The sequence below is a fragment of the Siminovitchia acidinfaciens genome (genome assembly GCF_003605385.1).
Lineage (GTDB): Bacteria > Bacillota > Bacilli > Bacillales > Bacillaceae_C > Siminovitchia > Siminovitchia acidinfaciens.
This window is the reverse complement of sequence record NZ_QYTV02000003.1, coordinates 172689-230359: the sequence shown is the minus strand read 5'-3', so window position 1 is coordinate 230359 and position 57671 is coordinate 172689. Positions and strand designations below refer to the sequence as shown.

Here is a 57671-nt window from a genome sequence, read left to right as displayed (position 1 = left end):
ACTGTTCCCTCTGGACAATTCATCATCTCTGCGATTTCCTTGATTGACAGTTCGTGATAATACCTCAATAAAATAATAGTTTTATAAGTCGGATTGAGAAATTTGAAAGCTTCGGTTAAATCCATTGAATGGGTAATTGATTTGATACTTTCTTCCGTAATTAGACCGTCAAATACTTTTTCATCATCTGTTGGAAATTGTTTTGATTCTTTCCGTATGAAATCTATTGCCTGAAATACCAGGATCTTTGTTATCCAACTAGGAAAACTTTCCGGCTTTCGCAACTTATGTATTGAGGTGTAAGCCTTATAAATTGCTTCTTGATAAATATCAAGGGCATCCTGTTCATTTCGGACATAAGCGTAAGCCGTACGATAGAGCTTTTCGCGCATAGAACCTATTAATTGTTCAAATGCTCTGTCATTCCCTTTCTTTGCTTTTTTTACTAGACTGGTTATATTTGTCAATATCCTTTCCCCCGTTTCATAATAAAGTCGTTTGAGAAAGAGGAAACACTGCAAAAATAAACTTTTTCATAAAAAAATCCTTAACCCATTATAAGGCTAAGGACTACCAAATAGTTGATTTCACTCGTTCAGCTTAAAATTTGCTACAGATGCATTCAATTCCTCCGCCAATTCTGTCAGGGCCTGTGCGGTGGAAGCGGTTTGCTCACTGCTTGCAGTTGCTTCTTCCGTTGCAGCAGAAATGCTTTCGATAAAGGTAAGAACCTCAGCAGATTGCGCCGCCTGTTCCTCGCTAGTTCCCGCAATTTCCGTAACTTTGTGACCTGTATCATTGACCATTTGAATGATATGCTCAAAAGCTTCGCCAGATTTTTTTGTATGAGCGAGACCTTCCTGAACCGCCTTTACACTTAGTGCTGTATTCTCCTGCATTTCTTTGATAATTGAAGTGATCTGTTTTGTCGCATCCCCGCTTCGTTCAGCAAGTTTTCGGACTTCGTCGGCTACTACAGCAAATCCTCTGCCTTGCTCACCGGCACGAGCCGCTTCAATCGCAGCGTTCAAGGCCAATAGGTTCGTTTGGTCTGCAATGTCATCAATGACTTCAATAATTTCTCCAATCCTGTTCGAATCCAGTTCCAAGAGTGACATTTGATCACTGACCAGGTTTGCACCATCCACGGAGGATTGGACTACTTTTTCCCCATTTTGTGCAATCTCGATTGTTTCATTTGCCAGCTTGGCAGCATGCTCTGTATTTTTAGCAACTCCATTAATCGCTTCTGATAATTCCCTGAAAAGTTCATTCATTGTTTGGGCAGCATTTGCCTGATTTGCACTCGCACTGGCAATTTCTCCGGTGCTGGCAGACACTTGCTCCGAAGATGCTGACAGATTCTCAGCTGCATGAATGATGTTTTGAATCATGCCTCTTAAATTGGCAATCATCCGATTAACAGACTGTGCCAATATCCCGATTTCATCCGTTGTCCGAATATCAGTTGTTTCTGTCAAATCGCCATCAGCCACCTTCTGTACCAGCCCAACGACTTGGTTGAGCGGTCTGGCAATGACTCTTGAAATAAGAATCCCAAAAACGATACATAGGATGAAAGTCAGCGTAATGTTGAACAAAGTGATATTTTTCACCATCGTATATGTATTTCCGGAATCACTATTCTCTTTTTCCGCTTCTTCGACGTTGATTTCAATCAATTTATTGAGGATGATTCCCAATTCAATTTGAAGTTTATTCAAATTCATCTGATTAAAATATTTAGTATCGTTATTAATGATGACATCAATAGATCGGTCGTACTCCCTATTGTATTGCTCTAATTCGGTGGCAAATCTCTCCATCAATTCTTTCTGTTCTTTATTAAGTGAAGTTTTGCTGTACAATTCGATATTTTTGTTGATTTCACTTCTGGCTTCTTTAATATCCTGCAAAAGCTTCGTCCTTTCTTTGCTAGATACGCTGATAAAAATATCACGCCAGTTTACCTTTAATTCTTGGAAAAGATATCTTGTTTCATTCAAATATTGAATTGGCTGCAAACTTTCATCATACATATTTTCAGTGTTTTCATTTAGTTTCCCCATATTGTATACCGAAAAAAATCCGCCGCCTATTTGTATTAATGCAATGAGGATAAATGCTGCTAGTAGTTTCACGCTTGTTTTCAAATTTAAGAACTTCGAAAAAAACTTCATTTATCCATTCCCCCTTTGAAAAGCTTCTTTATAGTGCTGCCGGAATATAAAACTGCCAATTCCAAACAAAAATAAAAGTGTGAAAATTTACGATAAATTTATACTCCCGGCAATTACCGAGAGTAGCATAAATATCAACGGGTCTTCTGTGATAACTCGATTATCTTGGATGAAATGCGCTGCAGTGGAAGGACATGATCGACACAGCCCAGATTGACAGCTGTTTTAGGCATTCCATAAACGATGCATGTCTCTTCCGACTCGGCGATCGTCGTAGTAGCCGCTCCACCTTCCTTAGCTTTCTGCATTCCCGCGGCTCCGTCTCCTCCCATCCCTGTCATAATGATATAATGACGTTTCAATCTAGTAAGTTTACTCACGGAGTCGTATAAAACATCAACAGATGGTCGATGGCCATTCCGCTGCGGTTCTTTAGTTAATGAAATACGGTATTCGGTGCCCCTTTGACGGACTTCCATATGGTAATCGCCTGGAGCAATATAAACGGTTCCGCCACTAATGACTTGATTATTCTGGGCCTCAACAACATTCACTTTTGATATGCCATCTAATCTTTTCGCCAGATATTCTGTAAATTTTGGCGGCATATGCTGCACTACGAGCACAGGATTATTAAAATCATCCGGCAGTCCCGTAATTACCGTTTCCAGCGCTTTCGGCCCCCCGGTTGATGTTCCAATCGCAAATAATTGCTCGAAACCTTTTTTTACTGTTTGCGGTTTTACTGCTCTTGGAATAACCGGCCTTGCTATTGTCTGAACAGTTTCTTTCGAAACTGGCTCTACTGTTTTGGACAGACGTGCCTTGGAAACCGCCTTGATTTTCGCAAGCAATTCTTCTCTTACACGAAACAGATCCAATGACACAGACCCGGACGGCTTTTGAATGAAATCAACGGCTCCGAGCTGCAGTGCTTTGATTGTTTCAAAGGCTCCTTTTTCGGTCAACGAGCTGACCATGAGGACAGGAGTCGGAAACTTGTGCATAATATGCCTAAGTGCCGTCAACCCATCCATCTCAGGCATTTCCACATCCATCGTGATCACATCAGGCTTCAATTCCCCTGTCAGCTTAATGGCCTCCAAGCCGTTTTTCGCTGTTCCAACCACTTGCAAACGATCATCTTTAGATACGAAATCCGAAATAAGTTTTCGCATGAAGATGGAATCGTCAACGATAAGTACCTTAATTTTCAACATAACAATCTCTCCTACATCTTTTTGTAAAAGAATGTATCCGCCTCTTTCAACTGGTACCTCTGTGGCTGAAAGATTTGCTCAGAGCCGCCAACGAAAAGGTATCCGCCTTTATTTAGTGCCTTGCTGAACTTTTGAAACAGAAGGTCTTTTGCCTCATCTGTAAAATAGATAAGAACATTGCGGCAGAAGATTAAGTCAAAGCCCTGTTCAAAAGGATCTGACAGCAAATTTTGCTGTTTAAATTGAACGCTTTTTCTCAACTTATCGGAAATCAGGTAGTGGCCGCCCATATCAGTAAAAAATTTATCCCGATACAGAGGCGAAAGATTTTTTAGCGTGGTTTCTTTATACTCGCCTGACTTCGCTTGATTGATGACCTTTTGATTGATGTCTGTCGCCAAAACCCGAATATCTTTCCAGTCCATGAATGAAGATAGCAGCATAGCCATGCTGTATGGTTCTTCCCCTGTTGAGCAGGCAGCGCTCCAGCATTTGATCCGTTGTTTATTCTTTAATAATTCAGGGATGATTTTCTTTTCTAGAACTTCCCAACGGGAAGGATTCCGGAAAAACTCTGTGACGTTAATCGTCATATGATTTAAAAATTCTTCATACAGCATTTCATCCTGCATCATTGCTTTATAGAAATCATCAAATGTGCGGAAGCCTTTTCTGTTTTTCAAAGCTTCCAATCGACGCTTCATCTGGTCTTCTTTATATGAGTTCAGATCTATGTTTGTTTTTCTTTTTATTCTCTGAATGAAAAAATCATAATCTTGATTTTTGTCTATTACTTCAAGCATTGCTTCACCTTCGGCTTTTTTACTTTTCAAACATCACGCTTATTTCAGCTGTTTCTGTATGATCAATAGTCAATATGGCGGATAATGTATTAACTTCGGCTCCGGACACTTCAATAGACTTTCCTACAAGCAAAGTAGGTGGGGTGATATTCAAAGCGAACCCCCGCTGTGTGTATATAGTCAAAGCATTTCCGCAAATCATGTTGGTCAGTTCCAATAATGCGCTTTGTACCATTTGGTCCAAGTGAGAGACTTCTATGCCGCCCATCATGGCAGAGGCAATCTTCATGCCTGTCTGTACGGGGAATCGGATCAGGACCTGTCCCCTTATATCTCCGGTTAGCCCGATCATTGTTAATACATCGGCATCTGAATTGGACTCATATTCCTTATTTTCATTTTTACAGGTAATTTGAAACTGCTCAAAGACAAATGCGGAAGACTGCAAAAAAGGATCTATATCTATCACTTTCATGTCCTTCAACTCCATGTTCCTGTAATAAAGAAGGACGACGTTGGTCATCCTTCTCCCATCGTGTTTGGACCAGCTTCAGCTCTTGCCGATTTTGGCTATCGCATTCATCATCCTTTGCGGATTGATGGGCTTAACAATAAAGTCCAATGCGCCAGCGATAATCGCTTCTTTTACCATTGATTCCTGCCCCATTGCTGAAGAAATGAGCACTTTAGCGTTCGGGTCGTATTGTTTGATTTCTTTTGTGGCCGTTATTCCGTCTTTGTTCGGCATTGTTATATCCATTGTCACCAAATCAGGCTTCAATTCTTTATATTTTTCTACAGCATCATTGCCATCAACAGCTTCACCGATCACCTCATGACCAAACTCCTCCAACATTTTTCGTAAAGTCATGCGCATAAACGCAGCATCATCAACAATTAATATTTTCATTTATTTCCACTTCCAATCTATGAATTTTAAACATTATTGAGCATTCTATTGATGCCAGCCACTTCTAAAATCAATTCCACGCGGCCGTCTCCCAAAATGGTTGCACCTGATACTCCGTTTATTTTCCCTATATATTTCCCTAGGGATTTTACGACTATTTCCTGGTTTCCTTGCAGTTCATCCACAATCAATGCAATTCTTTTTTCACCTACAGCTACGATAACAACCGGCAGCTGCCGGTCTCCCGGGTCTGTGCGCTGGATTTGTAACAGATCATGGAGCCATACGACTGGCAGCACCTGCTCCCTGACAACAACAATTGATTTGCCTTTGATTGTTTGGATTGTATCAGGGTGGATGCGGACAATTTCAACAACATTGCTCATAGGCAAAATAAATGTCCTGTCTGCCAATCTGATGATTAGGCCTGTAATGATAGCCAATGTCAATGGAAGTTTAATTTTAAAAGTTGTACCTTTTCCCAGCTCCGTATTCAGCTCTATAATTCCGTTCAAGCTTTCAATGTGACTTCGTACGATGTCCATCCCGACTCCCCGTCCTGATACGTCACTCACTTCTTTAGCGGTTGAAAAACCAGGGCGGAAAATGAGGTACGCAGCTTCGTCGTCAGTAAGCTTTTCAGCTTCCTCGGCACTGATGACACCCTTTTTCACTGCCGACGCCTTCATTTTTTCAGGATCGATACCTGCACCGTCATCACCCACGGTAATGACAACCTGGTTCTCCTCATGGCTTGCCGTAATGCGCAAGACGCCTTTTTCCGACTTATTTGCTGCGATACGGTCTGCTTTTGATTCAAGCCCATGGTCAACGGCATTTCTAATCAGATGAATCAATGGATCTCCGATTTTTTCTATAACCGTACGGTCCAATTCCGTTTCTTGCCCTTCAATGACGAGGTCTATGTCCTTATCCAAATTCTGCGCAAGATCACGGACCATTCTCGGAAATCTGCTGAACAGCTGTCTAATTGGCAGCATCCGAACTTTCATGACACTTTCCTGCAGCTCCCCGATAACGCGGGCAACATGATCGGATACTTGTACCAGGTCATCAACTGTATCATCTTCGGTATAACGATTATGAAGCAAACCACTTACCTGGCTGATCCTTGTCTGGTCAATGACCAATTCTCCTACCAGATTCATAAGATGTTCCAAACGGTCCACATCTACCCTGATTGTTTGTGCCTGCTGCTTACTTTGGGCCGGCTTTTTTTTCGTGGATTTTGAAGCAGCCTGCTTGACTTCAGGATGGACAGCCATCGGTTTAGGTTCTTTTTCCGTTAGAGCTGATTCAGCTGATTTTTCTAGCTCTTCTTCCACCTCAACCGCGGATGCTGTTTCATTGACAGCCTCCTGACCCAATGTGGAAACTACAACTTCATCGACATCCATCATGGTTTTCACGGTCTCTGTAATTTCCGACTCGCCTTGTTGAGAGGCAAGGAGAAATTGGATTTTTTCATAATCCTCTTCGTCATTTTCCGGGTTGTCAAAGTTAGGAACTGATTGAATGATCTCTGCTCCGAGCGACTCAAGCTGATTTTTTATTAAAAACGCACGGATTGACTTCATTTCACATTCTGCTGCAATATGTATGGCAAGCTCATAAATATGTAGGCCCTGTCCCTCGAAAGATTCAATTTCTTCTTGGTTAATAGCTGAAGAAAGAGTAGAGGTGTCTTTTTCCTCGACTTGTAACGGCGGTTTTCCGGCTGAAAAGTTCTCCACTTCTTCAATCAGCGGAGTAATATCAGTCCTTTCTTCTTCGCCTGATACGATTTCATCTTTCAACTGCTTCAACCCGTCCAAACATTTGAATAAAAGATTGATTAGATCAGGAGTGACAGACAATTTGTTGTTGCGGACATGATCCAGCAAATGCTCCATTTCATGAGTTAGCTTCGTCATATCCTCAAAGCCCATAGTAGCTGAAGAACCTTTTAATGTATGTGCCGCTCTAAAAAGCCTCTGAATGACTTCCGGCGATTCCCCTTCTTGTTCAAGAACAAGTATCTCCTGGTCAATAATATCCAGTTGTTCATCCACTTCATCTATGAAAATACCCAAAAACTCGCTTAAATCAAATGTATCCATATTTTATCCACATCCTATTGTTGGAGCACTTTATCCAAGTTTAATATGCTGACAAGTTCATCATCCACTTTTCCTATACCGGAGAAGAATGACCCTTTTGAATCTCCTAACGTCTCAGGGGGCTGCTGAATCTCACTGAACATCGTCACCTGGCTGACGCTGTCTACAACGATCCCAATCATCTCATCTGCATATTTGACAACAACAATCCGAGTGTCTTTTGTATACTCGTCCTCATTCAATCCGAAACGATGACGCAGGCTGACGACTGGAATAATCCTTCCTCTCAGGTTAATGACTCCTTTTATATGAGCCTGGACATTCGGTATTTTCGTAATATCCTGCATTCGTATGATCTCTTCAATATCATGTATTCTGATTGCATATTTTTCCGTTCCGATACCAATTGCAACGTATTGTTCCTGACTAACAACGCTCATCCATTTCACCTTCTTATAGTTTTTCACTGTTTACAATTCACCCCCAATCGTTCCATTGGGGGGTGAAATTCTATCTCTCAATCAATTTATTTTAAAAGCAGCTACCGATGCATTCAATTCCTCTGCTAGATCAGTGAGCGACTGAGCGGTTGATGCAGTTTCCTCACTGCTTGCTGTCGCTTCCTCGGTCGCAGCGGAAATGCTTTCAATGAACGTAAGTACTTCTGTCGACTGGGCCGCCTGCTCCTCGCTGGCTCCAGCAATTTCCGTCACTTTGTTTCCTGTATCATTCACCATATGAATAATATTTTCAAAAGCTTCGCCCGATTGCTGTGTAAAAGCAAGTCCTTCCTGAACGGATTTGACACTGAGCGCCGTGTTTTCCTGCATGCCCTTGATGATTGTTGTAATCTGTTTCGTCGCTTCTCCGCTGCGTTCCGCCAATTTTCGTACCTCGTCTGCCACAACGGCAAATCCACGCCCTTGTTCTCCCGCCCGGGCTGCTTCAATGGCTGCATTGAGCGCCAAAAGATTCGTTTGATCCGCTATATCGTCGATCACTTCGATGATTTCTCCGATTCTATTGGAATCTTTCTCCAATTGGGACATCTGCTCACTTACAACATTAGCTCCATCCACGGAAGACAGGACCACTTTTTCACCATCCTGCGCAATTTGTATCGTCTTGTTCGCAAGTTCCGCTGCCTGCTCGGTATTTTGTGCGACAGCATTGATCGCATCGGACAATTCCCTGAACAGTTCATTCATCGTTTGGGCGGCGTTCGCCTGATTGGAACTTGCGCTCGCTATCTCTTCCGTACTTGCGGATACCTGCTCGGAGGAAGCCGATAGATTTTCAGCTGCACTTAAAATGTTTTGGACCGTCGCCCTTAAATTTAGCACCATAGTATTGACGGATTGAGCCAACATGCCCACTTCATCTTTTGAATGTATATCTGCCGTTTTCGTCAAATCCCCGTCTGCCACTTTTTCTACAAGTCCGACTACCTCGTTTAGCGGACGGGAAATGGCCCTTGAAATCAAAATCCCCATTCCAATGCTAAAAATCAAAACAATAATGATAACGGAAATGGCAATAAGCTGTGTAGAATGATAAGCGGCTTCCGAAGCTTTATATGTTTCTCCTGCACTGGCTGATTCCATTTCCGCCAATTGATTGACGATTCCGATCAACTTATTTTGATAATTTAATAAGTCACCGCCAATATAACTTTTATAATCTGCTTTTTCATCGACAATCGCTCTGATAGATTCATCGTAAGCATTATTGAATGCCACGAACGCAGGCTCAAATTCTTCCAACACCCTTTTTTGTTCATTTGACAAGGAGCTTTTGCTGTATACTTCTATATTTTGCTCTATCTGCGACCTTATTTTGTTTACAGATACCATTAGCTCTTCACTTGAATCAGCTATGTACACATCTCGCCATTTGATTCTCAATTCCTGAAGCAGCAGCTTATTATCCGACATGATTTCAATCCGTTTAATTCTGTCGTTGTACATTTCTCCCATACTATCGTTCAGCTTGCCCATATTGGACAGCCCGAAAAAATTGATGCCAATTTGCAGTATCGCAACGAGGATAAAAACCGACAGTATTTTGGTTGCCGTTTTCAAATTATTAAATGCTTTAAAGTACTTCACCCTTGACACTTCCCCATTAATAAGTTGTATTAATCTAAAGCTTTTTGAACGTCAACGTGCTGCAATAATGTCTGTAAGTTAAGCAAAGCAATTGTTCTATCATCATGATGGTAAACCCCATTGATCCACTCACTTTGCGAAAGGTGCGGTGCCGGACTGATGTGTTCGTCTGGTAAGAACATGACATGATCCACTTCATCCACTACAAACCCCAGTTCCTGGCCATTGGTTTGTAAAACAATCATTCTAGTCTTTGAATCGATTGTTTTTTCTTTTTCTGAAAAAACCCGGTGTAGACTGATAATCGGAATAATTTGTTCTCTAAGATGAATGACACCCAAAAACTCCTCGCGTGAATTGGGCACCCATTTGACAGTTTGCATTCGAATAATTTCAGAAACATCATGAATGGAAATTGCGTAATGGTTTTGATTAACAACAAATACGACATATTGTTCATCCTTCGTACTCAACGATCTCCCTCCCTCTTTTAAAAATGTAATCTGCCACCCTGCATCAAGTAGGTGGATGGGTCTTTTGATCCACCGCTAATTAATTTTTAGATAAAAACTGGAATACTTGCATTACTAATTTAATATATTAACTACATTGTTTTTATCGGCATATACTTGGATTTTTTTAGCAGGTCATGAAATATTCATTTTTCCGATATTTAAACCAACGACAAAAGCCCTGGTTAAAAACCAGGACTTTGCATTATGATAGCTTGTTATTTGGATTAGTTTATTTTAAAAGCAGCTACCGACGCGTTTAATTCCTCTGCCAAATCGGTCAGCGTATGTGCTGTTGACGCTGTTTCTTCACTGCTTGCAGTTGCTTCTTCCGTAGCAGCGGAAATGCTTTCGATGAACGTCAGCACTTCTTCCGACTGAGCCGCCTGTTCCTCGCTGGCGCCGGCAATTTCCGTCACTTTATTGCCTGTATCATTCACCATATGAATGATATTTTCAAAGGCTTCACCTGATTGCTGCGTAAAGACAAGCCCTTCCTGAACCGATTTGACACTGAGCGCAGTATTTTCCTGCATACCCTTGATAATTGTTGTAATTTGCTTCGTCGCTTCCCCGCTGCGTTCCGCCAGTTTCCGCACTTCGTCGGCCACAACAGCAAAACCTCGTCCCTGTTCTCCTGCTCGGGCTGCTTCAATTGCTGCATTGAGCGCCAACAGATTCGTCTGATCCGCTATATCATCAATCACCTCGATGATTTCACCGATTCTATTGGAATCTTCTTCCAACCGGGATATCTGCTCGCTGACAACATTGGCACCATCTACGGAAGACAAGACCACTTTCTCCCCATCCTGTGCAATTTGAATTGTTTTATTCGCAAGTTCTGCTGCAATCTCTGTATTTTGTGCGACAGCATTGATTGCATCGGACAATTCCCTAAACAGCTCATTCATCGTTTGAGCGGCGTTCGCCTGATTTGAACTTGCGCTGGCAATTTCCTCTGTACTTGCTGAAACCTGTTCGGATGATGCAGATAGATTTTCAGCCGCACTCTGAATATTTTGCACCGTTGCCCTTAAATTTAACACCATCGTATTAACGGATTGAGCCAGTACGCCCACTTCATCTTTCGTATAAATGTCTGCCGTTTCCGTCAGGTCTCCATCTGCGACCTTTTCCACAAGGTCAGTCACTCGAGAAAGCGGCCGGGCAATGATCCTGGATATAAACAGTCCAAAAGCAACACATAAAATGAATGTGAATACAATCACGGAAATCATAATGATTTGTGAAACTGTGTACATATCCTCTGCATCTTTAATTGCATTTTCCGCTTCGGCCGTCTCTAGATTAATCAATTCATTTATAATGCTATTTAGCTCATTTGCTTGGACAAGCCAATCCCCATCCATAAATTGTAAATACTCTTCATCCTTACCACTTTTGATTAATTGATAAGATTCCTCAAAAGACTTATTATATTCGTCCCACACAGGTGCAAAGCTTTCCAACAGCTTTTCTTGCCCGTTAGAAAGATCTCCCTTTTTATACGCCTCAATATATTCAGCTATTTCTGTACGTACAGTCTTTGTACTCTCAATCAAATTATCTCTTTCTTTGACAGATTTTCTTATGTACATCTCCCGTAAAATAACTCTTAAGTTTAAGAAACCGCCCCTTACTTCCGTCATATTTTGAATAGGTTGCAACCTGTCGGTATACATACTATTCACACCATTATTTAATTTCCCCATGTTGGATAATGCGAATAATCCTACACATATTTGGAGGATGGCGACAAAAACAAAAGCTCCAATTAACTTGTTTGCTGTTTTAAGGTTGTAAAACCAACTTAATAATTTCAATATTAAACCCTTCCTTTAAGTTTATTAATCTTGATGCTTATGTAACTAGATTCCCAGAATCTGGAATCAGGCAAGCGAATATTAAGAAACACCTTCTTTCAATAAACATGAACTTAGTCATGAAAAATACCATTTTGCAAAAATGATTAAAGTATTGCAGAATGTTGCATTAATCATGGTTGTTCAACTAATTGCATTTGGATAAAACTGGGATTTTTCAGATGCTTTTTCACCAATCTATGTCCAACTATGTTTTTATCGGCAGATGATTATGTTTTTTAAGACGGCATAAGGAATAATTTTTACAAAAAGAAAAAGCCCTGGTCTAATGACCAGAGCTTTGGTAAACCAAACTGATTATGTCAATTTAAATGTAGAAACCGAAGCATTTAACTCTTCGGCTAATTCTGTTAGGGCATTGGCAGTAGTTGCTGTTTCCTCACTACTTGCTGATGCTTCCTCTGTCGCAGCGGAAATGCTTTCAATGAATGTCATCACTTCGGCAGATTGCGCCGCCTGCTCTTCGCTAGCGCCTGCAATCTCAGTAACCTTGTTTCCAGTATCATTCACCATGGTAATGATATTTTCAAAGGCTTCACCAGACTGTTTCGTATATACCAGTCCCTCCTGAACGGATTCCACACTTTTTGCCGTATTTTCCTGCATCCCTTTAATAATTGTAGTAATCTGTTTCGTCGCTTCTCCGCTTCGTTCTGCCAGCTTTCGCACTTCATCTGCCACTACTGCGAAGCCTCTTCCTTGTTCTCCAGCCCGAGCCGCTTCGATTGCAGCATTCAAGGCCAAAAGATTCGTCTGGTCTGCTATGTCATCAATCACCTCGATGATCTCACCAATTCTATTGGAATCCTCTTCCAATCTTGCCATCTGTTCGCTGACAACATTGGCTCCATCTACGGAAGATAGCACCACTTTTTCACCGTCCTGCGCAAGCTGGATCGTCTTGTTCGAGAGTTCTGCCGCCTGCTCCGTATTTTGCGCGACTGCATGGATAGCTTCTGATAACTCACTGAACAGCTCATTCATCGTCTGGGCGGCATTTGCCTGATTGGCACTGGCGCTGGCGATTTCATCTGTGCTGGCAGATACCTGTTCGGAAGAAGCAGACAGGTTTTCAGCTGCACCCAATATATTTTGGACCGTGGCTCTCATATTCAAAACCATTGTATTGAAGGATTGGGCCAGTATGCCAATTTCATCTTTCGTCTGGATATTAGCAGTTTCAGTCAAGTCCCCTTCCGCCACTTTCTCCATCAGATTTTTCATTTCATTTACCGGACGGGCAATGGTCCTAGTGAGCAAGACCCCAAACGCGATACAAATGGCAAAAGTCAGTATTGAAATAATGATCAAAATGATTGTTGACATGGAATAGGCCTTCCCTGTAGCAATGTATTCTTCTCCATTGATTTCCATATCAACGGCCTTGATCTCTTCAATATATTTGGCTACCCCTTCATGTAATTTACTTAATTCACCATCCCTTTGCTGAAAACTGCTTCGATCGGCAGAAACTGATTTGATTGCTTCATCATATACTTTATTATAATAATTAAAATTTAAGGTAAACTCCTTGCGAAATCTTTCTCCCTCCTGCTGTATCTCCTCGCCGAAATCCAAATATACATCGGCGTAAATGTTGACATTTTTTTCAATGTCCTGCCTCAGAGTCTTTATCTGTTCTAATTTTCCTTTATTGTCCGACTTCGACTCAGACAATGCAATATCTTGCCAAAGAATTTCTAATTTGTAAAGATCAATCTGGGCTTGAGTAAGATGACTCATGGGCACTAATGTTTTTTCATATGTCATCCAGACATTTCCACGAAGTTGCTTCATGTTTAACATTGCATATGTACTTACACCGGCAAGTATCACAGCAATTAATATGAAAGCTGATAACAATTTGAATGACGTTTTTCTATTAAGGAACCAACGCATATTACAATATCCCCTTTATTATCCTTTTTGGTTAAATCCATTAGATTCTTTAAATTTTTAGCGTTAATAAACAACCTCCTCTTTTTTACTACATTTTCAAATAGTAGAACAATTCCGCTTTCGATAATCATGGTTTCTCTTCAATCTGCCGATTTCATAATTTGTTAATATTTGTAAAAATAGTATATCTTAAGAAATGTCCTTACTACTATTTTTTTTATCGGATAAAGTTCATTTGTTTTTAATAGATGATACTAATAATATGAAAAGCTTTTGTCTAAAAAACCTCAAAAACAAAGCACCGGCAAAAAGCCGGTGCTTTCGTATATATTTATTTAATTTACCTTGAATGAAGCCACTGACATGTTCAGCTCATCGGTCAATTTTACCAAGTTTTCCGCAAGGGAGGTTATTTCTTCACTGCTTGCTATTGTTTTTTACCGTTGCAGCGGCGATGCATTCAATAATCGTTTTCACCTACTCCGAATTAGCGGCCTGTTCCTCACTGGCACTGGCAATTCCTGTAACTTTGTTTCCTAATTGAAAGTTTTGGCTGACCATTTAACGTTTTAAGTTTTTAAAAAATGTTTTCTCCCTTATCAACGCTACTTTAGTAGTAAGCAAGCAATGCAGTAAGCTTTTAGTCAAAAGTTGCAAGTAAACAGGTAAATAATCTTACAAATTACGTTAATTTAAAGACGGCAACAGTTGTATTTAGCTCCTCGGCCAATTCTATGAGGTTTTGGGATGTAGCAGCTGTTTCTTCACTGCTTGCTGTCGCTTCCTCGGTAGCAGCGGAAATGCTTTCGATGAATGTCAGCACTTCTGCCGATTGTGCTGCCTGTTCTTCGCTGGCGCTGGCAATTTCCGTCACTTTGTTGCCCGTTTCATTGATCATCTGAATGATATGTTCAAAGGCTTCTCCTGACTGCTTAGTTAATGAAGCTCCTTCTTCCACTGACTTGACACTTAAAACTGTAGCTTCCTGCATTTCCTTGATAATTGTAGTGATTTGTTTTGTCGCTTCGCCGCTTCTTTCGGCAAGTTTGCGGACTTCGTCTGCCACCACGGCAAAACCGCGCCCCTGCTCTCCAGCGCGTGCAGCTTCGATGGCCGCATTTAAAGCCAAGAGATTCGTCTGATCCGCAATGTCATCAATCACTTCGACGATTTCCCCGATTCTGCTGGAATCCTCCTGCAAACTAGACATCTGATCGCCAACGAGATTCGCGCCTTCTACAGAAGAAAGCACTACTTTTTCACCTTCTTGTGCAATTTGAATTGTCTTGTTTGAAAGCTCCGCGGCCTGCTCCGTGTTTTGAGCAACAGCATTGATTGCTTCCGAGAGCTCACGGAACAGCTCATTCATAGTTTGGGCTGATGTTGCCTGATTGGCGCTGGCACTCGCTATCTCTTCTGTGCTTGCAGACACCTGTTCCGAAGACGCGGACAGATTTTCAGCCGCACTTGAAATGCTTTTTATCATACCTTTTAAATTGGCGATCATCCGGTTGACGGACTGAGCCAATATGCCGACTTCATCTTGAGACCGGATATCCGCTGTTTCAGTGAGATCTCCATCAGCTACTTTCTCCATCAATTCGGCCATTTCATTAAGCGGACGTGCAATGACTCTTGTCAGCAGGAGCCCAAGTGCAATACAAATAGCTAATGTTAATATCGTGACAGTAATCATTACTATTAATGAAATGGAATACATATTCTCTGAGTCATGGTACTCTTCTTCAGACATTGACATGTCAACCGCCCAAATTTCGTCGATATGGTTAATTAACCGTTCATTTTGCTCGATTAATTCCAGGTCCAATTGTTGAAAGCTACTTCGGTCAGCGGCAACTGACCGGATTGCCTCGTCATACAATTTATTGTATGCCTCAAAATCTGAGGAGAACTGATCATAGATTTCTTGTGCCTCTCGCTCTGCAGCCTCTCCATATCCCAGATATGAATCAGTGTATAGTTTGAAATTTTTTATGGCATCCTGCCTGAGCTCTTTAACTTCTTCCAGTTTCGCTTTATTGTCAACCTTAGAATCGGACAAAACTATTTCATACCAGACAATTCGTAATTTCTGAAGTTCAAATTTCGATTGATTCAGATTTTCCATTGGAATGATTGATCCAATAAATAGACTACCAACATTTTCATTAATTTTCTTCATGTTCGTCATTGCATAAGTACATACAGATGCAAGTATGACCGCAACTAAAATAAAAGACGATAATAATTTAAATGAAGTCTTTCTATTGATGAACCAACGCATTTTTATCATCCTTTTGTTTATTATTCTTCTGGCTATTTTGTTCACTGCAACTAGATCGAAAGTATATCAATTAATTCTTACGTCAATTCATAAGTTGCCACAGATACATCAAATCTTCGCCAAACTATTTAGGTTCAGAGAAGTAGAGCCAGTTACCTAACAGTTTGCCGCAGCTTTTTCTATTAGACGGCAATGCTTTAAATAAGTCTCAGCACTTCTTCCAATCGAATACTCCCGGCAGCTCTCGATAAAATTTATTCATCGTCTGGATAACGCTTGCACTCGCAATTAAATCCTCACCGACCACCGCTCAGAAAACGCTGACAGAATTCGGTTGCACTTAGTATATTTCTGATTATTCTTCTTAAGTTAATGATCATTCTGTTAATCGATATTACTAATTCCATTTATTCCTTCGTATGAATATCTGATGTCTCGGTCAAATCACTGTCAAAATAGCTAACAAATAAAATCTTATCCGCCAAATACTGTTAATATCCTATATTAATAATTTGCTGGGAGTGAAAGGTCAATTTGAGTAATTTCGGGCGCTTCATAAAAAGACCCCAAAAAGGGGTATAAGGACGTGTAAAGCAAGTGTCATTTTTACAAAGGAAAGCTACGCCATCGCGGCTTCATTCAATTGCTCAGCTGATGTCGTAACTACGGCCGAAGCATTTTCAATTTCATTGACAACAGCAACAAGCTGGTCCATTTGTTCCTGCACTTTCATAATCGTCATGCTGTTTTGCTGGATGGATCCGGCAATATTCTGAAATGCCTTATCTGTGTGTTCGGAAGTGGAGATTCCAGACATGAGCGCCTCTTCCACATGCTTTAACGACTCTATCACCTGCTCTTTATACAGGTTTGAATTGGAAATCAGCTCATGTATTTGTGAGATGGAATTTTTGGTTTGTTCTGCCAAGCTTTGAACTTCTTGAGAAAGTACAGCAAAGCCCCTCCCATGTTCCCCGGCTCTTGCCGCTTCTATGGCGGAATTCAATGCCAAAATATTTGTCTGTTCGGCTATATCCTGAACAATGTGAATTACGCTTGAAATCTGATCGGAAGATTCACCCAAGCGATGGATGCTTTCAATCATGTCTCTTGAATATTTGTCCATGACGCTGATTTTTTCCAACAGTTCCTTTAACTTATTTTGGCCGTCGTCTGCATATTTTTTTGCCTGAATGGCCTGTTCATTGCTCTCTGTTGTCGTTTGATTCACCTCACGGATATTTGTGCTTAAGGTGACAACTGACGCTTGAGTTTGTTCGGCCAAGGCAACTAGCCCCTCACTAACAGAAGTCATTTGGTTCTTGAGGTAGACCTTCCCCTCTTCAAACTGGGTATTCAATTTCTTCATATTCTCACGGTCGTATGCCTCCAGAACAATCTGCTGCTCGAAGCTTAAAATTTTATTCACTGAAGAAAGTACAGTTTGTAATTTTCGTTTGTCTTTTATTCCATTAAAGACAAGGCGAGTGATCGTGTCATTGATATGTTGAAACGCCCCCATATACCATGCTGGCTCCAGCCCGATGACGTAGTGGACATAAGCAATCTTTAATCGTTTGTTTATAAAGCTTTGGTCTATTTTTCCGTCGAACATCTCTATTATATGAACTCTCAAAGTTTTTTTAAGTCTCTCGACAGTACTGTGTTTATCGATGATACCTTTTAGGTTTTGTACCTTCATAATGACGGAATAAAAGCTTTCCACTATCTCTACGATATTTGTTTCAATAATTGGTTGAATGCCTTTAAGGATCTTCATATCTTTTTCCGTAAGTTGAATCATATTCATTTTATCTAGTATGGAAGAATCCTCTATCATTATTTCTACTTTCCCACTTCTTGTCCCGTTTTGTCCTTCTTCAATTCTCTTGCTCGACTTGCCCATTCCAAAAAAGCCCACGTAACTTCCTCCTCTTAACCGATTGCTCTACAAAGTATTTACCTTTTTTAATAACAGGACTTTTAACCCATTTTTCACACTAAATTTATCTACAATCTTATATATCGGTTAATTTGCGGTAATCTTTATAAAGAGTTTTAAATACTTCTCATTTTTAAATAGTGAAAAAGTTTCACACAAAAAAACCCAGCCTGTTTAGGCTGAGATTTTTTTCATTATTAGTTAGAGAATTTCGAAAATCTAGAGTTTATATTTCAAGCTTGTTCTATAAATTTCTCCAGAAGTTATAATTTTTTAATGACAAATCAAGTTTTAACTCTTTGTTGATTCTTTTGTTATTCTTTAGATAAGCAATAAAAATTTTTAAATCATGTATTGCCTGTGTAAAAGAAATTAACTTAAATTGCTTTGATTTGTGATATTTAAGATACTGAACCAACGTATCTTCTCTTAAAAAAACGAGATGGTTAATGTTGGTGTTTTCATATAAAAATTGAAATACTCTTATTAACGAATCATACTCTGCAGTAGAGTTAACTCGATATGGGAATTGAGAAAAGAGTATATCATACCTGCTAAATTCTTGTATTGCTGACATCTGTAATACTCCTTGATACCTTATTGGGTCTTAGAGAAAGATCTCTTTAACAAAGCGGGTTTTCCTAGAAAATATCCCTGAGCAACTGAAATACCCAAAGCTTTTGCCACCTCTAATTCCTCTTCCAATTCTACTCCCTCTAGAATAAGCTGACTTCTTGTATTCTCACAAAATTTCTTTAAATGAAAGATGAACTCCTGCTTTTTTTTGGATATATGTAAATCTTGTGCAAAGTAACGATCCAATTTTAGATAATCGGCTTCAAGTTCAATAATTGATTGAATACATGAGTAGCCTTTCCCAATATCATCTAATGCAATTAAAAATCCGTCCTTTTTAAGTCTCGATATCTGTTTTTTCAAGCATTTCATGTCTTCAATTATCTCTGATTCAGATAGTTCCAATACCAATCGCTGACTTTCCACATTATTACCAGCAACAATTTGGTTGATAAATGAGGGAAAGTTGGGATTTAAAATCGACGACGGGTAAATATTTACAAACAAAATCCCAATTTCACTCGATAAACCTGCCGTATGATAGCTGGAAATAGCTTTACGAATTGACCGTGAATCCAATTCATAAAGCTGATCCTCTTTTTTGGCCAAATGAAAAGGTATCTCTGGATTTGGATAAATATCCGACCTTAATAGCATTTCATGGCCAATTTTAATCCCATTATTTATATCAAAAATCGGTTGATAAAAATGATAAAACTGTTCCAATTCAATAAAGCGGCTTATTGACAATTGTTTATACCTCCCTTCACAAAAAAAGGGCAGGCCCAGGGAAAACTGGGCCCACCTCTAGTGTCCAATTTCCTTTGGTAACTCGGCCACCATAGCAAAAAGCCTTAGGTCCGAAGCTTTGCGTCCTTATTTTTCAACAAGTTTGCCTTTATCTGGAATAAAATAGATAATTATAAAAGTCATTATAACAAATTGCGACAAAATTCCTAGGTTTTTGACAAAAATATTGTATTTCGCATTCAATAATCCCTATATTTCTACAAATAAAACGATAATATATTTGAAAGTTTACGATGTTAAAAAGTGCTGCAAAAAAAACGCTGACATATTAAAAATTCACGACAAATATAAGGTGATTTCCTTTAAAAATTATTTCTAGACATAAAAAAATCCCAGCCATTAATTAGACTGGGATGGTAAGTATTATGTGTCTTTCAGAAAACCTTTCGACTGCAGAAAATCCAGCATATAAGTCCTGCGCGGTTCCGACAAAAACGCGGCCATGACATCTGTCCATCCGCTGTTTTTATTGTTGGCGGTACGGCTGCGGTAATACTCTTCCATGACGGAATCATATTTTGTAAGAATTTCATCATATTTACTTTCATCGTATGTATCTTCATGCAAAATGGCTTCAACCGGGAGACGCGGCTTCACTTCATTCGTTTCTTCGGGAACTCCGACTGTCATGCCAAACAACGGGATGACATGATCAGGTAACTCCAACAGTTCACTGATTGTCTCCGGGTTATTTCGGACTCCTCCGATATAGCAGATACCAAATCCTTTTGATTCTGCCGCAACAACAAAGTTTTGGGCAAATAACGCTGTATCAATAACAGCAACCAGAAAGCTTTCTGTTGCACCAGCCAAAATCTCTTTCCCATGAAGGGACACTGCATGTTCCAGTCTTTTTAAATCCGCACAAAAAACAAGCGGCAATGCGGCCGATTCATACTGTTTCCGGTTTTTTGAAAGCTCCGCCAGTTTATCCCTTTTAACAGGATCCTTCACCCTCACGACAGAATAAGCCTGGACGAAATTGGAGCTGGCGGCATGCTGTGCAGCATGAAGCAATTCATGAAAAGTCTCGTCGGAAATCGGTTCATCCTTATATTTACGTACAGAAGCATGTGACTTCAATAAATCAAGCATTGCTGTCTTCCTTTCAATCGTTTGTCATATGTTCATCATACCAAACATCGAAGACGTTTGAGAAATCAGCCGCCTTCCGTTATTCCCAATAATATAATTCCCAGCATGACAATTGCTATCATTATATATTGGCGGGCGCTCAATACTTCTTTTAAGAAAACACGGGATAAAATCACTGAAAAAATTCCATGCGCAGCGATAAGCGGTGCCGCAATGATCGCATTTCCTGCCATCGCAAATACATAAAAAAATTGACCGGTAGTTTCCAGGATAGCTGCAAATCCTTTATCACGCTCTTTAAAAATAACAAACTTCTCTTTCTTAACTAGTTTCAAATACAGAAAAGATAGAATCGCTGCAATAAGGAAGGTGAATTCATAGGCCAGTAGGGCCGAATCTTCACTGATAAGCTTTAATTCATCCAAATATATCCCATCTGCAAATGTTCCCAACCCGTCAATCAGGCTGTATAGGATCGGAAATGTAATCGCCAAAACCCCAATTTGATACTTCTTGTCAACGACCTGATTGCTTGCTTGTAAAGCCGCCGTATCAGCCTGTTTCTCCAAAACAGCCAGCCCTATGACTCCTGCTGTAACAATTATCATTCCGGAAATTTCTATAACACTCATTTCCCTTGGAAAAAAAATAAATAATAAAAGCGCACTGACAGCCCCAGAAGAATTTTGAACCGGAGCAGCTATCGATAATTCAATATATCTTAAGCCGATATAACCGATCGTCATCGATAAAATATACATAAATGAAACAGGAAAATATCTAATCATATCAAAAGGATCAAAGCTGACCCCTTTAATAAACATATACGATATCGCATGAATTCCCATAACAAAGCCAACCATTGTCACAATCTTTAAGTGGCTGTATTTATCGCTGGGATCCGAACCTTTTTTATAAAATAGGTTTGCTGCTCCCCAGGCGACAGCCGTTAAAATAGAAAAAATAAACCACATGATGTCTTAAATCACCCGTCTGCTAAAATATTTTTCTTTGTTCGTTTAGAGAAATTTGAAAGTGTCCCTCAAATAAGGTTAATTGCGGGGATCATCTTTACCTCAGTTTTAAAGGAAGTTGTACGACGACCGTAGCATATTCATTGAAGGATGAGCGGTTAAAAAAGAAGCGTCAATCCCCTCGATCCAAGGATGAACGCTTCCTTCAGGCAGTGATTCCAGCTGCAAAGAACTAGCTTCCTCCACCCTGAAACAGAAGATTGGCTTTATGTAATAATACCTGTATAAATATATTCCATTTGATATCTTAAATCAAGTTTGAACGCCTATGTTCACCATTACTTAAACATTATAAATCTACTCTAGAAAAGTTTTCGTTTTCGCTTTTGTATTTGATAAAATAGTGACCACAAAGCATTCAAATCAAACATATAAGAATCAATTTTTAATTAAAAATAATCTTGGCAAGACACAGGAAATACAAGTAAAAATCCGTGCCATGGACAGCAACCTTCAGGAAATGAAAGAAAAGTAATCACTGTGGAACCAGATGAAGCTCAATAGAGACGAAAGAGACGCTAAATGATACAAGCCTTTTGAATAACTCTTTTCAAACACATAGACGGGTTTATAGTTTTTAGTAAAGTAATACATTTTAGGGACCCTGCATAACACTCTAGGCTTAAGATGAAAAATATGCCAAACTTAAATTACGAGGTGAAATAAATATGGAAAAAATAATGTTCATTGAAACAGGGATGGGAATTGATGTTCATGGTCAGGATATTACGAAAGCAGCGGTTCGTGCCGTAAAGAATGCCATTCACTTTAATTCGATGCCGGGGATCCGATCTGTGTTGCCTGGAAATAGCTTGGACAATATGATCGTAAATGTGAAACTTGCAGTTCCCTGTGACAAGGAGAAACTGGACATCGATGCTGTGAAAAAGACTTTGCCATTTGGTAAAATATCGGTAGAGGTTATGGATGGTGGAATGCTGACAACAAGCGGCATCGTCCTTGAGGAAAAAGGCGATAAAAACGATTTGATGTACATTGTGGTCGCATCGGTCGAAGTAGGCTATTAATGACTCAGTAGTTCGGGCTTATTAATAAAGGGAGCACTCATAGTCAGAAATACCAATAGCTTCTACTAAATTTAAAAGCGCCATTCCCTTAATATTTAAGGAATGAGCGCTTCTTTAATCTGTGAAATTTTGTTCAGTCTTCATCATGGTGAAAGCAGAGTGAATAATTATCAGCAATCATTTAGTAATTTTCGGCGGATGTATAAATGACCTTACAAATTTAACCAGACAATTTTCACAAAGTTCAAAGTTCCAAATTTCTTCATCAAAACTACTTCCGTACCCAAATACAAGTTTAATTGTTGGAAATGCTTCCGATTGTAACTCTCTTTCATGTTCTGTTCCAGTTATTTTTTTACTTTTACCACATTTATTACAAGTAATAGATTGTGGTAATTGTTTAACTTCTCTTACAGTTATATCCTCAAAATCTTTCATCCTTTACCTCCTTGAAACAGTGGTCTCGTTGTAAGTGATTGCGGCAACACATGGGTTGGGTTTTGATCGGTTTAAGTAGGAAAGGGGTAACTGCTTCTTACAGTAATGGTTCGGATTGAGTTTTTAGAGTTGTTTACTCCAACAACAGCATTTTATCTTTCATTAGCATTAATCAGCCGCTACGAGAATTGGGGAAGTTCAAATAATAAATGCACGTTTTAATTGTATTGCTTTCTAAATCCATCCTTTAACCATTTCGCTGTCAAAGTTTCTGCATTTAACATCCCTTCTGGTGTGCCTTCAAATATAATATGCCCGCCTTGTTTTCCTCCTCCTGGGCCTAATTCTATTACCCAGTCGCTCGCCGCTATAAAATCTAGATTGTGTTCGATAATTATCACAGAGTTACCTCTGTTTACAAGTTCTTGAAATAAATCTAAAAGTTTTCCATTATCTTTTGTGTGGAGTCCTAAAGATGGCTCGTCTAATAAGTAGATTTGTCCTTCTTTTTGTAAATGGCTTGCAAGTTTTAGACGTTGAGTTTCTCCTCCGCTTAGAGAACTTGTTGTCTGTCCTAGAGTTAGATACCCTAACCCAACGTCTTTTAGCGTATTCACTCTTTTTATGATCTTTGGCATTTTAAAAAAGCTTATCGCCTCATCTATAGTTAGATTTAAGATCTCTACTATATTTTTATCTTGATATCGATATGACAGGGCTTCGTCTGAATATCTCGTACCGCCACACGCTTCACAGGGAAGCGTCACTGGATCTGCAAATGCTACGTCGGGGGTTAGTACTCCTTTTCCTTTGCAGATAGGACATGCTCCTAAAGAGTTAAAGCTGAACAGACCTGCCGGTTGCCCTGTTTCTTTTGAAAATATGGAGCGAACATCATCCATTATGCCCATATATGTGGCCAGTGTCGACCGGTTAGAGGTTCCTATGCTTCCTTGTCCCACCATTATGGTTTCCGGATAACTTTCTGGGAATGCTCCCAACATTAAGGAGCTTTTTCCTGAACCAGATACACCACATATAGAGACTAGGACATTCCTAGGAATTTTTACGCTTATATTTTTCAAGTTATTGTTACTTGCTCTTTTTATTGTAAAATTACTTTCTATATCCCTTGGAGTTCTGTTGATTTTTAGCTTGTGGTTTAAAGTTGTTGCGGCTTCAGAGCTTATGAGCCCTTCTAATTTTCCTTGATAGACAACTTTTCCGCCGTTAACACCTGCTCCTGGTCCCATCTCTATTATTTCATCCGCTGTTTTTATTACTGATAAATCGTGTTCGATAACAATGACGGTATTATGTTGAGCTTTTAAACTTTTCATCATCTGTATTAACCTATCCACTTCTTCTGGATGGAGTCCTGCACTTGGTTCGTCGAAAACATATGTAATATTGTTTAGGCTGCTCCCTAAATGACGAGCAATTTTTACCCTTTGAGCTTCGCCGCCGGACAATGTGCCCATTTTTCTTGAAAGACTCAAATATCCTAATCCCATTTCAACCAGTTGTGTGAGATGTGGAATTGTTTGTTTTGCAATAGATTCTCCCATAGGAACTTTTATGTTCGTTAGTTCTTCGAGTAGTTCAGTAAGCTCTAATTGATCGTATTCTGCGATATTTAAACCATTTATTCTACATTCCAGTACCTTTGGGTTTAGCCCTGACCCTTGGCAGGTTGGGCATAACGAATGTGTTGATACTGCTAAGACGTCATCTTGGGTCACTTCTTTTAGCCTTGAGATATCTCTATTGATATAAAGGCGCGTAAATCTTGGCAATAATCCATCCCATTCATGAGGCTGAGGTCCGTTTTTTGTGTGAAACGGCGCATAGACTTTTTCACCTTCCCGGGGACCATATATTAGCAGATGGTGTTCTTCTTCTGAGTAGTCCTTTATCGGTTTATCGGGATCGAATAATCCGCCGGTCATCATCCATCTGCCCTGCCAACCCGAAGGCGATAATGGCTTAAATTTCACTGCATACTCTCGAAGTGACTTATTATAATCAATCATCTTATTTAAGTCTGGCGCAATGACCTCCCCAAATCCACTACATTCTGGACATCTGCCTAAAGAACTTTGGCTCGAAAAGTCGTTGGCAGAACCTATTGATGGCTTTCCTATTCTTGAGAACAAAAGTCTAATTAATGGGTTTAAATCCATATAGGTGCCTACTGTTGAGCGGGAATTGCTCCCTATAGCTCTTTGTTCTACTACTACAACTGGGCTTAAGTTTTGCATAAGATCGGCGTGGGGCCTTTCGTACCTTGGCATTTGATATCTGACATAGTGAGGATAGTTCAAAGTCATTTGTCTTCTGCTTTCTGTTGCTAATGTATCAAAAACGACTGAGCTCTTTCCTGAGCCTGAAAGCCCAGTGAATACGATAATTTTTTCTTTAGGTATGTTTAAATTTATATTTTTTAAATTATTTTCTTTAAGTCCTCTTAAAATGATTTCATCTTTTATTTCTGACATTTTATTATCACCCTCTCTGATTTTATCTACCATGCTTCTCTTGGTTCGCTACAAGTCTAGCCAACCCTTGACAAGGGGAATACCTTTTAAGTTCTCCTACTTTTCCAGCTAGAATAAATAAGAGATTGCGATAATAGTATAATCGTAAGACTTCATGCTCTTACATAGATTTTCACATCAATTTTACATCATTCAATTTAGGTTGAACAGCAACCTCTAACAAGGGATGCCAGGGGCGCAGGTTCAATTCCTATCATCCCGATCTGAAAGAAGAAGCGTCCAACTCATTTATTGTAATGGGTTGAACGTTTTTTTGTTTTTGCTGAATTAATTCAATCCTTGAGAATACCTGATGGAAAAATCAGAGTATCAACTTCCTAAAAACGTCTCAATGTATAATATCAACGTTTTGTCGGTAGGACACCGACATAGTTATGATTAATAAGTATTTTTTCATTTTATTACGCACTTTAGTTTCGACTTTTTCTAAATGTTTTTCCTTAAGGCAGTTTAAAGGTTGAGGGTTAAACATGTAATCTCTCCATTATGATAAAGGTCTTTGAAATTATTTCCTTTAATTTAATACAATTTGATATCTTTCATGGTATTGGATATTAAAAAACGTTTTTTCTACATTAATTATAATTATGAGTCAACTAAGTAAACAACGTAAGAACGTTCAACGAGATGCTAAGGGGAATATTGGGAGGGATTTTTTTTGATAATGTTGGAGTCTAGAATCAGCTTCTTGCAGTTTGAAAAGAAACAAAAGCTACTTTTTATTAATATGTAAAATAGTCATTAAGCACCAAGTGATAATTCACATGTTCATCCGTTTTCATATGTAAACGTATAGTAATTATTAACTGTATTGTGGAATTTAAGCCCCTTTGTATTGAGTTTTTTTATTTTTTTAGTATGGTATTTTATGTGCCAGAGATAACAAAAAAAGAAGAAAGAAGGGGATTCGCAAAATATGAAAAAGAGTCTATTGTATCCATTTTTAATTGTATCGTTAAGCTTTTTACTGGGAGCTTGCTCAGAACCAAAGAAAGAAACAACAGTATCAAAAAAAGAAGAAGTAAATGAGGCAAATGAAAAAGGTGCAACAGAGTCAAATGTTACACCCACTGCTGAATGGTCTTACGAGGAAGAAACAGGACCTGAGCATTGGGGGGAATTGGATTCCGCATACGCAGCTTGCATGAAAGGAAATGAACAATCACCGATCAATATCGAACCATCTCTGGAAGAAACAAGTGAAACAAAACTTGAAAATATTGAATTTCAATATGAGCCGACACAGTTTTCAATAGTCAATACCGGTCATACTGTACAGGCAAATCCGGCGACATCAAGCAACAGCATTGTGGTTGAAGGAATAGAATACAAACTTGCTCAATTCCATTTCCATACACCAAGCGAGCACCAATTCAATGGTCAACAAATGGATATGGAACTGCATCTTGTCCACCAAGACGCTAACGGTGAGCTTGCCGTCCTAGGTTTATTGATCCAAGCTGGAAAAAAAAACGAACAATTGGCATCCATTTGGAGTAGATTACCAAAGAGTGAAACAAAAAGCGATATCGCCATAGAAGAACCTGTTGATTTACAAGCTTTACTCCCCTCAAATCAAACATCCTTCTATTACAACGGTTCATTAACGACACCACCTTGTACCGAAAAAGTGAAATGGATTGTTTTCGAAGAGCCGATTGAAATGTCAAAAGAACAAATACAAGCATTTCAGCAAATTTTCCATAATAACCAACGTCCTGTTCAGCCTGTAAATGGACGTGAAATCATTAAGGAAATTGCACAATGATGTATCAAGTGCATAAGCACAATAGGCCTTTCATGAATCCGGCATAATTGTTGAGGTTCTCCTTTTATCCTCGTATATTAAATTATTAAATTCCAATAATAAATACATAACAAATTGAAATAAAACTGTTATGTATTAATTAATATATCAGCAAGGGGTTCTGGGAGTCGCAGGTTCAAATCTTGTCATCCCGATATAACAGATAGGCGCCAATCCCTTTATAATCAAGGGATTGGGCGCTTTTATATTAATACAGTTTAGATTATTTTCGATTGATATAGAGGCTGACGAATTGAGCTCTTTCTATAAAAATATAAAACAGGCGATAAACCTTTATACAGTTCATCGCCTGTTTGAATAGTGATTCCGACTGGGCTTGAACCAGCGACCTCCACCCTGTCAAGGTGGCATACCCTTACCGAACAAATACGAACACCCCTTATAAAACCTAATAATATCAAGGTTTTTGAAATGACAATACGATTGTTTCCAATTAAAAATGAGCGTTGTTGACGAGTTTGGTCAACAATTCGTCAACAAAAAAGAGCCAGTCTATTAGATGGGCTCTTATTCTGCATATTACTGTAAATTAAGATGCCCGCCGTCAAAATGTCGGCAAGTTGCCGGCAAAAAAACCCTCTCTTCAGAGGGGTTTTCATTTTTAAGGGCCATCGGAAAATATTGCGGAATTATTTTATGACATACTCTTCTTCAACAATCGCGCCGTTTATTGAGTAGTTTTTATTGTTCACTAATTCCGAATGCAAGTAAAAGAAAATAAGCTAATACTAACACTGCGCCATTTAGTATAATTCCTGTTATAATAAACCACAGTTTTTTAGATATTATAGCAAAAATAACTCCGAGTCCAGAAAGCACAGTAAACACGCTTATAATCAAAGTCAAATTTGCATTAGGCCCTCTTATTACAAAGAAAAAAATTATACTTATTAGCACGGTTAATATTGATAGTGCCCCTAATATATTCTTTGTTTTTTTCTTATTCAGAATAGTAACCTCCCTTTAAATCATAACCTGTTAACAAAATGGATCAATGAGCTAATAACGGAATATTCTCACTCCTTTTTAGCGCCCGATTGCTGAAGATCCAAAAATTTAAATATTGATCTATAGTTATTGTGCTAAAGCCCCCGATAGTTTAAGTACATTTTTTTCACAAACTTAAAACAGGGATGCTGCCCCGTTACTTTAAAAAAGCTGTCCATGACATACAGGGTCAATAAATCTTGCTATCCATTAGCATATAAGGAAGTAATTCAAATGGTTACCTTTTATTTGTAGCATTGCGACGTTGAATAAGAAAAGAAATTGAATAAGAAATTATTAAAATCACTCCTATTAGGAAAGCGATAAGGAAGCCAAGCATGCCCTGTATTCCGACCCATCCAATTGTAAATGTAAGAAAAAATAATACATAACAAAAACCAACCAGAATGATAGAAATAGGAACGTTAAACGGGAATAAACGTTTCCAACCAATTGCTAAAAAAACGGAAATGATCAGTATGGCTATCGAGATAATAATATGGAGTGTCCCCCATCGGAATCCCGCACGAGACTGTGCATCTTCACCAAAGGCAGGTGTATTGTATAGGTCATATAGTGTGATAATTGCAGTAATAACCGCCGTTAATACAACTATTATTAAAATACTCCAGTTTATAGTTTTCAGGTTAGTTTTATTCTTCATTTAATCCCCCTAACTCCCTCCCGTATTGTCCTAATCACCAAAAAGTAATTGATTCGTTTACTATAACTTCAACAAAAAGTGGTATTCTCCTTATTCGAGAAACCTGCCCGTTGGTTTAAGTGAATAATTTCACAATTCCCTATTAGTTATTTAACTTTATTGTATCAAATGTCATCAAATGTTTGCTCCACAATCTGGCCCGTTTGTTGAATAAGAACCTCAATAAGCCACACGACAATCTGATTATCAATTTTTATATTCAACTTCAACTATCGATTTAAAACTAATTCTATGTACATTTTCTTTTATATCCACCACATGAACTATTTTATTTATTTCATCTATATAATGAAGGACTCCTTCAACATCATCAAAGAATCCATCAATCCAGACGGTGAAATTTAGTGGTAGGTTAAACTCAATAGCAATATGTAAAGTTTCATTGATCTCCTCCCACCCTTGTTCATCGATGTCGGGCTTTTTGACTCGTTCGTAATCAACATTCAAGTATTTAAGCATTTGGACATGTTCCGGCAGCATCATGGCAGTCCACTTTTTCGTGCCACGGTCTTTTATATCCATCAAGCTCCCCTCCTTTGTCTGACGGGGGCGATTGATAATATGTTGGCCAAGTTAAACGTGCGGAATTGTTTATTGCTAAAGCAATAAGCTTTGATCGTTGATTCGGTTACGCCAATCACTTTGATGATGCGTTGAGATATTTGATTGTTTTTGTTTATGTAGATTAATTCAAGTCTCTGCCTAGACCCAGCTGCACGCATTAACAAGCCTGTCATATTACCACCACCCGAACAATTATTTGTATTAATTATATGCGAACATACGTTTGTTGTTCAAGTGGAAAAGATTTCTTACAATTAAAGAAGTATTTGTCATTTCATGTAGAAGTAAAGTCCTAATGAACTGTACTGAATTAGGTGCATATGATTGGATTTGGAGGAGTTTTTTCTCTCAACGGAAGAAGTCATCAAGGAAAAACTTTCAGCTGTGAAAGTTAAAAAAAGCTGGTTGCTATTGATGGTGATGGTTCGTTGTTTTTTGATTGCAGGGTTAGAATGAACAGCTTTACCTTTTTAAAAACCCCCAGACTAAGACTGTCCGGCCTTTTTATACTTGGGATAGATTATATAGTTAATAAGTTAGAGCAATTTGAGGATGAATGACAATAGGAGTAGCCCGGACTACGCCGGGCTTTCTTTAGAGGTAGCAAACCGCTGGGTATTTTTATTATACGCTGGATATTGTTTTGTGACATAAAAATCGAACAGTCCATATTTGGATATGAAGAGTCTCTAATATATTGCAAAATATGTATCTAATCCAAATAGGAATAATGGAAATAAATAATAGTACAAGCCCAGCCAAAGCTGGGCCTTATCGTGATGAACAATCGTGGAGTATTTATATTATATGCTGAATATTTTTATTTGATTCAAAAAAGCCCTCCTGAAACGAGGAGGGATGGTGCACAACATTAAAAAAAGAGGATGATATCATTATCGTCTAATTAATTTTATTTAATCATCAGTGACCGCCGGGCTTTTTTTTAACCCATAAATTAAACACTCTCCCCTTTCGGAAGGTATGTCCACATCTAACAAAGGGGGATTAATTTTATTATCGTTTTTTGTTTGTTTATTTTTATTTAAAGACATGTAAAAAAACTATTAGATATACTGTATATATCCTTAAAAGGCTATCAAACATACCCCCTGGATGACCTTCATTTAATCCAGGGGGCTTTTTATGCCTCGCTACAAATGTGGAAGTTTAAATTAGAGCAATCCCTAAACTATCACCTTGGGGATTTTTCCTTTTTTATTTTGGCTAATTACCAATCAAACTCTCCATGCTCATGTCTGCGTCTGCGCTCTTCTCTACATCTGCACTCGAATTCACGCCTGCGTCTTCTTTCGTGCTCTTCTTCCTCTTCGCACTCGTGCTCACGTCGTTCTTCACGGCAAAAGCAAACAAATCGCCTTCTCCGTCTTTCTCTTTCCCTTTCTCCACCCACAAAATCATCTTCAAATTCAAAGTGCATTTCCATCTCTCCAATTAATTATTTAAGCCGGCCGACTCGTTAATAATATATTGGAGCATGTCGTATTCGATTGGACAGAAAGTCTGATATAAATGAGGATTTTTTCGTAGAAATAAAAAAGCCCTCCTACAATAAGAAGTGGCTCTTGAAAAAAGGGGACAAATTCATTATTATCATATTTATTTTATTATCCTCGTAACTTTTTAAATAACTACCTATTTTTTAAAAATGGTTTGTTAACACCTTGATGAACAAGCTCTATTTTGATTGGGATGTCATGATTTGTACTAAATCTAGCCTATTAATCAAAAGTTATTATATTTATCTATACAGGGATTTCTATCTAAGCATACGTTTTTTGATGATCCTCGTTTAATGTATATGCATTGGGAAAATGTAGGAGATTCATTTGATTTTGCTAAAAAAAGTTTTGATGCAGCATTAGAAGCAGGTCTCTTTAAAAAATAACAGGCCATTTTTGTTCGTCTAAAATGGTTTATTTACTCCTGCTCGTACTTTCAAGCTAAGATATTTGCACATGGGTTAAAGCCTGGTCAGCGCCGGGTCTAAGTATCAGAGAAATCCCTTTGACTATTACCTAAAGGGATTTCTCTTTCCTCTGATTAGTTACCTACCAATCGCATCTACGCTCTCTTTCACGTCTACGTCTTACTTCACGGCATTCACAAATGAATCTCCTTCTCCGTCTCCGTCTTTCTCTTTCTCCACGTACAAATTCATCTTCAAAGAACATACCCCTGACACCTCCTTTATATTTATTAAAGCCGGAATTATTAATAATATATTGAAAAATGTCGAATTTGATTGGACAATCCGTCTGATAGAAATGAGGATTTATTTTGAAAAGATCTCTGAAAGCAGTCGAACGTGAAAGTGCTTAAATAGCCAGTCCCTAGGCTTTAATCAAGAGAAATACACATTTTATAGCTTTGTCCGCATATCCCCTAGCTCGTTTTACACTCACTCGCATAATTTGTATTAATTCCTGTAAGGTGGTGATATTTATGTTCTTCGGATGTGGACGCAGATGTTACGGCGGTTATGGATATGGAGGGGGTTACGGCCTGGGTAATTCCTTTGCATTAATCGTGGTACTTTTCATTCTGTTGATTATTGTCGGCACAGCGTTTGTCCATTACTAGCCTCCACAGGAATTGAATAGTAATCGAATCTACATCCGCCACTGATTCGGTTAGGTAGTAACATCCTAGAGCGCTTCTAGCGCTCTTGTTATTCTATTATGACAAAAATAAAAAAGCCCTCATCGTTGGAGGATGGAAGGTGTCAGGCTCATATCTTTGTTAGCTATAACTGGAGGCTCCACACATCCAAAAGTCCCTTTCCATTTTTGGAATGAAATGGTAACCTTACTGATAGATTTCAACTAAGGGGGATTTACATAATGAAAAAGTTTTTCGCCTTACTAGCGTCGTTTTTTATTATCGCGATGTTGGCTGCATGTAACTCCGACGACAGCCAGGCCCAGGGGACAGAAGATGGAAACAAAACAGTGGAAAATGAAATAGAGGTCAAAGATTAAATGACCTTTTCATATCGAGAAAAACCCAAGAAAAATAATTCCGTCAACAATTCGTCAACAAGTGGAATTTTTACTAGTTTTAACAAAAAGAAAAGAACCCTTGAAACATTGAAGTATCAAGGGTTCTAGCTAGTGATTCCGACTGGGCTTGAACCAGCGACCTCCACCCTGTCAAGGTGGCGCTCTCCCAGCTGAGCTACGGAATCAAATATTAATATGAACCGGACAATTAATAATATATAACAAGTGCAAGATAATGTCAACTACTATTCTTAAAATAATTTATTTCTTTTTGTTTTCTCCTAAATAATAAAGTTTACTCCTGGAGTTTTCGATCTCTTGAAGTTTCCAATAACACATGTAGTACTGTCTCATAGTACTTCAATTCATCGATAGACTTAGCAGTCTTCAATCTTTTTTTCGTTTCCTCAAGGAGTTGTACTTCTGTTTCGTTTAAATAATCAATTGGTTTAAACGTTTTTGACAACCCGCTCCCTCCTTAATATAACTTATTATAAAAGATAACGGAAGAAAGCTCCACCCTGTCAAGGTGGAGCTTTCTTTCATCAGCTTTCCGCCAATTTATATTTTCCCTTGTTTTTCGTCATCATTTGCGTTGCGAGCATTCCTACGAATAACACGAGCCCGATGATATCTGACATACCTTCGGGATACATGAGCATCAGGCCTGCTACGATAGCGATGATCCTCTCGAACCAGTACAATCTTCTATACCAGAATCCGATAATACCAGCCCCGATTCCAATCATGCCTGTGAATGCCGTAAATACCATCCAAATGAGATACGGAATGGTTGTATCAATCATTAATAATTCCGGAGACAATACGAACATATATGGGATGATGAACGCCGCAATGGCAAGCTTTGATGCATTGACCCCTGTTCGTATCGGTTCCCCGCCCGACACTCCGGATGCCGCAAAAGCGGCTAAAGCGACCGGTGGTGTAATATCTGCTACGATTCCGAAGTAAAAAACGAATAAGTGAGCTGATAGTGCCGGAACACCGAGTAAAATAATGGCAGGTGCCGCAATTGTTGAAGTGATGACATAGTTTGCGGTTGTCGGCGAACCCATCCCCAAAACAATAGCAGTAAGCATTGTAAAGAATAAAGTCAATAGCAGCTGTTCATTGGCAAGGCCGACCAACCCGTTGGCAAGCTTCAAACCCAATCCTGTTTTAGTAACAACTCCAACGATAATCCCCGCAGAAGCAGTGGCTGCTGCTACAGCAAGAGCTGTTCTGGCACCGTCCACAAGAGCTTCCACCATGTCTTTAAAGCCGATACGGGTACTTTTCCTGATGGCACTGACGACAATTGTACCGATGATAGATAAAAGTGCTGCGCGCATGACACTTACACCGGTCATGAGCAAAACGATAATCAGAAGAATCGGGATCAATAAATAAATTTTTCCCAGAACTTCTTTTCTGTCGGGCATCTCTTCTTTTGCCAAACCTTTCAGGCCTACCCGCTTCGCTTCAAAGTGAGTCATGATCCATATTCCTGAAAAGTAAAGGATTGCCGGAATTGCAGCTGCTTTCGCTATTTCCCAGTAAGTGATGCCGATGAATTCGACCATCAGGAATGCTGCTGCACCCATGACAGGCGGCATGATCTGTCCCCCGGTTGAGGCAGCCGCTTCAACCGCTCCTGCAAATTCCTTCCGATAGCCAAGCTTTTTCATCATTGGGATCGTGAATGAACCTGATGTCACAACGTTCGCAACGGAACTTCCGCTAATTGTTCCTTGCAGGGCACTGGAGAAAATAGCTACCTTTGCCGGTCCCCCAATTCTTCGGCCTGCGATTGACAACGCCAAATCGTTGAAATATTGACCGACGCCGGTTTTGACAAGGAATGCCCCAAATAATAGGAATAAGAATATGAATGTTGCAGAAACATACAATGGTGTTCCAAGAATTCCTTGTGACGTAAAAAACATCGTGTTTATAAGACTTTCAAAGTTCAAACCTCTATGTGCCAGGAATCCCGGCATTGATTGGCCGAAATATGCATATGCCATAAATAATGCAGCGATGATTGTTATCGGAAGTCCCACGGCCCTTCGTGTGGCCTCCAGCGTCAATAAAACAGCGAGTGTTCCGACTGCTAAATCAATAGTGGTCAACATTCCCACCCGATTGACTATCGATTCAATCATCAATGGCCAATAAACCCCGACACCGACTGAAAGGATGGCTAAAATGATATCATACCAAGCCACTGTATCCTTTTTCCGTGTCATCCTTCTGGCAGGAAAAAGAAGGAATATGAGTGAAAGGGCAAATCCAAGGTGAATGGACAGCAAAATTTGACGAGGGATCGACTGTGTGATGGACGCATATAATTGAAAAATTGAAAAGGCGAGTAAACCAAAAAAGATAATCCAGCCAAAAGGCCCTTTCACTTTCCTCGTAGCCGACTCGGGATCATATTTTTCTAATATTTTTTGTTGTTCTTCTTCTGATAAAGTCTCATGCACATGTTTATCGGCCAACAACATTCACTCCTTTCCATTGCTGCCAGAAAGAAAGCTTTCTTTTCTTGATCCTGACTATAGACCCTGGTTTGGCAAAAGCTGAAAAAGGCGTCACTTTTCCTTTTACGATTAAACGATGTTTTGCACTAACCTGGCCTATGCCTAGATCAATCCAATCAAACTCTCTGTTCATATTTTCAATATGATATTTTCCATCTTTCATACGAAAGATTTCCCCTTCCTCCGCGTTAGAAGGCATGCCTACTGCTGTATCCTCATATTCCAATTCCGTTTGGCGGATTCTCCCGTTATTTTCCACCAGGTATGACTCTCTTACCTCGGAATGATGGATGGAATGAGTGTATACAATTTTGAAGCTATTTTCCGTCTCTCGAAGCGTGAAATATGCAAGGATATTGTCCTCCTTCGGAGATTGGATTGTTATTGCATCCGTAATTGGTACCGCAAGTAATATCATGGCTGCAACAGGAATCAAAAGCAGCTTTAAAATTTGCATCCGATCGTTCTCCTGAAAATCGTTAAAGAAAAGCGTAAGGCGCGCAGCTTTAGTCGACAAGCACAAATTGATTTTGATAAGGGAGGTTTTCTGCCGCCGCAGCAAAGCTACTGATTTCAATTACATTGTGAGATGCTTCTTTGAATAGGCTTCATGATGTTTACGACGAGGCAAACACAGCTCCCTCGAATAAACTGTGCCACCGGTGTACATTCATTTTGAATTTACTCCCCTGCAGCATGTACCCTCGAGCCGATAGCACCTAGTCCCTAGATATAACAAATCCTCGAGAAAATTCTGTTATCGAACTTTAAAGAAAAGAATAGACCGAGAAAGTGAACCGGTCTATTCCTGCCATTGGGATAATTACTTATTCTCAGCAGAGATGCCCTTTTCATCAAAGTATTTTTTAGCTCCTGGGTGAAGGTCGATGGACATCCCCTTCAAGGCATTCTCCGCACTGATTTGCTCACCTTTTGCATGACCGATTTTATCCGTATTGTCATAAATGGCTTTTGTCATCTCGTAGACAAGGTCATCTGACAAATCCGATCTGACAACAAGCATAGCCTGAACTGCTACTGTATTCACATCACTCTTCGAGTTATATGTTCCTTTTTTAATTGATTCCTTTGAATAATATGGGTATTTTTCAATAAGGGCATTTATTTTATCATCATCAAGTGGGACAATGACCACCTTTTCAGTTGCCGACAATCCTTCTACAGCCCCTGTTGGTGTTCCTGCGGTAATAAAAGCGGCATCGATCGTACCGTCTTGGATGCCTGTTGTTGAATCATCAAAAGAAAGGTTTCTGGCCTTTACGTCATCGAAGGACATACCATAAATTTCAAGAATCTGCTCTGCATTTGCAATTACTCCGGAGCCTGATTCTCCAACCGAGACCGTTTTACCTTTCAAATCTTCTACCGATTTTATTCCTGATTTCTCCGTGGTAACAATTTGTATCGTTTCAGGATAAAGAGTGCCCAATCCTTTCATGTTTTCCACTTTTTCTTTAAACATTCTTTTTCCTTCAGTGGCATAAGTTGCAATATCTGTTTGTGTGAAAGCAACTTCCACTTCTTCTTTTTTAATCAAAGCCATATTTTCTGCAGATGCACCGGATGTCACTGCGTTGGATTCAATCCCTGTTGCATCTTTGATCAGATTGGCAAAGCTTCCTCCAAGAGGATAATATGTACCTCCAGTCCCGCCTGTTGCAATACTTATGAATTTTACTCCATAATCTTTTCCGTCTTTTTCAGCGTTGTTCTTGCCTTTATCGCCTCCGCCGCAGGCGGCCAGCACCATTGAGAGCACTAACATAAAAGCGATTCCGACAAGAGGTTTTTTTCTAGTCATTTAAAAGCCTCCTTACAGTTAAAGTGATACATCAAAAGGCCTTGCCAAGTCACTCACTCTTTCTATCATTACCCTATTGGTTGAATAAGAAACATGATTTTTCCCCTTTGAAATTCCGTTATGTTAAAATATCTAGCATACCAACTTTCAGTGAAGGAGGCCCAAAAATTATGCTTCAAGGTAAGATTACGGAAATGGAATTTCACAGCAAAGAGTTGGATGAGACACTAGAACTTTTGATATATTTGCCCGCCGCATACTCTCCACTGTATAAATACTCTTTATTGATAGTACAGGATGGAAAAGATTACTTTCAGATGGGCAGATTGACGCGGTTTACAGATGAACTACTTGCAAAAGAGAAAATCGAAAACCTTGTCATCGTCGGGATTCCATATAAAAATGTGAAGGACCGCCGTGAAAAATACCACCCGGATGGCGAAAAAAACAATTCATACATACGTTTCCTGGCACACGAGCTTGTCCCTTGGCTGGAAAAAGAATATCCTACGAGCGCTGTTGGAAAGTGTAGGACATTGATGGGCGACAGCTTGGCGGCCACTGTTTCTTTGATGACAGCCATTCAATATCCTCATACATTCGGAAAAGTGATCTTGCATTCGCCATTCGTAAATGATGAAGTTATTTCTGCGGTGCGGTCACATGAAGAGCCTCATTTATTAGATATCTATCATGTGATTGGCAAAGACGAGGATGAAATCAGATTTTCCCCTGAACGGGTGGAAGACTTTCTGACTCCAAATAGGGAACTGCACCAAGTCTTTCAGGAGATGGGCTTTGATTCCTTTTATGATGAATTCAATGGTGGCCACTCGTGGAAATATTGGCAGCCGGATATGAAGCGGACATTATTAACTATGTTCCCGCGTTAAGCAACTCTTTCCAATGTCCTATAGGAAAGGCTGTCAAGTATATGTTATAGTAGTAAGATATAGAAGATTTACATTAATGAGTATAGGGAGGTTATAAAGAGATGAAATACGGAATTGTTATATTCCCCTCTAAAAAGTTACAGGACTTGGCAAACTCCTATCGGAAAAGGTATGACCCTCATTATGCGCTGATTCCTCCTCACTTGACTTTGAAGGCGGCGTTTGAAACAGATATGGATGTCAACTCCATCACTGAAAAGATGGAAGCGATAGCAAAGACTCATGAGCCGTTCACTTTGCGGATCAGAAAGGTGAGCTCCTTCCAGCCTACTAACAACACGATTCACCTTAAGGCTGAGAAAACCCAACAGCTTGAAGAGTTGCATGAAGATCTTTATGCTTCCTTGCCGGGTGATAAGCCAGAATATCCTTTCGTTCCACATATTACAATCGGGCAAAAGCTGTCAAATGATGAACACTCTGATGTATATGGCCAATTGAGGATGCTAGGGGTTGAGCATGAAGAAGTCATTGACCGATTCCACCTGGTTTATCAATTGGAGAACGGTTCGTGGACCGTTTATGAAACATTTCGCCTTGGAAAGGATCCTCAGTAAATGAAAGTCATTCAGGCCGGAACAGAAGAACAAATGCAAGATGCGTTCAACATACGCAAAAAAGTGTTTGTCGGGGAACAGCAGGTTCCCATCGAAATTGAAATAGACGAACACGAAGACAACTCTGCCCACTTCGTGCTTTATGATGAGGAAAAGCCGGCAGGTGCAGGCAGATTCCGGATTCTTGATGGCAAGGGGAAAGTGGAAAGGATCTGTATTCTCCCGGAATATCGGGGAAAAGGTGCGGGTATTCAAATCATGGTGGATATTGAGGAGTATGCGAAAAGCCTTCCAGTAAAAGAGCTTGTTTTGAACTCGCAGTCATATGCTGTCCCGTTTTATGAAAAACTTGGATATTCCGTTGTGTCCGATGAGTTTCTTGACGCGGGCATTCCGCATCGTAAAATGATTAAAAAGATTGAATAAAAAATCCCCTTAAGATTTCATTTCGAAATTTTAAGGGGATTTCCTTTTAGCCATGGCGTATGCTTGTTTATGGATATGATCACCTCTCCACTTTCTATAAGGCTGGATATGTATGCGGTAAAAGAGGTCCTAAATAAGAGCCACTGGCCGATTTCACGCGCATTTAATCCAAAGTTTTCAAACATCTCAATCAAGAGTTCATTCAATGAAGTTCCATCAGGAGAAGCATTGATGGCTTCAGACAAGAACTGTTTGATGTTCGAATGGCAATCAATATTTTTTTGTATTGTTTTTTCTATATTTATCTCGTATTCACCGTGCCCGGGGAGTGCTCCTTTGAAAGTTAGTCCGCTTAGTTTTTTCAGCGAATTGATTGTTGCATCAGCATCAACAATAAAGGGGACTTTGTGTTTTGCAAGGATGTCTGTCCCGAAATAACTATCGGCGGCATATAAGATCTCATCAATTATAATTCCTACTTGGCCGTAGCTGTGCCCCGGCAAACAAACAGCCTCAAAGTTGAAAGGACCCAAACTCTGTTTCCCTTCATAAATGTAACCATCAATGCTCACCGGCTCTCCCTCCAAAAATTTATTCCTCAATTGCTTGATCGGCATGGCACCGTTCCATAAATAGATTGGTTCAAGAACCGGGTTCCCCATTATCGCCGCTTCAAGCCTCGGTGCATGCAATTTTACTGGCAGCTCTTTCTGCAAATAGGAAGCACCGCCATAATGATCGGTATGAGCATGAGTAAGGATGACGTGATCTAAAGGGAGATGATTGTCTGTCAATGTTCTCCAAACTTTTTTTGCCGTGCCTTTATCGATGCCTGAATCAACCAGCAAGCCCTGTCCTTCTTTATGAATGTAGCCGATGTTGACTGCGCCGCTGAAGTAATGACAGCGTTCCGTTATTTTTCTAAATTCCATTTAAACATTCCTTCCAAGCATTACTGTTATACATATTCGTTTATATAACGGCCTTTTCCTGTTTCTTCAGGAAGCTTTTTATCAATAACGGATGATTTCGGACTACCGTATTGCTTCTTTTCTTTAAGTTTGAGTGGAATGCCCTCTCTGTTTGTTCCCCAATATAGTTTTGACTGAAGTCTGATTCGAGGTGTGAAATTAACAGGCATGGGGTCATGGTTTTTTGACTTTTCCTGTACTCTTTTTTGGTACTCGGAGTACTCTAGCATTCGGATTGGTGCGATATAACCCATTATGACCTGCACCTCCTTATTCAATAATTAATATTATTTACCCCGATAACAAACTTTTAAACCTGAAAATTCAATTTTCTTAAGTAAAATTATCCTCAGATATACTATTTTTAGTAGTAATAGGGTGATTATAGATTTTAAAGGTTATTCCTTAAATTCAAAAAGTCCTTCGTTGTTCCAGGGCTTCCGACAAGCCCAACATTGTTATCGCCCCCTTCGCAATTCAATCAAACAAAAAAGGACTTGCAGCCAATGCAAGCCCTCCGCCCTATTTTTTGTTCATCATGTTCGCGATGGTGCCCATATCCAATTTGTTGCCTTCCTTTGTGATTGTATGCACCATCTTGTCTTCCATTTCCTTTGATACTGGACGATTTGCAATCCTTGCGACTTCCCTGATCACACGACGGACAGTTTTTTCGTCCTTAAAATTTGCATTCTGCAACGAATTCGCAAGTTTAAGTACTTCGTTCATATTAACGCCAGTCTTACTTTCAATATTCTTAAAAAATTGATTATCCATTATTTAAAATAGCCTCCTTTTCATCTTTTATATATTATGAAGGAAGCTATTTTTGGTGAGGTAAAGAGTGCCAAAAAAGCCGGAATAAGCAAATAACCCTTCCGGCTCTAGATATTTTACTATAAGCGATCACCATTTAACCCTTGGGTTTGAATATCAGAGCTCCGAGAAATCCGAACACAATGGCGGCCGAGATACCCGAAGATGTGACTTCGAACATTCCTGTCATTACACCGACAAGACCATGCTTATCGGCCTCCAGCATCGCTCCATGTACCAGCGAATTTCCGAAACTCGTAATCGGAATGGTTGCTCCGGCTCCGGCAAAATCAATCAGCGGGTCATATAGGCCAAATCCCGCAAGTATTGCACCAAACACAACCATTGCACTTAATGTATGGGCCGGTGTAAGCTTGGCAGCATCAAACATGAGCTGCCCGATCACACATATGGCGCCGCCAATGACAAACGCCCAGAAAAACATGGCGAGCATGAAAACCCTCCTTTTAAATATATTCGATGGCAACTGCGTGAGCGATGCAAGGGATAGACTCTTTTTGTTGGAATGAAAGCGGCGATAAAAGGGAGCCTGTCGCGACAAACAAGATCCTTTTATATTTTCCCGATTTCATCTCGTTTAGCAAATGGCCGTACATAACAACTGCTGAACAGGCAGGACCGCTGGCCCCCGCGAAAACATCCTGCTCCTTTTTATATATAAGAAGGCCGCAATCCTGGAACTGAGTTTCTTCAATTGATACACCTTTTTGCCCGAACAAATCCAAAGCGACATTCCTACCCACTTCGGCCAGATCCCCGGTGACAATCAGATCATAGTGGGACGGATCTAAGTCCAGATCAAACAGGTGTCTTTGAATTGTATCAACTGCAGCAGGAGCCATAGCTCCTCCCATATTAAACGGATCGGTCAACCCCATGTCTATCACTTTTCCAATAGTGGCGGACGTAATTCTCGGATGCGGGGAATCGACTAAGTTTCCCGATCCAACAAGAGCCACACCCGCTCCTGTTACCGTCCATTGTGCAGTTGGCGGCTTCTGTCCTCCATATTCTGTCGGATAGCGGAATTGACGCTCTGCCGAGGCATTATGGCTGGAAGCTCCGGCAAGTATGTACTCTGCCCCGCCATTATTGATGATCATCGCAGCCAACCCCAAACCCTCAGTGGAAATGGCACAGGCACTGAACAATCCAAGATAAGGGATTTGATTAGTTCTTGCGGCAAAAGTGGTCGGTGTAATTTGATTTATCAAATCACCTGCCAAAAAGAATTGAATGTCTTCACCTTTTAGCGCTTTTTTTCTAAGTGCTATATCAACGGCATCTTCAAGCAAGACAGTTTGCGCCTTCTCATATGAATCTTTCCCCATCCAAAGATCTACATGGAATTTATCAAAATCATTAGTAAGCCGTCCGTCCTTTTCAAATGGGCCGCCAACCACCCCCGTAGATAGAATGGCCGGTTGCCGATCAAAGACCCACGTTTGACTGCCAACAAGCATTATAATCCTCCCCACTTGAATAAAACTGTTTTAATCAGGGCCACAAGAAAAGCGGAAAAAACACCGAACATAATTACGGATCCTGCTAACTTAAACATATTTCCGCCTACACCTGTTACTAAGCCTTCACTTCTGTGCTCAATCGCTGATGAAATGACTGCATTTCCAAAACCCGTGACCGGAACTGCGCTCCCCGCCCCGGCAAATTGGCCAAGTCGGTCATAAACCCCAAATCCTGTCAAAAGCATAGCAAGAAAAACCATTGTAGCCACCGTTGGGTTACCTGCTGTCTGCTCAGTAAAATTGAAATAGTAAATATAAACATATGTGATTGCTTGGCCGATAACGCATATCGTTCCACCCACTAAAAAAGCCCTTATGCAGTTTTTTAAGATGGGCCTCTCCGTTTCATGTTTTTTCTGCAGCTGTTCGTATTGTATTTGTTCCGGGGTTTTATTCTTATTTTTGCTGGACATCTGCTTCTCTCCTATGTCATCTCTTCTTTTAAACGGACAATTTTCTTAAACCGCTTCGCAGCTTCATCATTTGATAAATTATCTTCGTCCAAGTCTTCTTTCAACCTAATGGCCTCTAAAAAAATTTTATAATCGCTGGAAACGATAAACTTGTCGTCAGGATATTCTTTATTTAATCTTTCCGTAAGCTCTTTTTCGATTTTTTTCATTTTAAATCTTTTTAAATGTTTCACCTTATATGCCACGATGATTTTCTTATCTCCTTCAATTACTGCCACATCATAAATTTCATCTATTTTCGAAACTTCCTCCCTGACTTGATAAGCGACTGACTTTTTCTCTTCCCTTTGCTTAAGTTCTATAGGCGGCGGACTCGTCGTTTTTAACAAGGCCGAATCACTTTCGTTGTGCTCCTTTCCGTCATCATAGGCACATGCGGACAGCATTAGTACAATGACGGTCATTATTATTGATTTGCTAAGCATGTCAACCTCCGCTTTGAAGAATGGTAATTTTATTTTTCACCATTCCTTGCAAATTATGAACAGAAATGTGTAACTTACATTAAACACTATGGTCTTCATATAAAAAATCTCTAGGCACCCGCAGCCTTAGGAGACAAATACAAGCAAAATTTTTATGGGGGAATTTTTCAGGCACCCCATAAAAGGCCGATTTAAATCATTTCGTGAGAAACATCACCGAATTTGCTTCAGACCGACAAGAGAACTATGCGCTTCCTCGAACTGGCTGTGCCGGGGGAGAATATTCATCCTGAAAAAACTTCCTTGTGGCTTGTGACCCGACAATAATGAGTCTAACTTTGTATTTCTTAACCCTTTAAAAATAAGCAGGGAAATTCATCTTTTGAATTTCCCTGCTTATTATAAATAACTCCATTCAACTGAAAATCCTGCCCATTAGTATGCTTTTGGCCTTTTAACCGGTGCACCACACCCGCAGCCTCTTCTCCTCTTTTTATAATTCGTCCTGTTGTACATACTTGTTTTTTTTCCACTAGAGTTTTTTTCCAAATGTCTCACTTCCTACATTTGTTTTAGATGCATTCGCACCTAATATATTTTATGAGATTCTTTCGCATTCGTTTTCCCAAAATCCCAAATTACCACATTTTTTTTGACTGTACCCATGTTTCTAATATGGCAGCAATGCCAGCTATTGCAAACACTAGAACAACTGGTTTATAAAAACCGGGGAGGTAGATACGCATGAGGAATAAAGCGATTGATACCCATACACCAGTACACCAATAGCAACTGATAAGGGCACCGATCCATCCTCGAACTCCTTTTTCTTTTGGAACATAATAAACCTCTGCTTCTCCCTCAGCATTCTTCTCCTCGCGTTCATCCATGAACGGCCTTCTTAACCATTCAGTGATGGTATCAAAGACAAAAAGCCGCGTCAGCCGAAATACGGCGACGCTGAATAAAAGAAATTCAAACCATGACATTTCCATTGCCTCAACTCCTTCAATTGCCTATTTTATGCAAAACAGGCGTTTGTCCGTTACCCATTTACCCATTGATTAATATGTTATTAATGTAAATGACCTATATAAGGAGGAATTTGAAGATGAGCTTCGAAGAAATGGAATCATCCTTCACGGTACAGCCCTCTCATCATCATCATCATCATGAAAGCAGTAGCAGTAGCAGTAGCGGTTGCCGTGGCGGTTGTAATTTAAATTGCGTTTGTCAAGTAGTTAGGGCAATTAAAGATATTCAAGATATGGCAGAAGAAGAGTGCGAGCCGTGCACATCAAACTGCTTTGTTGAACCGTTGGGAGATTTGGGTGTTCGTGGACGCAGGCATGCCGATACTCGAGTATTTACATTGACTCTTAAAAATGGTGAGTTGTTCAAGGCGCTTTTCAGAGGGCATATGGGTAAATGTGTATCTGTCTTTTTCCGGGTGGAAGAAATTTTTGATAATTGCTGTGCTACATTGAGAGTTCTTGTTCCTCTGAAAAAGGATGGAAAAACTGTTGTTGATATCCTGGATCAACATGGAAAAATCAACTTTGCCGAACTTTGCGAAGTAAGAGACTGGGGTCGCAGCAACAGCTGTGTGACTGTTGATCTTCACTGCTTCTGTGCTGTTCAATGTATTGCAGATGTTGATTTAGATATATGCGACGACTAATACTCAGAGACGGAAATGGAAACTGCCATTTCCGTCTTTTTACATATGAGGCGTTTAAACCATTGTCAACGCTGTAACTTCTAACTTATCCATTAATACGGATGGCTTTAAGATCTTTTTTTTCAATCGTAAAGTATTCCCCCGATTCTGTCTTTACAACAATGGCATCCTCTTGGACAGCATGCAGCTTCCCAAATACCCTATTTGCCGCCGTAGTAAATGTGCAGCTGTAAAATTGAGATTTTGTGGATAAATGATGTAGCTTCTCCTCAATTGTCATAGCGACAAACGATTTGACAGGGGTAAGCCTGCCTCTGGTAGGCTCGCTATAATGTGTATGATGCCTAAAATAATCCGCCGCCGAAATTGGAGCTTGTTTTTCCACTTGAATTTCTTCAGTCTGTTTTTCCTCGGACTGAAAAATAAACTCTTCCTCTTCATTGAAATTGGAACTTCCTTTTTTTACATTTGACTGCTCAACAGGCGCAACTCTTTCTCTCCTGTGTGATGCAGCCGGTTTGTCTGTATTTGTGTTGTATTCGTTTTGCATTTGGTATTTCGGTTCCTGAAAATTAGGCTGAGCGATATATAATAAAGGCTTTTTTGAATTAGACTTCTCTTTTTTTTCCATAGGGCGCACCCCTCCATCGCTGAAACTTTCATATTATATGTATGCCCCCCCCCTCTCGGACGTTTATTATAAAATAAAAAAACTGCCGCATAAGCAGCAGTTCTTTGATTATATAATATTTTTTATTTATTGAGTTCTTAATTCGAACATGAATTACGCTGGTGACTAATAATCAACTTTGTAGTCCAAGCCTTCTTCTATTGCACTTAGAGTCAGGATTGAGCGCCACTTAGAGCACTTTTTTCATGGCTGCAGGCGATACCCGACAGACTACTTTACTTAGCTCCCCATGATATGGTAACCGGAGTCAACGTGAATGTTTTCCCCTGTAATTCCGCGCGATAGGTCGCTGAATAAGAATACTGCAGTATCTCCCACTTCTTCTGGTGTCGTTGTTCTGCGTAACGGAGCTTTTTCTTCGATTTCTTTTAAGATGCTGTTAAAATCGCTGATTCCTTTGGCAGATAATGTACGGATAGGCCCTGCAGAAATTGAATTTACACGGATTCCGTGTTTGCCGAGATCGCTTGCCAGGTACATGACACTTGCATCAAGCGACGCCTTTGCAACACCCATCACATTATAATTCGTCACTACACGCTCTCCGCCAAGATATGTCATCGTAACGATGCTTCCGCCTTCTGGCATTGCATTAAGCTTTTGAACTGCTTTTGCAACAGCGGATAAAGAATATGCACTGATATTATGAGCCAAAAGGAAACCTTCCCGTGTTACGTTCAAATAATCCCCATCTAGTTCCTCTCTGTTTGCAAATGCAATACAGTGTGCGATTCCATGAATCGGTCCTGCCTCTTCTTTGATCTTGCTGAAACAAGCTTCAATGTCCTCGTCAATTGTCACATCGCAGGGAAGAACCAATGATTTTTCCCCTTCGAGGGTATCCGCCAATTCACGGACATTTTTCTCGAGCCTCTCACCCGCATATGTAAAAATAAGTTTGGCTCCTGCTTTATGTAAAGACCTCGCGATACCCCATGCGATGCTTCGTTTATTTGCTACACCCATAACCACAAAGGTTTTTCCATCCAAAGAAAGCATAATAATTCCTCCTTTAAAAATTTTTCTTGAACAGGAAATTATAAAATTCTACAACATGGATAATTTTCTTGTCTAACTCCAGCGCTCAGCGACTAGCACACTTCGCTAGACGAGCACTTGCGTTTTTCTTGTTACAAGTTATTAGCACCTAGTACTAATCATACACGACTGCTTTTTAGTTTGTAAACTAGATTCTCTCAAATATTATTTCTAATATTGAAGTTCCCTTGTCAATTCTTCTACATATTCCGTTGATCCTGTTACAATCAATCGGTCATTGATCAGCAGTTCCGTATCTCCGTGAGGTACAATGGAATCTTTTCCTCTAAATATCCTAACGATAATAACATCGCCTGTAAAAGGAAACGTACGGAGCGTCATCTGATCGTATTCAGGATTCATCATCCGGATTTCGTGCAGTGCTGTCTCCTCACTCGTCATGATGTTTGCAATATTAGGTGACTCTATCAATGCTTTCATCAATGCTGTTGTTGCAAGTAAAGTTGAAAAAACTTCAACATCCTGTTCTGTCAGGGCTTTTGCAAGATCAGGACTTTCAATCCGTGCAATGACCCGCTCAACCTTTCGCTCTTTGGCAGCTACAGCAAGCGTTGAATTCAGTTCCTCGTCTCCTGTTGAGATGAAAAGGATATCTGCATCGAACACCTCTTCTTTTTCTAAAAACTCATGATCATACCCTTCAACTTCTTGGATGTCAAAAGCGGAATCGGCTGTCTGTGAATCAGCTTTTTCAATTTTCTTGTGAACAAGCGAGGTCTCATATTGTGAACCGCTCAGCTCCTTGGAAACAGTAAGGGACATTTGGTTTGCACCAATAAAGACAACCCGGATTTTCCTTTTCTCTGCATTTTCTTTCGGAAACCACTTTTTGAACATGATTGGGGTTAAAATACATGAGATAACAGCTACAAGAATTAATGTGCCGCTCATTTCGGCTGAAATCACATTGATTCTCTCTGCAATTTTGGCAGCTGCAATTACAAGCGACAAAGTGGAAGTCAATAGAAATGCGGATGCAATCACCGTTTTCGTATCATACCAGCGCTTTAGGATAAGTACCGGGAAAAACTTGGATATGAATAATGCAATAATCAAAAGTGGGATCAATAACAGCATATTTTTATTGCTTAGCAGCGACCATAAGTCCAGATCTACGCCCACCATGACAAAAAATATAGGTATCAAAAATCCGTAACCAAACGAGTCCAACTGCCGGATCATGCCTTGATTCGGATTGAGCAGTGAAACGAGAGCCCCGGCAATGAATGCTCCTAAAATATTTTCCGCACCAACAGATTCAGATAATGCGACAAGAACAATAATTAAAGTGAAAATTGCCCGGGTACCGATCTGTACAGTCCCCGTCGATAAGCGTGCAAAGAAATTTCCGTTTTTAAAACGGACGCCAATAAAATAAAAAACCACTCCTGTTGCAAACAGAACAAGCAGTAGCCACATTTGTCCGCCGCCGTCACCTGACAGGGATACGAAGACCGAGAGAAGAATCATGGTTACAAGATCTGCGATAACGGCTACCAGAAGAATAATCTGACCAATGCCCGTCTTCATTAGATCTGCTTCCTTCAAAGTCGGGACAACTACACCAAGTGATATAGTCGAAATGATCAGAGTCATCAACATCAGGTTTTGAATGAACCCTGCAAGTACGAAGAGATAAGAGAGTAAAAATGATAATAGAAGAATCCCAGTAAAAATAAGAGTAGAAACGGCTAACCGATTCGGTTCCAATCTGCCATTTGGAAGCGTCGCCTTTTTCTGCTTTCCGCTAAAAGCGGAAAAGTCAATTTCTACACCACTGAGGAACATTAAAAAAATAAAGCCGAGAGTTGACAGCGTATCAAGCCACGCATCATGATGGATTAAATTGAATCCACTTTTACCGATAATCAGGCCCATAATAATTTCCGCTACTACAACCGGGATAAAAAAAAGACGAAAACGGTGAAGAAGAAGCGGTGTAAAAAAGGCAACTAGTAATACAATAACAAGGGAAAGTAAGGATGATTCAGTTTCCATATGCTTCTTCCTCCGTTTTATTATGCGTCAGGTACACAGCCTTAGGAGACACTCAAGATTTTGAAGAGCGAGCTTTTCAGCCGCTACAGCAAAGCTACTTTTACATCGTGAGAAACTTCTTTGAATATGCTTCATGCAGCTTTGCGATGAGCTGAGCAAGGCTTTCTCGAAAAAGTTATGACGCAGGAGTATAAACATCTTGAACAAGCTTCCTCGTGGTCTGTGGCCTCGAGTCCATGGCGCCTGGCCTCCTGTCCGTCGGAGTAGACATTAATTCGCAACAATTATTTAATCAGATTTTTAACAAAACAGCTTAATAACCGCAGGACAAGGAAAGCTCAGCTGTATAAACAGCCTTAACTTTTTCAGGGACGTCTGCTTTGAGGCCTGCCGGCAAACAGGAAGTGTCATTCGATAAACAGATGTTATGAGCTCGAAGCGGTTAGCACCGAGCAGGCGCTTCCGCATTCGCTCACTAATGAATTAGATAGCTCATAAACAATGTCGCCAAGCCAAAGTAAATCAATATGGATGTCAAGTCATTCATCGTAGTAATGAAAGGTCCAGAAGCGACTGCCGGGTCAATTTTCAACTTATGCATTAAAAGTGGCACGAGAGTTCCTGCCAGTGTTGCGACGAAAAGGGATGCCAGTATGGAAACACCCACGAGAAACCCAAGGAACAGTTCACCTTTCCATAAAAACACAATGATGACTACCAGCAATCCGCAAATGGAACCAGTGATGAGCCCTGTTCCGCCTTCTCTTATGACCAATTTCCATCTGCTTTCCTCTTCTAACTCACCTGTCGCAATCCCCCTAACAGCCACCGCAAGTGCCTGGGTGCCAGTATTTCCTGCCATACCGGCAATCAGTGGAATGAATACTGCTAATATAGATACCTGATTTAATGTGTTTTCAAACCTTCCAATCAGGCTGGCCGTAAACATCCCCAAAAACAGCAATATGATCAACCAGGGAAGACGTTTTTTTGCTGCGGAAAACGGATTTTTGTCAATCGTATCCACATCCATTACAGCTGCAAGTTTCGAGTAGTCATCTGAAGCCTCTTCATCAATGACATCGATGATATCATCTACAGTTATGATACCTAATAAATGATTCTGGAAATCCACGACCGGCAATGCCAACAGGTCATAATCACGCATTTGCTTCGCTGCATCTTCTTGGTCCGCATCTACGGTAATGGACACAACACGTGAAGACATAATCTCTGAAATCATCGTATCATCGTTGGTGATAATTAGGTCACGCAGAGAAATAACTCCGACAAGCCGCCTGTCATCATCAATCACAAATACGTAATAGATAGTTTCTGCAGTTGGTGCTTCATTTTTCAAAATATGCATGGCGGAGCGGACCGTCTGATTGGCCGAAATAGCAATATACTCCGTGGTCATAATACTTCCAGCTGTCGACTCTTCATAATGAAGAAGGTCTTTGATCTCCTGGGCACTTTCCTTGTTCATAATCGTCAAATAGCTGGCAGCCTGTAGCTTATCCAGCATATTCAGTACGTCAACAGCATTATCCGTAAACATGTGTGACAGCATATCTGCAACATATTGGGGTTCCATCTCAGCCAATATATCTTTATATTCATCGTCATCAATTTCTAAAACCTCGAAAAAGTCGGATACTTCTTTTGGTGATAAAAATCGATATATCCTCAACCGCTCTTCTTGAGCAATCTTTGTAAAAAATTTCGCCTGGTCGTATGGATGTAAATATAAAAATTCTTCCCGAAACCCTATAATGTTCTCACTATTCAATGTTTCTATCAGCAGTTCTTCATTCAACTGCTCCTGTTCTTCCTGATTGATTTCAACCATCACTCTGCGCCTCCTCTCCGCCTGTCCTTCTAATCCTAACAAATCTTAACAAGGTTGTCGTTATAAAAGGTCATGACTATATTTGAATGAAATGTAACCGATGAATACAATAATAACAAGGAGTCCTTTTATTCAAAGAGCCCAAGCACGTTGACCAGTGCGGGTAAACAACACTGGTACTTCCTGTACGTCGGTGGCACTGACACATCCTGTGTGTCAAAGCTGGACGAGCGACAATAAAGTCATCTACAGGTTTGTAAATCTATAATTTCCTCACAAAAAATAAGAAAACCTAAAAACTGAAAGAAACAGGTGATTACATTGAATATAGACATCATTGGTGATATTCATGGCTGTTTTTCGGAATTTGAAAGCCTGACACGGGAGCTCGGCTATTCTTGGGAAAGCGGGGTGCCCATCCATCCGGAAGGAAGAGTCCTCGGATTTGTTGGCGATCTGACAGACAGGGGACCGCATTCATTAAAGGTCATAAAAGCCGTCTGGACACTTTGGAAGCATCATGGAGGTTATTATGTCCCCGGCAACCATTGCAATAAACTTTATCGTTATTTTCTCGGCAGAAAAGTCCAAATTGCGCATGGGTTGGAAACAACTGTAGCCGAACTGGACAACCTCTCACAAAAAGAAGCAAACCATTATAAAAGATTGTTCATGGAGTTATATGAAGACAGTCCACTTTATCAAAGCCTCGACGAAGGTAATCTTGTTATCGCCCATGCGGGCATCAGGGAAGACTACATCGGAAAAGTTAATAAAAGTGTAAAGACTTTTGTGCTTTATGGGGATATTACAGGAGAATTCCATCCGGATGGCAGGCCGGTCAGACGGGACTGGGCAAAGAAATATCACGGCAAGCCTTTTATCGTATATGGACACACTCCCGTGCATAAACCCCGAACCGTCGGAAAGACAATCAATATTGATACAGGCTGCGTTTTTGGAGGTAAACTGACAGCATTTCGTTATCCCGAAATTGAAACTGTTTCTGTCCCATCTTCCATGCCATATATCTCTGAAAAATTCGGTTATTTTTCTTAGGCCCGATAGCGGCCCACGTGAGAATTTTTCGCTTATCTGCGGGGATTTTACGCTCATACGCGGGGATTTTCGCTTATCTGAGGGTAACTCCATCAATCCGCTTATCCGCGCGTATTCCTGTTCACCCGCAGCATCTCCAATCATCGGCTGATATGTCCGTGCATCCGTGGCTACCTCAACTTTTTGGAGGGTATTCCAATTCCTTTAATAACTTCTGCATATCATCGGGAAGCGGGGCACTAAAATACATCTCTCTTTTTTCCAAGGGATGGTAAAAAGAGAGTTCGCAGCAATGCAATGCTTGCCGACTGAAACGCTCTGTTGGCCCCCCGTACAATTCATCACCTAATAAAGGGTGCCCAAGATATGCGAGGTGAACTCTGATTTGGTGCGTCCTTCCCGTTTCCAACTTCAGTTTTAGATGAGCAGCCTCATTCAACTGTTTTTTCACTTCATAAACTGTAACAGCTCTTTTTCCGTCTTGCCTGACTTCCCTTTCGATAATACTTGTCTGTTTTCTCCCGATAGGCGCATCAACGACTTCCGTTTTTCTCTGAAAAACACCCGAAGCTATCGCCTCATATGCCCTGTGAATTGTTGATTTAGCCTGCTGAATCCCGAATAAATGATGTGCGTGGCGATGCTTTGCAACTAATAACAGCCCAGAAGTATTTCTGTCCAATCTAGTTACTATATGAACTGCAGCTCTAATTGCCATCCTGTCCTCATAATAATGGGCCAAGGCATTTGCCACACTGCCCGCCGGGTGTTCCCTTGACGGGATTGTGCTCATATAAGGCCGTTTATTTATAACCAAAATATCCCGGTCTTCGTAGATAACATCAAGGGGGATATTTTCTTTTTCAAGGGTTAGATTGACAGGTTCAGGCGGAAAAACAACTTTCAGCCTATCGCCCTCTTCTAGGAAATAACGGACGTTCTGTTCTTGTCCATTAACACCTATAAACCCTCCGGTAAATTTAATATCCGTCAAGGCTCTTTTGGAAATATGCTCTTCTGCTAAAAATGTTTTGATATCTTTTCCTGCCTGTTTTTGTGACACAACCCACTCCAGCATAAAATTTGACATATCAGTTTTATCCTTCATCCGAAATGAATGAATCGTGGACCCTTTTCCAAAATGGAAACGGCCTGAAGCGTGCGAACCGAACTTTTTCATCTGCTACCCGGAATTGGATTGATTTAACATCACGATGCATTACACTTAGATGATCGATTGTAACATTAAAATCATGCACATAAACTGGTTTAAGCATAAGCGTATGATGGGCAGGCAAAATGAGCGGGGAACCGACTGTTCGGAATACCCGGTTATTGATGGAGGCCATTTCAGCCAGTTGAATCGACTGGATGGCAGGATGGATAATGGCTCCGCCCAACGCTTTATTGTAGGCCGTACTTCCGGATGGCGTAGAAACACAAAGACCGTCACCCCGGAAGCGTTCAAAATGCTCGCCTCTTATTTCCACATCCATGACGAGCGTTCCGACAGTGCTTTTGACAGTTGATTCATTCATACCAAGATACTTCGTCTCTTTACCGCCGTGGCGATAACGAATGATCACCTCAAGCAGTGGATATTCAACGACTTGATAAGGTGTTTTTGCAATGGCAATCACAAGCTTTTCGATTTCATCAGGGAGCCAGTCGGCATAAAACCCAAGATGCCCTGTGTGGACCCCTACAAATGCAACCTTATCCAATCTTGAGCTGTACCGGTGAAATGCATAAAGTAGCGTTCCATCTCCACCGACAGAAATGACAATATCGGGTTCCTTTTCATCATAAATCAGTTCGAAATCTTGTAAATAAGTGATGATTCTTTGCATCAAGGAGTTTGATGTTGAATCTCCTTTTGAAAGTACAGCAAATCTCATTGCGTCCATCCTTTCCCGTCAGCAGTAATTATTTCCCATCGGGCAGTTCATATGCTTCTCTATTTTTTGTGAAATAAACTTGTGCCTCTTGGATTTCATCCTTGATCTGCGACATTTGTTCATCAAGCCTGAAGGCAGCCTCGGCAGCAGCATGAAGCCGAGCTTTGATTTCTTCTGGTATTTGTCCTTGATACTTGTAATTAAGTGAATGCTCGATTGTTGCCCAAAAATTCATTGCGAGTGTTCGGATTTGAATTTCGGCCAGGATTTTCTTTTCGCCATGAATCGTTTGCACCGGATACTCGATAACCACGTGATAAGAACGGTATCCGCTTGGCTTTTTATGAGAAATGTAGTTTCTCTCTTCCACAATACGAAAATCATTTCTTTTCCTTAGAAGCTGTACAACTGTCTTAATATCATCAACGAATTGGCACATCATTCTAAGCCCAGCAATATCCTGGATTTCCGTTTCTAATTTATCTAATGGAATGTTCTTTAAGTTGGCTTTTACGAGAATGCTTGCAACCGGTTTTACACGTCCTGTCACAAATTCTATCGGTGAGTGGACATGTTCTTCCGCAAATTGCCCTCTCATCCCTTTCAACTTTATTTTCAACTCTTCCACTGCCTGTTTATATGGCGCTAAAAATTGATCCCAATGATTCATAATATTACTCACCTCATGACTCTTGCTTCTAACCCATGGTCTTATAAAAAATCCTATTTATATATTACGAACTCATTTTAGCACAAAGTTCCAGTTCATACATTGAACTATCAGTTGAAAAAGGCGATAATAAAATATAAATAAGAAAACTCAAGGCGTGCAGCATTAGGCGATAAGCACAAGGAGATTTTGATGAGGGAGTTTCTTCAGCCACCAAAGATGCTTCTTTGAATAGGCTTCATGCAGCTTTGCGACGAGACAAACATAGCTCCCTCGAACAATCTCAGCCACAGAAGCACATTCATCCTGAATATGCTTCCTCTCAGTTTGTGCAGATGGCGCCAGTCCACCTCGGACCGCCACATCCCTATGGCTTCGGCAGGCTCAGGGCGCAACATCCTTGAAAAAGCTAACGCTTTTCTTTCGTCCGAAGTAACGCTGCCAAAGCTTTCCTTGTCCTGTCGCTTCGTTTACACTAACACTTCGTGGGCGTTGGGGGCACTAGGACGTCCTGTACGTCGTAGCTAGCCAACTCCCATCTTCATTTGAATAAATTTTTTTGGATTTTCATGCGTTCTTATTCATTCAGAAAGGACGAGCGGTATTGGGAAGAAACATTGAAATAGAATTTAAAAACATGGTGAGCAAAGAGAACTTCAATAAGATTTTGCATTTTTTTCAAGTAAGTGAAAAAAAGTTCATCACTCAAAAAAATCATTATTTTGATACGGAGGACCTCTCCCTTGGAAAAAGAAAATCGGCTCTTCGGATTAGGGAAGTGAATAACGGCTTTGAACTTACCTTCAAGAAAGCAGTAGAAGTAGGCGTGCTTGAAGTAAATCAATCCATTTCCTTCGACCAGGCCCAGGCATTGCTCAAAGAGAAGACTTTTCCGCCTGGAGAAGTTAGGGATGAATTGCTGTTAATGGATATATCGCCTGCCTCCTTGGATTATAAAGGCCTGCTGCAAACGGATCGGGCAGAAATTCCTTTTAAACACGGGCAGCTAATGTTTGACCACAGTAAATATCTAGGAAAAGAAGATTTCGAAGTTGAGTTTGAAGTAGATGAACACTATTTATCACAAGGGGAAAGTGATTTTTACCGGCTTTTTCACGAACTAAACATCCCATTCATAAAAGCCGATAATAAAATAAAAAGGTTTTTTGATGCCAAGAAAGAGGGATAGCGTTGAATTCACTGGGGCAGATCAAGGCATTGCTTGAATGGCAATCCTTGCAAAATTTTAACGGACAACCATCCAATTCCAGTACTCCAGCTTCATCGTTTGCGGGTTTACTTCAGGAATATATTCAATCACAGACGTCTGCCGGTTCACTTGGTCAGACGCCAAACGATTTGAATAAGCTCGGCCAGGTATTCCAAAGTAGCGGGTATTATATCCATGGGCTGGCAGAGTCCGGGAAATCTGCAAACTTATATAATGAACATGCAGTTAATCAAAAACATGGTTCAGCCATCGAAAGTATCATCCAGCGGGCTGCGGATACATATAACCTTCCTTCCAAATTAATTAAAGCAGTCATCCGACATGAATCCAATTTCAATGCACGTGCGGTAAGCCGCGCTGGTGCGGCCGGATTAATGCAATTAATGCCTTCTACTGCACGCGGGCTAGGGGTGACGGACATCATGGATCCGGAGCAAAATGTCATGGGCGGTGCTAAATATTTACGAAGCATGCTTGATAAATATAAAGGGAACGTAAAGCTGGCACTAGCTGCTTATAATGCCGGGCCGGGAAATGTGGACAAGTTTGGTGGGATTCCCCCATTTAAAGAGACTCAAAACTATGTTCGAAAAGTGACAGACACCTATTTCGCATAGAACAAACCCCGAAATAGATTGATTTCGATATATTCATCAAAAAACCCTGTTTTATATAACAGGGTTTTTTTATTGTGTCAATCCCCCTTTTTCACCAAAATGCTATTTATTTGTGTTATTTTTACGCCGTTGATACAATGTACATACTATTTTAGAAAAAGGAGCGATTCATATGGTTGAAAAACGATTGATGCCGTATGACGCAATCGGGGAAGAAAAGCTTTCCTCCCTTGTGGATGCCTTTTATCGCCGGGTTGGAAATCATCCCGACTTGATTCCCATATTTCCTGAAGACTTAACGGAAGTTGCCAGAAGACAAAAACAATTTTTAACACAATTCCTAGGGGGTCCTCCAATATATTCACAAGAGCATGGCCATCCCATGATGCGGGCACGGCACTTACCCCATGAAATCACTCCTCTTCGAGCAAAAGCTTGGCTTAGTTGCATGAGTGATGCAATGGATGAAGTGGAACTTGAGCCCACTTTTCGGGAGTTTTTTTATTCAAGGCTGGCTATAACAGCCAACCATATGGTCAATACACCTGATGAAGCACAAGGTGACGCACCGTGATGGAATGGAAAGCTCAAAACTTGGTTAAACTCGAAAACGTTCGAAATAAACCGATTGAAATATATGTATTCATCGATCCTTTTTGTGAAGATTGCTGGCTGATGACCCCAATCATAAAAAAACTCCAACTGCAGTATGGAGATTACTTTACGCTAAAACATGTTTTGTGTGGAGATTTAACTGTATTAAACGGCGGAAATAAGCAAAGAAGGCAGCGACCTTTTTGCAGGGACCAATATAATACTGAGCAGGGAGCTGTAGTCCCGCATTTGGCGGCCATCAGCATCAAAGCGGCCGAACTGCAGGGAAAAAGAGCGGGAATCCGATTTTTAAGAAGACTACAGGAGCTGCTTTTCGCCGAACAGGCTAATGTAACGGACATCAATACATTGGAAGAATGTGCAATCAGCGTTGGATTAGACAGCAAGGAATTTATCCGTGACATCTATTCGTCAAGCGCAGCCAGAGCATTTCAATGCGATATTAAAATTTCTTCTGAAATGAATGTGTTGGAAATGCCTGCCATGGTTTTTTTCAATGAACATATCGAAGATGAAGGTTTGAAAATAACAGGTCTTTATTCTTATTCCATTTACGTTCAAATCTTAAAAGAAATGCTGGGCGGGTATGCACACCCGACAAAAATTCCTCCCTTGGAAAAATATTTATCAGGGCAGTCTATCGTTTCAACCCATGACCTCTCAGTCATTTACGATATGCCCTATCAACAAATGGAAAGAAAGATGAAAAAGCTACAGCTACAGCGGAAGGTTGAAAAGATAAATACTGCCAACGGCTCATATTGGAAATATTTACAGTTCAGTTAAGGCGCATAGCGCCTTTCTTTTTTTTCTCATATTATTGCTTCTTCTGCATAAAAATTGAAGCAGAGCAGAAGAAACGGAGGGATTATGCGGTTGAGAAAAATACTGATTGGATTGATAGTCCTTTTCTTCATCATAAGTTTTTATCTTAATCTGCTGGGTCTCATGCAGCTCGTTCCTATTTACATTACTTCACCGCTGCTTTTCATATCTATATTTATTTTCTTTTCCTTTATAAACGGCCGGAATAAATTTAAAGGTTTTCATTAAGAGAGAATCGAGCTTCAATCGTAAACAAGGCGGATACATGCCTATGTATCCACCGTGGAAGCAGCTTAAAAATGTAAAACGCAAAATAAAAAACAGATGGAAAGACTTTTCCACCTGCTCCATTTTCAGAAAATTATTAGACAGGTCCACCCCATCTACATTTCATTTAAGAGCTGTTCCATTTCGTT

General features: G+C 40.1%; 61 protein-coding genes, 2 tRNA genes and 1 riboswitch (2 of these 64 cut by a window edge). Of the genes, 15 read left to right on the top strand and 48 right to left on the bottom strand.

Annotated features, from left to right (window positions below; genetic code table 11):
- The 18 genes from D4T97_RS08480 to D4T97_RS08395 form a co-directional block, all read right to left on the bottom strand.
- Positions 1-470: the 5' portion of a sigma-70 family RNA polymerase sigma factor gene (locus D4T97_RS08480; RefSeq protein ID WP_126050243.1), read on the bottom strand. The gene continues 70 nt to the left of window position 1, outside the view; only the first 470 of its 540 coding nucleotides appear in the window; its start codon is at positions 468-470; the stop codon falls past the left edge of the window.
- Positions 471-587: 117 nt separating this feature from the next.
- Complete coding sequence (locus D4T97_RS08475; protein WP_126049625.1) at positions 588-2180, bottom strand: methyl-accepting chemotaxis protein; 1593 nt, start codon at positions 2178-2180, stop codon at positions 588-590.
- Between the two features lie 134 nt (positions 2181-2314).
- On the bottom strand, positions 2315-3400 hold the full coding sequence (locus tag D4T97_RS08470; RefSeq protein ID WP_126049623.1) for a protein-glutamate methylesterase/protein-glutamine glutaminase: 1086 nt from the start codon (positions 3398-3400) through the stop codon (positions 2315-2317).
- Positions 3401-3411: 11 nt separating this feature from the next.
- Positions 3412-4203 carry a CheR family methyltransferase gene (locus tag D4T97_RS08465; protein WP_126050240.1) on the bottom strand — a complete coding sequence of 264 codons (792 nt, stop codon included), beginning with the start codon at positions 4201-4203 and terminating at the stop codon, positions 3412-3414.
- A 19-nt stretch (positions 4204-4222) separates the two neighbouring features.
- Positions 4223-4678: a chemotaxis protein CheX gene (locus tag D4T97_RS08460; protein WP_164525513.1), complete on the bottom strand. Its 456-nt coding sequence runs from the start codon at positions 4676-4678 to the stop codon at positions 4223-4225.
- A gap of 75 nt (positions 4679-4753) precedes the next feature.
- On the bottom strand, positions 4754-5113 hold the full coding sequence (locus D4T97_RS08455; RefSeq protein WP_126049619.1) for a response regulator: 360 nt from the start codon (positions 5111-5113) through the stop codon (positions 4754-4756).
- 26 nt (positions 5114-5139) lie between these two features.
- Positions 5140-7233: a chemotaxis protein CheA gene (locus D4T97_RS08450; protein WP_126049617.1), complete on the bottom strand. Its 2094-nt coding sequence runs from the start codon at positions 7231-7233 to the stop codon at positions 5140-5142.
- A gap of 14 nt (positions 7234-7247) precedes the next feature.
- The gene (locus D4T97_RS08445; protein WP_126049615.1) at positions 7248-7673 is read right to left on the bottom strand and encodes a chemotaxis protein CheW; all 426 of its coding nucleotides are present in this window, start codon (positions 7671-7673) and stop codon (positions 7248-7250) included.
- An 81-nt stretch (positions 7674-7754) separates the two neighbouring features.
- Positions 7755-9341: a methyl-accepting chemotaxis protein gene (locus D4T97_RS08440; RefSeq protein WP_126049613.1), complete on the bottom strand. Its 1587-nt coding sequence runs from the start codon at positions 9339-9341 to the stop codon at positions 7755-7757.
- A 29-nt stretch (positions 9342-9370) separates the two neighbouring features.
- On the bottom strand, positions 9371-9814 hold the full coding sequence (locus D4T97_RS08435) for a chemotaxis protein CheW (RefSeq protein WP_126049611.1): 444 nt from the start codon (positions 9812-9814) through the stop codon (positions 9371-9373).
- Positions 9815-10080: 266 nt separating this feature from the next.
- Complete coding sequence (locus D4T97_RS08430) at positions 10081-11679, bottom strand: methyl-accepting chemotaxis protein (RefSeq protein WP_126049609.1); 1599 nt, start codon at positions 11677-11679, stop codon at positions 10081-10083.
- A 357-nt stretch (positions 11680-12036) separates the two neighbouring features.
- Positions 12037-13638 carry a methyl-accepting chemotaxis protein gene (locus D4T97_RS08425; protein ID WP_126049607.1) on the bottom strand — a complete coding sequence of 534 codons (1602 nt, stop codon included), beginning with the start codon at positions 13636-13638 and terminating at the stop codon, positions 12037-12039.
- A 682-nt stretch (positions 13639-14320) separates the two neighbouring features.
- Entirely contained in the window at positions 14321-15922 is a 1602-nt protein-coding gene (locus tag D4T97_RS08420; RefSeq protein WP_126050238.1) for a methyl-accepting chemotaxis protein, read from the bottom strand.
- Positions 15923-16541: 619 nt separating this feature from the next.
- Positions 16542-17843, bottom strand: a complete 1302-nt coding sequence (locus tag D4T97_RS08415) for a globin-coupled sensor protein (RefSeq protein ID WP_126049605.1) — start codon at positions 17841-17843, stop codon at positions 16542-16544.
- A gap of 265 nt (positions 17844-18108) precedes the next feature.
- Positions 18109-18441, bottom strand: a complete 333-nt coding sequence (locus D4T97_RS08410) for a hypothetical protein (protein ID WP_126049603.1) — start codon at positions 18439-18441, stop codon at positions 18109-18111.
- Positions 18442-18461: 20 nt separating this feature from the next.
- On the bottom strand, positions 18462-19190 hold the full coding sequence (locus tag D4T97_RS08405) for an EAL domain-containing protein (protein ID WP_164525512.1): 729 nt from the start codon (positions 19188-19190) through the stop codon (positions 18462-18464).
- Between the two features lie 73 nt (positions 19191-19263).
- Positions 19264-19347: riboswitch (cyclic di-GMP riboswitch) on the bottom strand.
- Between the two features lie 266 nt (positions 19348-19613).
- Complete coding sequence (nfsA, locus tag D4T97_RS08400; RefSeq protein WP_126049599.1) at positions 19614-20345, bottom strand: oxygen-insensitive NADPH nitroreductase; 732 nt, start codon at positions 20343-20345, stop codon at positions 19614-19616.
- A gap of 65 nt (positions 20346-20410) precedes the next feature.
- Positions 20411-21319, bottom strand: coding sequence for an EamA family transporter (locus D4T97_RS08395; protein ID WP_126049597.1), 909 nt, complete (start codon positions 21317-21319; stop codon positions 20411-20413).
- Between the two features lie 728 nt (positions 21320-22047).
- Between D4T97_RS08395 and D4T97_RS08390 the strand changes: the two genes are divergently transcribed.
- Complete coding sequence (locus tag D4T97_RS08390; protein ID WP_126049595.1) at positions 22048-22407, top strand: Lin0512 family protein; 360 nt, start codon at positions 22048-22050, stop codon at positions 22405-22407.
- A 177-nt stretch (positions 22408-22584) separates the two neighbouring features.
- On the opposite strand, the gene D4T97_RS08385 is transcribed toward D4T97_RS08390, so the two are convergent.
- Together D4T97_RS08385 and D4T97_RS08380 are read right to left on the bottom strand one after the other, a co-directional pair.
- Positions 22585-22845, bottom strand: coding sequence for a hypothetical protein (locus D4T97_RS08385; protein ID WP_126049593.1), 261 nt, complete (start codon positions 22843-22845; stop codon positions 22585-22587).
- A 218-nt stretch (positions 22846-23063) separates the two neighbouring features.
- A complete protein-coding gene (locus D4T97_RS08380) occupies positions 23064-25343 on the bottom strand; it encodes an ATP-binding cassette domain-containing protein (RefSeq protein WP_126049591.1) in 2280 nt (759 codons plus the stop codon).
- Positions 25344-26319: 976 nt separating this feature from the next.
- Here D4T97_RS08380 and D4T97_RS08375 point away from each other — a divergent pair.
- Positions 26320-27171, top strand: a complete 852-nt coding sequence (locus D4T97_RS08375) for a carbonic anhydrase (RefSeq protein WP_126049589.1) — start codon at positions 26320-26322, stop codon at positions 27169-27171.
- A gap of 361 nt (positions 27172-27532) precedes the next feature.
- Here the strand turns inward: D4T97_RS08375 and D4T97_RS20465 are convergent.
- The 5 genes from D4T97_RS20465 to D4T97_RS08355 form a co-directional block, all read right to left on the bottom strand.
- A tRNA-OTHER gene (locus D4T97_RS20465) sits at positions 27533-27608 on the bottom strand.
- 304 nt (positions 27609-27912) lie between these two features.
- Entirely contained in the window at positions 27913-28155 is a 243-nt protein-coding gene (locus D4T97_RS20775) for a hypothetical protein (protein ID WP_235872209.1), read from the bottom strand.
- A 301-nt stretch (positions 28156-28456) separates the two neighbouring features.
- Entirely contained in the window at positions 28457-28882 is a 426-nt protein-coding gene (locus tag D4T97_RS08365) for an RND transporter (RefSeq protein ID WP_126049587.1), read from the bottom strand.
- Between the two features lie 246 nt (positions 28883-29128).
- Positions 29129-29464 carry a YolD-like family protein gene (locus D4T97_RS08360; protein ID WP_126049585.1) on the bottom strand — a complete coding sequence of 112 codons (336 nt, stop codon included), beginning with the start codon at positions 29462-29464 and terminating at the stop codon, positions 29129-29131.
- A complete protein-coding gene (locus D4T97_RS08355; protein WP_126049583.1) occupies positions 29464-29679 on the bottom strand; it encodes a hypothetical protein in 216 nt (71 codons plus the stop codon). The genes D4T97_RS08360 and D4T97_RS08355 overlap by 1 nt, the downstream gene beginning before the upstream one ends.
- A 151-nt stretch (positions 29680-29830) precedes the next feature.
- Here D4T97_RS08355 and D4T97_RS20915 point away from each other — a divergent pair, with 151 nt between their 5' ends.
- Complete coding sequence (locus D4T97_RS20915; protein WP_268920416.1) at positions 29831-29962, top strand: hypothetical protein; 132 nt, start codon at positions 29831-29833, stop codon at positions 29960-29962.
- A gap of 768 nt (positions 29963-30730) precedes the next feature.
- Here D4T97_RS20915 and D4T97_RS08350 read toward each other — a convergent pair.
- Positions 30731-30937 (bottom strand): hypothetical protein, encoded by a 207-nt coding sequence (locus D4T97_RS08350; protein ID WP_164525511.1) that lies wholly within the window; start codon positions 30935-30937, stop codon positions 30731-30733.
- A 307-nt stretch (positions 30938-31244) separates the two neighbouring features.
- Between D4T97_RS08350 and D4T97_RS20910 the strand changes: the two genes are divergently transcribed.
- From D4T97_RS20910 to D4T97_RS20460, 3 genes are all read left to right on the top strand, one after another.
- Positions 31245-31412 (top strand): DUF1259 domain-containing protein, encoded by a 168-nt coding sequence (locus D4T97_RS20910; protein WP_328588767.1) that lies wholly within the window; start codon positions 31245-31247, stop codon positions 31410-31412.
- A 617-nt stretch (positions 31413-32029) separates the two neighbouring features.
- Positions 32030-32107, top strand: coding sequence for a YjcZ family sporulation protein (locus D4T97_RS21070; RefSeq protein ID WP_408021597.1), 78 nt, complete (start codon positions 32030-32032; stop codon positions 32105-32107).
- 260 nt (positions 32108-32367) lie between these two features.
- Complete coding sequence (locus D4T97_RS20460) at positions 32368-32505, top strand: hypothetical protein (RefSeq protein ID WP_164525510.1); 138 nt, start codon at positions 32368-32370, stop codon at positions 32503-32505.
- 133 nt (positions 32506-32638) lie between these two features.
- On the opposite strand, the gene D4T97_RS08335 is transcribed toward D4T97_RS20460, so the two are convergent.
- From D4T97_RS08335 to D4T97_RS08320, 5 genes are all read right to left on the bottom strand, one after another.
- Positions 32639-32711: transfer RNA gene (locus D4T97_RS08335), tRNA-Val, on the bottom strand.
- Between the two features lie 110 nt (positions 32712-32821).
- Positions 32822-32992 carry a hypothetical protein gene (locus D4T97_RS20455; protein ID WP_164525509.1) on the bottom strand — a complete coding sequence of 57 codons (171 nt, stop codon included), beginning with the start codon at positions 32990-32992 and terminating at the stop codon, positions 32822-32824.
- 79 nt (positions 32993-33071) lie between these two features.
- A complete protein-coding gene (locus D4T97_RS08330; protein WP_126049578.1) occupies positions 33072-35033 on the bottom strand; it encodes a TRAP transporter permease in 1962 nt (653 codons plus the stop codon).
- Complete coding sequence (locus D4T97_RS08325) at positions 35017-35526, bottom strand: DUF1850 domain-containing protein (RefSeq protein ID WP_126049573.1); 510 nt, start codon at positions 35524-35526, stop codon at positions 35017-35019. The genes D4T97_RS08330 and D4T97_RS08325 overlap by 17 nt, the downstream gene beginning before the upstream one ends.
- Before the next feature lie 366 nt (positions 35527-35892).
- Positions 35893-36891, bottom strand: a complete 999-nt coding sequence (locus D4T97_RS08320) for a TAXI family TRAP transporter solute-binding subunit (RefSeq protein ID WP_126049571.1) — start codon at positions 36889-36891, stop codon at positions 35893-35895.
- Positions 36892-37061: 170 nt separating this feature from the next.
- Between D4T97_RS08320 and D4T97_RS08315 the strand changes: the two genes are divergently transcribed.
- The 3 genes from D4T97_RS08315 to D4T97_RS08305 all read left to right on the top strand — a co-directional run bounded on the left by D4T97_RS08315 (position 37062) and on the right by D4T97_RS08305 (position 38827).
- Positions 37062-37784, top strand: coding sequence for an alpha/beta hydrolase (locus D4T97_RS08315; protein ID WP_126049569.1), 723 nt, complete (start codon positions 37062-37064; stop codon positions 37782-37784).
- A gap of 101 nt (positions 37785-37885) precedes the next feature.
- Entirely contained in the window at positions 37886-38401 is a 516-nt protein-coding gene (locus D4T97_RS08310; RefSeq protein WP_126049567.1) for a YjcG family protein, read from the top strand.
- Positions 38402-38827: a GNAT family N-acetyltransferase gene (locus D4T97_RS08305; protein ID WP_126049565.1), complete on the top strand. Its 426-nt coding sequence runs from the start codon at positions 38402-38404 to the stop codon at positions 38825-38827.
- A gap of 17 nt (positions 38828-38844) precedes the next feature.
- Here D4T97_RS08305 and D4T97_RS08300 read toward each other — a convergent pair whose 3' ends face one another.
- The 9 genes from D4T97_RS08300 to D4T97_RS08260 all read right to left on the bottom strand — a co-directional run bounded on the left by D4T97_RS08300 (position 38845) and on the right by D4T97_RS08260 (position 44054).
- Positions 38845-39759 carry an MBL fold metallo-hydrolase gene (locus tag D4T97_RS08300; protein ID WP_126049563.1) on the bottom strand — a complete coding sequence of 305 codons (915 nt, stop codon included), beginning with the start codon at positions 39757-39759 and terminating at the stop codon, positions 38845-38847.
- Positions 39760-39785: 26 nt separating this feature from the next.
- Positions 39786-40052, bottom strand: a complete 267-nt coding sequence (locus D4T97_RS08295) for a hypothetical protein (protein ID WP_126049561.1) — start codon at positions 40050-40052, stop codon at positions 39786-39788.
- Between the two features lie 268 nt (positions 40053-40320).
- Positions 40321-40575 carry a stage VI sporulation protein F gene (locus D4T97_RS08290; protein WP_126049559.1) on the bottom strand — a complete coding sequence of 85 codons (255 nt, stop codon included), beginning with the start codon at positions 40573-40575 and terminating at the stop codon, positions 40321-40323.
- 136 nt (positions 40576-40711) lie between these two features.
- Positions 40712-41068 carry a stage V sporulation protein AE gene (gene spoVAE / locus D4T97_RS08285; protein WP_126049557.1) on the bottom strand — a complete coding sequence of 119 codons (357 nt, stop codon included), beginning with the start codon at positions 41066-41068 and terminating at the stop codon, positions 40712-40714.
- A 13-nt stretch (positions 41069-41081) separates the two neighbouring features.
- On the bottom strand, positions 41082-42098 hold the full coding sequence (gene spoVAD / locus D4T97_RS08280) for a stage V sporulation protein AD (RefSeq protein ID WP_126049555.1): 1017 nt from the start codon (positions 42096-42098) through the stop codon (positions 41082-41084).
- Entirely contained in the window at positions 42098-42574 is a 477-nt protein-coding gene (gene spoVAC, locus D4T97_RS08275; RefSeq protein WP_126049553.1) for a stage V sporulation protein AC, read from the bottom strand. The genes spoVAD and spoVAC overlap by 1 nt, the downstream gene beginning before the upstream one ends.
- Before the next feature lie 11 nt (positions 42575-42585).
- The gene (locus tag D4T97_RS08270) at positions 42586-43059 is read right to left on the bottom strand and encodes a YhcN/YlaJ family sporulation lipoprotein (RefSeq protein WP_126049551.1); all 474 of its coding nucleotides are present in this window, start codon (positions 43057-43059) and stop codon (positions 42586-42588) included.
- A gap of 347 nt (positions 43060-43406) precedes the next feature.
- Positions 43407-43592: a hypothetical protein gene (locus tag D4T97_RS08265; RefSeq protein WP_126049549.1), complete on the bottom strand. Its 186-nt coding sequence runs from the start codon at positions 43590-43592 to the stop codon at positions 43407-43409.
- Between the two features lie 105 nt (positions 43593-43697).
- Positions 43698-44054, bottom strand: a complete 357-nt coding sequence (locus tag D4T97_RS08260; RefSeq protein WP_126049547.1) for a DUF1360 domain-containing protein — start codon at positions 44052-44054, stop codon at positions 43698-43700.
- Between the two features lie 116 nt (positions 44055-44170).
- Between D4T97_RS08260 and D4T97_RS08255 the strand changes: the two genes are divergently transcribed.
- Entirely contained in the window at positions 44171-44740 is a 570-nt protein-coding gene (locus D4T97_RS08255) for a CotY/CotZ family spore coat protein (RefSeq protein ID WP_126049545.1), read from the top strand.
- A gap of 85 nt (positions 44741-44825) precedes the next feature.
- Here the strand turns inward: D4T97_RS08255 and D4T97_RS08250 are convergent, their stop codons facing one another.
- The 4 genes from D4T97_RS08250 to mgtE form a co-directional block, all read right to left on the bottom strand.
- Positions 44826-45371, bottom strand: coding sequence for a CotO family spore coat protein (locus D4T97_RS08250; protein WP_126049543.1), 546 nt, complete (start codon positions 45369-45371; stop codon positions 44826-44828).
- Positions 45372-45650: 279 nt separating this feature from the next.
- The gene (gene fabI / locus D4T97_RS08245; RefSeq protein WP_126049541.1) at positions 45651-46433 is read right to left on the bottom strand and encodes an enoyl-ACP reductase FabI; all 783 of its coding nucleotides are present in this window, start codon (positions 46431-46433) and stop codon (positions 45651-45653) included.
- 207 nt (positions 46434-46640) lie between these two features.
- On the bottom strand, positions 46641-48488 hold the full coding sequence (locus D4T97_RS08240; protein ID WP_126049539.1) for a monovalent cation:proton antiporter family protein: 1848 nt from the start codon (positions 48486-48488) through the stop codon (positions 46641-46643).
- A 475-nt stretch (positions 48489-48963) separates the two neighbouring features.
- Positions 48964-50340 (bottom strand): magnesium transporter, encoded by a 1377-nt coding sequence (gene mgtE / locus D4T97_RS08235; protein WP_126049538.1) that lies wholly within the window; start codon positions 50338-50340, stop codon positions 48964-48966.
- A gap of 321 nt (positions 50341-50661) precedes the next feature.
- On the opposite strand from mgtE, the gene prpE reads away from it, so the two are divergent.
- Positions 50662-51399, top strand: a complete 738-nt coding sequence (prpE, locus tag D4T97_RS08230) for a bis(5'-nucleosyl)-tetraphosphatase PrpE (RefSeq protein ID WP_126050233.1) — start codon at positions 50662-50664, stop codon at positions 51397-51399.
- 175 nt (positions 51400-51574) lie between these two features.
- Here the strand turns inward: prpE and D4T97_RS08225 are convergent, their stop codons facing one another.
- Genes D4T97_RS08225 through D4T97_RS08215 form a run of 3 tightly spaced genes read right to left on the bottom strand, consistent with a single transcriptional unit; the run spans position 51575 to position 53967 of the window.
- A complete protein-coding gene (locus tag D4T97_RS08225; protein ID WP_126050231.1) occupies positions 51575-52489 on the bottom strand; it encodes an RluA family pseudouridine synthase in 915 nt (304 codons plus the stop codon).
- 7 nt (positions 52490-52496) lie between these two features.
- Positions 52497-53297 (bottom strand): NAD kinase, encoded by an 801-nt coding sequence (locus D4T97_RS08220; protein WP_126049536.1) that lies wholly within the window; start codon positions 53295-53297, stop codon positions 52497-52499.
- A gap of 28 nt (positions 53298-53325) precedes the next feature.
- On the bottom strand, positions 53326-53967 hold the full coding sequence (locus D4T97_RS08215) for a GTP pyrophosphokinase (protein ID WP_126049534.1): 642 nt from the start codon (positions 53965-53967) through the stop codon (positions 53326-53328).
- 604 nt (positions 53968-54571) lie between these two features.
- Here D4T97_RS08215 and D4T97_RS08210 point away from each other — a divergent pair.
- From D4T97_RS08210 to D4T97_RS08195, 4 genes are all read left to right on the top strand, one after another.
- The gene (locus tag D4T97_RS08210) at positions 54572-55156 is read left to right on the top strand and encodes a CYTH domain-containing protein (RefSeq protein ID WP_126049532.1); all 585 of its coding nucleotides are present in this window, start codon (positions 54572-54574) and stop codon (positions 55154-55156) included.
- A 2-nt stretch (positions 55157-55158) separates the two neighbouring features.
- Positions 55159-55815 carry a lytic transglycosylase domain-containing protein gene (locus tag D4T97_RS08205; protein WP_126049530.1) on the top strand — a complete coding sequence of 219 codons (657 nt, stop codon included), beginning with the start codon at positions 55159-55161 and terminating at the stop codon, positions 55813-55815.
- A 172-nt stretch (positions 55816-55987) separates the two neighbouring features.
- A complete protein-coding gene (locus D4T97_RS08200; RefSeq protein ID WP_126049528.1) occupies positions 55988-56389 on the top strand; it encodes a globin domain-containing protein in 402 nt (133 codons plus the stop codon).
- Positions 56389-57216, top strand: a complete 828-nt coding sequence (locus D4T97_RS08195; protein ID WP_126049526.1) for a ClpXP adapter SpxH family protein — start codon at positions 56389-56391, stop codon at positions 57214-57216. The genes D4T97_RS08200 and D4T97_RS08195 overlap by 1 nt, the downstream gene beginning before the upstream one ends.
- Positions 57217-57638: 422 nt before the next feature.
- Here D4T97_RS08195 and pepF read toward each other — a convergent pair whose 3' ends face one another.
- Positions 57639-57671, bottom strand: the 3' portion of a protein-coding gene (gene pepF / locus D4T97_RS08190) for an oligoendopeptidase F (RefSeq protein WP_126049524.1). The gene runs 1791 nt beyond the window's last position; the window shows 33 of its 1824 coding nt (coding positions 1792-1824); its start codon lies beyond the right edge, outside the window; its stop codon occupies positions 57639-57641.

Coding starts and splice junctions, on each gene's coding strand:
- D4T97_RS08355 (WP_126049583.1), bottom strand. CDS start 29,679: ATGACAGGCTTGTTAATGCGTGCAGCTGGGTCTAGGCAGAGACTTGAA.
- D4T97_RS08425 (WP_126049607.1), bottom strand. CDS start 13,638: ATGCGTTGGTTCCTTAATAGAAAAACGTCATTCAAATTGTTATCAGCT.
- D4T97_RS08315 (WP_126049569.1), top strand. CDS start 37,062: ATGCTTCAAGGTAAGATTACGGAAATGGAATTTCACAGCAAAGAGTTG.
- D4T97_RS08320 (WP_126049571.1), bottom strand. CDS start 36,891: ATGACTAGAAAAAAACCTCTTGTCGGAATCGCTTTTATGTTAGTGCTC.
- D4T97_RS08295 (WP_126049561.1), bottom strand. CDS start 40,052: ATGGGTTATATCGCACCAATCCGAATGCTAGAGTACTCCGAGTACCAA.
- D4T97_RS08250 (WP_126049543.1), bottom strand. CDS start 45,371: ATGGAAAAAAAAGAGAAGTCTAATTCAAAAAAGCCTTTATTATATATC.
- spoVAE (WP_126049557.1), bottom strand. CDS start 41,068: ATGCTCGCCATGTTTTTCTGGGCGTTTGTCATTGGCGGCGCCATATGT.
- D4T97_RS08455 (WP_126049619.1), bottom strand. CDS start 5,113: ATGAAAATATTAATTGTTGATGATGCTGCGTTTATGCGCATGACTTTA.
- D4T97_RS08255 (WP_126049545.1), top strand. CDS start 44,171: ATGAGCTTCGAAGAAATGGAATCATCCTTCACGGTACAGCCCTCTCAT.
- nfsA (WP_126049599.1), bottom strand. CDS start 20,345: ATGCTTGATTTATTGAAGTCACATGCTTCTGTACGTAAATATAAGGAT.
- mgtE (WP_126049538.1), bottom strand. CDS start 50,340: ATGGTTGAAATCAATCAGGAAGAACAGGAGCAGTTGAATGAAGAACTG.
- D4T97_RS08215 (WP_126049534.1), bottom strand. CDS start 53,967: ATGAATCATTGGGATCAATTTTTAGCGCCATATAAACAGGCAGTGGAA.
- D4T97_RS08390 (WP_126049595.1), top strand. CDS start 22,048: ATGGAAAAAATAATGTTCATTGAAACAGGGATGGGAATTGATGTTCAT.
- D4T97_RS08465 (WP_126050240.1), bottom strand. CDS start 4,203: ATGCTTGAAGTAATAGACAAAAATCAAGATTATGATTTTTTCATTCAG.
- D4T97_RS08305 (WP_126049565.1), top strand. CDS start 38,402: ATGAAAGTCATTCAGGCCGGAACAGAAGAACAAATGCAAGATGCGTTC.
- D4T97_RS08470 (WP_126049623.1), bottom strand. CDS start 3,400: ATGTTGAAAATTAAGGTACTTATCGTTGACGATTCCATCTTCATGCGA.
- D4T97_RS08375 (WP_126049589.1), top strand. CDS start 26,320: ATGAAAAAGAGTCTATTGTATCCATTTTTAATTGTATCGTTAAGCTTT.
- D4T97_RS08450 (WP_126049617.1), bottom strand. CDS start 7,233: ATGGATACATTTGATTTAAGCGAGTTTTTGGGTATTTTCATAGATGAA.
- D4T97_RS08300 (WP_126049563.1), bottom strand. CDS start 39,759: ATGGAATTTAGAAAAATAACGGAACGCTGTCATTACTTCAGCGGCGCA.
- D4T97_RS08445 (WP_126049615.1), bottom strand. CDS start 7,673: ATGAGCGTTGTTAGTCAGGAACAATACGTTGCAATTGGTATCGGAACG.
- spoVAC (WP_126049553.1), bottom strand. CDS start 42,574: ATGTCCAGCAAAAATAAGAATAAAACCCCGGAACAAATACAATACGAA.
- D4T97_RS08330 (WP_126049578.1), bottom strand. CDS start 35,033: ATGTTGTTGGCCGATAAACATGTGCATGAGACTTTATCAGAAGAAGAA.
- D4T97_RS08310 (WP_126049567.1), top strand. CDS start 37,886: ATGAAATACGGAATTGTTATATTCCCCTCTAAAAAGTTACAGGACTTG.
- D4T97_RS08365 (WP_126049587.1), bottom strand. CDS start 28,882: ATGAAGAATAAAACTAACCTGAAAACTATAAACTGGAGTATTTTAATA.
- D4T97_RS08475 (WP_126049625.1), bottom strand. CDS start 2,180: ATGAAGTTTTTTTCGAAGTTCTTAAATTTGAAAACAAGCGTGAAACTA.
- D4T97_RS08240 (WP_126049539.1), bottom strand. CDS start 48,488: ATGGAAACTGAATCATCCTTACTTTCCCTTGTTATTGTATTACTAGTT.
- D4T97_RS08420 (WP_126050238.1), bottom strand. CDS start 15,922: ATGCGTTGGTTCATCAATAGAAAGACTTCATTTAAATTATTATCGTCT.
- D4T97_RS08360 (WP_126049585.1), bottom strand. CDS start 29,464: ATGGATATAAAAGACCGTGGCACGAAAAAGTGGACTGCCATGATGCTG.
- D4T97_RS08380 (WP_126049591.1), bottom strand. CDS start 25,343: ATGTCAGAAATAAAAGATGAAATCATTTTAAGAGGACTTAAAGAAAAT.
- D4T97_RS08290 (WP_126049559.1), bottom strand. CDS start 40,575: ATGGATAATCAATTTTTTAAGAATATTGAAAGTAAGACTGGCGTTAAT.
- D4T97_RS08410 (WP_126049603.1), bottom strand. CDS start 18,441: ATGTCAGCAATACAAGAATTTAGCAGGTATGATATACTCTTTTCTCAA.
- D4T97_RS08220 (WP_126049536.1), bottom strand. CDS start 53,297: ATGAGATTTGCTGTACTTTCAAAAGGAGATTCAACATCAAACTCCTTG.
- D4T97_RS08195 (WP_126049526.1), top strand. CDS start 56,389: ATGGAATGGAAAGCTCAAAACTTGGTTAAACTCGAAAACGTTCGAAAT.
- D4T97_RS08225 (WP_126050231.1), bottom strand. CDS start 52,489: ATGTCAAATTTTATGCTGGAGTGGGTTGTGTCACAAAAACAGGCAGGA.
- D4T97_RS08385 (WP_126049593.1), bottom strand. CDS start 22,845: ATGAAAGATTTTGAGGATATAACTGTAAGAGAAGTTAAACAATTACCA.
- D4T97_RS08200 (WP_126049528.1), top strand. CDS start 55,988: ATGGTTGAAAAACGATTGATGCCGTATGACGCAATCGGGGAAGAAAAG.
- D4T97_RS08325 (WP_126049573.1), bottom strand. CDS start 35,526: ATGCAAATTTTAAAGCTGCTTTTGATTCCTGTTGCAGCCATGATATTA.
- D4T97_RS08270 (WP_126049551.1), bottom strand. CDS start 43,059: ATGCTTAGCAAATCAATAATAATGACCGTCATTGTACTAATGCTGTCC.
- D4T97_RS20460 (WP_164525510.1), top strand. CDS start 32,368: ATGAAAAAGTTTTTCGCCTTACTAGCGTCGTTTTTTATTATCGCGATG.
- D4T97_RS08395 (WP_126049597.1), bottom strand. CDS start 21,319: ATGTGGTTTATTTTTTCTATTTTAACGGCTGTCGCCTGGGGAGCAGCA.
- D4T97_RS08460 (WP_164525513.1), bottom strand. CDS start 4,678: ATGAAAGTGATAGATATAGATCCTTTTTTGCAGTCTTCCGCATTTGTC.
- spoVAD (WP_126049555.1), bottom strand. CDS start 42,098: ATGCTTGTTGGCAGTCAAACGTGGGTCTTTGATCGGCAACCGGCCATT.
- D4T97_RS08260 (WP_126049547.1), bottom strand. CDS start 44,054: ATGGAAATGTCATGGTTTGAATTTCTTTTATTCAGCGTCGCCGTATTT.